Consider the following 55,957-nt stretch of genomic DNA (forward strand, 5'->3'; position numbering starts at 1 on the left):
GAAGTGTTCCCACGCTCACCGACGCTGCCGTGCCTCACCCCTCTGACCGCCAGACCCGAACGGGTGGGGCACCAACTTCAGCCGTAGATCACTAGGTCGCGCACGAGGTCGGCGGTGGCGGCGTCCTCGACGCCCTCGGCGACGACCTCCATGGACAGCCGGTGGGCCAGGTCCGCCAGGGCCCGCACGATGGCGGCGTCGACGGGGGCCTGCGGGGCGGCGACGACGAAGGAGCGGTCGATCTTCAGCTCGTCCACCTGCAGCCGGCGCAGCATCGTCAGCGACGTGTAGCCGGTGCCGAAGTCGTCCAGCGAGACGCGCGCGCCGGCGGCGCGCAGGGCCGTGAGCACGGCGCCCACGCCGTCGGGGTCGCCCAGCAGCGCCGTCTCGGTGACCTCCAGCGTCAGGACCCCGCGCTCCAGGCCGTTCTCGGCGATGGCCCGGCGCACGGCGTTGACCAGCGAGGGTTCGCCCAGCACGACGGGGGAGACGTTGACCGAGACCGTGACGTCGTGGCCGGCGGCGCGCCAGGCGGCGCACTGGGCCGCGGCGGTGCCCAGCACCCAGTGCGTCAGGCCCACGATGGCGTGGCTGCGCTCGGCCAGCGGGACGAACGCGCCCGGCTCCAGCAGTCCGTGCTCGGGGTGCTGCCAGCGCACCAGCGCCTCCACCCCCACGGTCCGGCCGCTGCCGGCGGCCACCAGGCGCTGGTAGTGCACGCGCAGCTGGCCCTCGGCGACGGCGGCGGGCAGTTCGGTGTGCAGCCGCAGGGCCGCCACGTCGACGGCGGCCTCGCCCTGGGCCACGGCCAGCCGGTGCTGCTCGTCGGCGGCGCGCACGGCCGCGACGTCGGCCAGCGCGAGCAGCTCGTCGACCTCCCGGCCGTGCTGGGGGGCGCAGGCGACGCCGATCGAGACGTCGGGGCGCACCCGCAGCCCCCGGCCGGGGCCGTCGGCGAGCAGGACGACGTGCTCGCGCAGCACCTGGTGCAGGACGCGGCCCTCGTCCAGGCCGGTACGCAGGGGGTCGTGGGAGCCGTCCAGCTCGACGGGGCGCACGACGGCCAGGGAGTCCAGGTCCAGCCGGGCGACGAGGGCGCCGGGCAGCTCGGCGGCGCGGCGCGCGGACTCGGCGAGGACCTCCTCGGCCGCGGCCGGGCCCAGGGCCAGCCGCAGGTCGCGCAGGTCGTCGAAGTGGACGACGCTGACCGTCAGCTCGTCGCCCGGGCCCTCGCCGGCCGCCAGCCGGCGGGCGGCGGTCTCCAGCAGCCCGGTGCGGTTGAGCAGCTCGGAGCTGACGTCGTGGCGGGCCCGGCGGTCGGCCAGCCGCAGCAGCGAGCGCACCCCCACGACGGGCAGGACGGTGGTGGCGGGCAGCGCGAGCACCCAGCCCAGGACCTGGCCGGGGTGGCCGGAGGCGACGAGCGCGACGGGCAGCAGCACGAACGGCAGGGCGGTGGCGACCACGACGTCGCGCCGTGAGCTCAGGAACGGGACGTGCACGGCGCTCGCGGAGTACAGCACGACGAGCACCCCCACGGCGGGGGAGCCGTCGGCGCAGTAGACGCCCACGGTGGTCGTCAGGGCGGCCGAGACGATCGCGGCGCCGGGCGCGGGCAGCGGCCAGGACTCGGTCAGCATGAGTCCGGCGCCGCTGACGAAGCCCAGGGTGGAGATCGCCAGGATCAGCACCCCGTGCTGCCCGCTCCAGCCGGGCACCAGGACCACGGAGGCGAAGATGAGGCTGGTGACCAGGTACTCCAGGGCCACCACCCGCCGGCTGAGGCCGGCGTCGCCGAGGTCGACGGTCTGTTCGCGCTGCGCGTTCACCACGTTCTAGAAATCGGCGGCCCGGAGGCCGGCCTCGATGCGCCGACCGGGTGACGCCGGTGTCCCGCGCCCGCCGTCACCGGCGGGCGCGGGTCCGTCAGAGCGGCTGCAGCGCAGAGGCTCCGTCGCGGGCCAGGACCGCGATGCGCTGCGAGGCCAGACCGTCGCCGTAGGGGCTGGGGGTGTCCGCCAGCCGGGCCAGGGCCTGCGGCGACGTCATCCGGCGGGCGTGCTCGACGAGGTCCTCCGGCTCGCTGAGCACCGAGAACCCGGCCGCCACCGACTCCGGGCGCTCGGTGCTGGTCCGCACGACCACGAGCGGCTTCTTCAGCACGGTGACCTCCTCCTGCAGCCCGCCGGAGTCGGACACCAGCAGCGACGCCGAGCGGGTCAGGGCCAGGAAGGTGCGGTAGTCCACCGGCGGCAGCACCCGCACGGAGTCCGGCACCGGCACGCGCCACGCGCCGAGCGCCTTGCGGGTGCGCGGGTGCAGGGGCAGCGCCACCGGCGCACCCAGCGCGCCCAGGCCGCCGACCAGCGTCCGCAGCCGCTGCGGGTCGTCGGTGTTCTCCGGGCGGTGCACCGTGGCGACCACGCCGCCGGGGGCCACCCCGAGGCCGGCCAGCAGCGCGGCGGTCTCCTCCTGCGACGGGCACAGGGCCGTGACGGCCTCCACGACGGGGTTGCCGGTGACGAACACCGACCCCGCCGGGACCGCCCCGTCGAGGAGGTTGCGCGCGTTCTCCGGGGTCGCGGCGCAGTGCACGTCGGCCAGCGCGGAGATCAGCAGCCGGTTCGTCTCCTCCGGCATCGCCCGGTCGTGGCTGCGCAGCCCCGCCTCGACGTGGACGACCGGGATCCCCAGGTAGTGCCCCGCCTGCGCGCCGGCGTTGGCGGTGTTGGTGTCGCCCTGCACGACGACCGCGCGCGGGCGCTGCCGGGTGAAGCGGTCGGCGAGCCGGTCGACCATCGTGGCGACCTGCTGGGCACGGGTGCCGCCACCGACGCCGTCGACGGCGGGCGCCAGCGGGTCCAGCCCGCAGGAGCGGAACACCGCCTCGGTCAGCTCCTGGTCGTAGTGCTGGCCCGTGAAGACCCCCGCGCCGTCGGCGCCGAGGGCGTGCAGGACGGGGGCCTGCTTGATGATCTCCGGACGGGTGCCGAAGACGACGGCGACCGTGCCGGTGAGGTCGGTGCTCTCGTCAGCCACGGAGGGTGCTCCTCGAGGTCAGGGCGTCCAGGACGGGACGGCGCAGGCGCAGGCCCACCGCCACGAGGGCGGCCGCGCTCAGCGGCAGGGCGGGGCCGGGCAGGGCGCTGGCCGGGACGGTCTGGGCGTTGGCGCCGCAGCGGACGGTGCCGATGTTCACCGCGGCCACCGCGCCGCTGAGCAGGGTGACCGTCAGGGCGGTGGTCTGGACGCTGCCGGTGCCGGCGGGGGTGCTGGTGGCGCGCAGGGCGAGCTGGGCCACGCCGGGGACGGTCACTCCCGAGTTCACGCCCGGCGCAGCGGCCAGGGTGATCGTCGGGACCCCGGCGACGAGCACCGCGGCGTTGGCCAGCGTGACCTTGCCCGTGGCGGTGCCGTCGGACGTCGCCGTGCAGGAGGCCAGGATCGCGTCGGCCTTGATCACGGTGGCGGGCACGGCGGGCACGAGGACGGCGCCGAACGGACCGGTCACGGCGGGAGTCCCCGCGACCAGGGTGATCTGCACCCCGCCGGTCCCACCGCCGGTGACCGTGCACGCGCCGGCCGTGCCGACGGTGATGGTCCCCCCGGCGCCGACGAGCCCGCCGCAGGCGTCCGAGGACCCGTCGGCGCGGGCGACGGCGGTCTGCACGAGCGTGCCGGCGGTGATGCCGCCCTGACCGCCGAGCACGGACAGCGCCGGCGTCTGGGCGGTCGTCTGGGTGGTCTGCGAGCCGGAGTTCGACGCGCCCGCCCACCCCGTGGTCACCAGCGGGCTGCCCAGGGCCCCGACGGTCACGGCGTTCGCGCTCGCCGTCGAGGTGTCGGCCGCGGCCGACCCGGCCGTGGCCAGCACGATCGCGGCGGCCCCGGCGACCCCGGCGGTGAGCAGCCGCGCCCGGGTGCGGCGGGGGGTGGTCTCGTCCATGTCGGCTCCTCAGCTGCTCGGGACGGGGGTGAGGGTTTCCACGACGGGCCGGTCGTTGGCCCGGGCGGTCTTGTGCCACTCGGTGTGGCCCTTCAGGACGCGGAACAGCGCGCGCCAGGCGCAGATCTGCAGCAGGTAGCCGTAGCCGATGTTCGCCACGGCCATCCACAGCGCGCCGCGACGGGTGACGAACGTGCCGCAGTGCGTGCGGTAGAAGAAACCCCACAGCGCGTGGGGCAGGACGCCGAACAGCAGGCCCAGCGGGATCAGGCCCCACGCCCCGGCCAGCAGCCACCGGTCCGCGCCCTGCGGGTCGTGCAGGGCGTACCAGAGCATGACGATCGTGGTGAGCGGGAACACGACGCTGCCGAACACCTGCGAGAACGGCACCCACATGTAGTGCGCGATCTCCAGCGCACCCGGGATCGAGATGCGCTCGGAGTTCAGGACGCCCCACAGGTACCGCAGGCACTGGATGTTCCCCTGGGACCAGCGGGTCCGTTGCCGCAGCAGGGGTTTCACCTTGCTCAGCCCGTCCTGGGCGACGAACGTGTCGTGGCAGTACTCGGTGCGGTGCCCCGCCAGCAGCACGTGCAGGCCGAGTTCGAAGTCCTCCAGCAGCGCCCCGTGCCAGGGGGTGCCGTGCTCGCGCGCGACGTCGTCGAGGGCGGTGAGCCGGGTGAACTGCCCGTTGCCGCCCATGGCGACGCTGCCGGTGCGCCGGCGCAGGAACTGCATCGCGGCGATGGGCCCGGCGAACTCCAGGTCCTGCAGGCGGACGAGGATGTGGTCGCCCTTCGTGCGGGCCCGGGAACCGACGAGCCGGTCCAGGTCGGTGCCGACGAGCGCGTCGACGTCCTCGGTGATGCGGACCTGCACCTGCACGGCGCCGACGGTCGGGTCGCCGAACATGCCGGGACCGGAGATGACGTCGGGGCAGAACTGCTCCAGGCGCCCGTCGGCGTCGACGACGCCGACGACGACCCGGGAGCGGTCGGCGCCCTCGGGCAGTTCGGCGCAGATCCGCCGGTAGGCGTCGTTGAGGGCGTCGCCCTTGCCCTTGCGGGCCTCCGGCGGGCGGCGGCTGACGACGCGGACCTTCTCGTGCCGGGTCGCCAGCCAGGTGATCAGCTCGTGGGTGTGGTCGCGGGAGTCGTCGTCGATGCACCACACGGTCGCCTCGGGGAACGTGTCCAGCAGGTGCTGGACGGTGCCGACGATGACCGTCTCCTCGTTCAGGCAGGGGATGAGGATGTGCCAGTCGAAGTCGGCGCGGTCACCGAGCCCCACCTCGCGGTGGCGCAGGAACGGGCGCAGGACGGTGACGACGTAGCTGAGGAACAGCACGCACAGCACGAAGGCGGCGGTGTTCAGCAGCGCCAGGCCGAGGTGGACGCTATCCACGGCGCACCACCCGCGCGCCGCGCGTCAGCAGGACGACGAAGGTCAGCCCGCCGGCGACGATGCCCACGGTGCTGACGATCGAACCGGCCAGGACGTGGGTCACGCCGTACCCGTGCTCCAGGCCCCACAGGTGCATCCCGGTCGCGATGGTCAGCAGCCGCAGCTGGTTGACGCCCGCCACCACGACGGCGGCGAACCCCAGGGCACCGAGGGTGACGACGGCCGGCATCCGGCGCACCGGCAGCAGCAGGGTGGCCACGACGACGAACGGCACGATCAGCACGACGGCGCTGCAGCCGATCGTCACCGTCTGCCCCACCAGGCGGCCGTCGATGCGGAACAGGACGTTGTCGACCGTGCAGGAGGCGTCCGGGCCCCAGGTGCTGCGGACCAGGAACGCCGACGCGCACGCCTCGGCGTGCCGGACGGCGCGGTCGTGGGCCAGCAGCACGACGGTGGCCGCCAGCAGAGCCGCGGTGAGGGCGCAGCGCACGGGCCCGACCTGGCGCAGCACCCCGGCGAACCGCGCGGCGCGCGGCGCCGGGACGGCGGCGCTCACGCGCCGACCCCGTCGCGGCGGGCCCGGTACAGGCGCTGCTCGGCCAGGGTCCACACCTGGCTGAGGTCGTGGGCCTCGCCGGAGGTGGCCCAGGCGCCGGTGGCCTCGAACCCCGCGGCGCGCAGGGTCGCCGTGACCTCGCGCACGGTCGCCTCGACCTCGTCGGGTTCGGCGTCGGTCACGATCGCGCCGAACTGGCGGGCGGTGAGGCGGGAGACGGTGGCCTCGGGCAGCGCCCGCACGACGACCTCGGTGGCCTTCTGCAGCCGGGTGGAGGAACGGACGCGGCCGACGTCGACGACGAGCAGGGCGACCGGCAGGCCGCGCTCGGCGGTGCGCCGGTCCTCCTGCTGCAGCAGCGCGCCCCACCCGACCCGGCTGGACAGCGCGGTGACCTTGTCGGCGGCGTCGCGACGCACCGAGAGCCGGTCGGCCTCGCGCTGGGCGTCGTCGGCGGCGACCTCGGCGGCCAGGGCCTGGGTGAGCAGCCCGGCGAAGGCCTCCAGGAGCGCCTGCAGACCGGGGACCACGACCACGTCGGGGCGCGAGCTCCACCCGGCGAGGGTCCCCAGCAGGCGGCCGTCGTCGTCGCGCAGCGCGGTGCCGGCGTAGGCGGTCATCCGCAGCGCGGTCGCCGCGGGCGCCCGCACGTAGTTCGGCACGAGGGTGATGTCGGGGGCCACCGCGGGTCCCAGCCCGTTGACCACGCGCCGGCAGACCGTGTCCGACCAGGGGGTGCGCCGGCCCACGAGCACGCCGGTGGCCTCGTCGGAGACCGCGAGCGGCAGCACGGCGGCGCCGTCCAGGCGTCCCACGTACCAGGTCTCCAGGCCGCTGGTGACAGCGAGGGCGTCCACGACCTGGCGGGCGCTGCGGCGCAGCGACGTCCCCGCCGCCCCCTGCGCGAGGGACGGGCGGGCGACGGTGCGCAGCACCGCCGTCTGCGGGGAGGGGACGGCGCTGCGGGCCGCCAGCTGAACCAGACTCACGACTGGGACATCGGCCCGGGCCGGCCGCGGGTCGATGCTCCGAACGGGTACTAGAAGATTCGCCCGGCACCCTACTGCCCGGTCGCTGCAGGTTCCGGCCGAGCCGGCCGATGACTAGAAGGTGACCAGCACTCCCGTCCCGGCCGCCGGACGCGGCTTCCGCCGCCGGGCCGCCGTCGTCGTCCTGCCGCTCGTCGTCCTGCTCGCCGGGGCCGGCACCAGCGTCGCCATCGCCGTCGAGACCCGCTCCGGCGGGCTCGAGCGCGCCGACCGCCTCGCTCAGGCGGTCGCCGACGAGGAGGCCGGGGCCCTCGGGGACGCCGTGCGGGACTACTCCAGCGCGCTCGACGCGCTCGGGGCGGGGATCGCGAACCAGCCCGCCATCGACGACGCGCAGTTCCAGGCCTTGTCCGCGATGGCCGACACCCTGCCCGGTCTGTCGAGCCTGAGCTACACCGTGCCCGTCGACGACACCGCGCAGGCCGTGGCCGCCGCCCAGGAGCGGCTGCGCGCGCAGTTCGGCACCCCGGTCACCCTCAAACCGGCGCAGACCGAGCTCGGCGAGCACCGCTTCATCGCCGCCTACCACGGTGTCGGCACCCGCGAGACCCTGCGCGGTGCCGACGCGGCCGCCCTGCCGACGGTCGTCGCCGCCGCGACCGCCGCCCGGTCCTCGGGCAAGCTGGCGGTCAGCGCCCCCTACGTCCTGCTCGCCGACCGGGGGCTGCCCGTCGCCGAGCAGCAGCAGTCGGTCGTGTTCACCGCCCCCGTCGTCGGCGGCCGTGACCAGGCCGACGCGGGGGAGTTCCGCGGCTGGGTCTCCGGCGCCTTCCGCGCCGGCACCGTCCTGGAGGCCAGCACGGACCGGGACACCTCCCGCAGCGCCCACGTGCAGCTCTGGGACGCCACCGATCCCGCCCAGCCGGTGCTGTTGGGGTCCCTCGACCCCGAGGGGACCGACTCCGACCGTCCCGCCCGTACCGCCAGCGTCATCGCCGGCAACCGCCGCTGGACGCTGTCCGTCGTGCCGACCGCGCAGGCCGTGACCGACGAGGTCGGCGACGGCCCGCTCGTCGCCCTCGTCGTCGGCGGTGGGCTGTCCCTGCTGCTGGCCGCCCTGCTGTTCTCCGTCACCGCCGGCCGCGAGCGCGCCCAGCGCAAGGTCGAGCAGGCCACCGCCGACCTGGCCCAGGAGGTCGCCCTGCGCAGCCGCAGCGAGGAGGCGCTGCGCACCCGCGAGTCCGAGCTGGGCGCCTACACCACGGTCGTGGCCGACCGGCTGCGGCTGCCGCTGTCCCGGTTGTCCGCCCTGTCCGACGCCGCGCGCGAGACCGGGGCCTGGACGGCGGCGGACTGGCACGAGCGCCTCGACGGCGTCGACCGCCGCCTCGACCGCGCGCGCCGCCTCGTGGACGACCTGCTGCTGTACGCGCAGGTCAGCGAGATGGCCCTGACCGAGCGGGCCGTGGACCTGTTCGCCACCGGCACCCTCGTCGCCGACGAGCAGGAGGCGCTGAGCGCCCACCTGCCCGTCGAGCTGCAGCCCAGGATCGAGGTCGGTCCGCTCCCGGAGGTCGTCGGGGAGCCGTGGCTGCTGCACCAGGTGCTCGCGCGCCTGGTGGACAACGCGGTCGTGCACGCCCCCCCGGGGCAGCCGGCCGTCGTCTCCCTGGGGGCGGAGCTGACCGGTTCCCGCTTCCGCGGGGAGGTGTGGCGCATCGAGGTCCGCGACCGCGGCCTGGGGGTGCCCGCCGACCGCCGCGCCACCGTCTTCGAGCCCTTCGCGGGCGAGCCCGCCGACGTCGAGCTGGGGGGCAACCACCTGAGCCTGGCCCTGTGCCGGCGCATCGTCATGCGCCTGGGCGGCGACGTCGGCCTCGAGGACGACCCCCGCGGCGGCAGCGTCTTCTGGTTCACCCTGCCCGTGCGCAGCACGACGGGGCTGGGCGCCGCCGCCATCACCTCGGCGCCCCTGGTGCCCGTCCTCGGCTGAGCGGGCCACGCGTCGGCGGGCGGGTCAGAGCGCCAGCTTCATGCCCACGTGCGAGGCGGTGAAACCCAGCCGCTCGTAGAACCGGTGCGCCTGCGTCCGCTGCGCGTTCGAGGTCAGCTGCACCGACCCGCACCCGCGGCGGCGGGCCTCGGCGAGCGTCCACGCGATGAACTGCGAGCCCAGGCCCCCGCCCCGTCGGCCGGCGGCGATCCGCACCGCCTCGAGCTGGGCGCGGCTCGCGCCGCGGTGCGACAACCCCGGCAGCACGCTGAACTGCGCCGTGCCGACGACGGTCCCCGCCTCGTCCTCGAGCACGTACAGCGCGTGGGCGGGGTCGGCCTCGATGGCGTCGAAGGCCGCGAGGTACGGGGTGAGGTCGGAGGTGTCCTCGCGGGTGCGGCCGAGCTGGTCGTCGGCGAGCAGCGCGACGACCTGCCCGACGTCCTCGCGCCGGGCCTCGCGCAGGACGACCGGTCCGGTGGGGGTGGTGAAGGTGTGCAGCACCCCTGCAGTGAACCCTCCTCAGAGCGATTCGGCGAGGATCCTCACGGCGGTGGGGATCTGCTGCTCGGTGATCGCGGCGTAGCACAACCGCAGGTGGGCGGCGTCCTCCTCGGCCACGACGTAGTGCCGGCCCGGTCCGACGGCGAGGCCGCGTTCGCGGGTGCGGCGGGCCACCTCGAGGTCGTCGACGCCGCGGGGCAGGCGCAGCCACAGCGAGAAACCCCCGCGCGGGCGGTGGAAGCCGCACCCGGGCAGCTGCCGCGCCAGTTCGGTCGACAGGGTGTTCATGCGCGCCCCCAGCGCCGCGGACAGCGCGCGCAGGTGCGCGTTCCAGCCCGCGCCGGTGACCAGTTCCACGGCGGCCTCCTGCAGGGGCCGGGCCACGATGAGGTGGTCGACGAAGCTCAGTCCCGCGATGCGTTGCGCGACAGGGCCTCGCGAGACGATGCAGCCGACCCGCAGGCTCGGGCCGGAGACCTTGCTGAGGGAGTTCACGGTGATGACCCGCCCGTCGGTGTCGTCGCGCAGCAGCGACGGCGGCGGGGTGGAGCCGTGGCCGAGCCAGCGCGCGAAGTCGTCCTCGACGACGAACGCGCCGGCCCGGGCGGCGATCTCCAGGACGGGACGGCGCCGTTCGGGGGACAGCACCGACCCGTCGGGGTTGGCGTAGGTGGGTTGCAGGTACAGCAGCCGGGCGCCGGACTGCTCGAAGGCGCGTTCGAGGAGCTCGGGCCGCACGCCGTCGGTGTCGGTGGGCACGGGGACGGGCACGAGACCGGCGCTGCGCAGCAGCGAGATCACGCCCGGGTAGCCGGGGACGGCGACGAGCACGGGGCTGCCGGCCGGGACGATGGAGCGCAGCACGGTGGACAGGGCGCCCTGGCCGCCGGGGCTGATGAAGACGTCCTCGTGGTCGGCGCCGAGCTGCTGGGCGAACCAGGTCCGCAGCTCGGGGACGCCGTTCGGGGCCGGGACGGTCCACGCCTCGGGCCGGCGGGCGGCGCGGGCCATGGCCGAGGCGAGCCGGGACGACGGCTGCAGCGACAGGTCCAGGTAGCCGCGGGCCATGTCGAGCACGTCGTGGGTGGGCACGGTCAGGGCGGCCGCGACCCCTTCGGTCCGCACGGGGGAGTCCCCGAGGGCGACGCGCTGCCAGTCGGTGTCGACGGTCGCGGTGCGGGTCGCGCGGGCGACGAAGGTGCCCGCCCCGGGGCGGGTGAGGACGGTGCCGTCGGCGACGAGGGAGTCGATGGCCCGCTGGACGGTGACGGGCCCGACCCCGAGGTCGGCGACGAGGCGGCGGCTGCTGGGCAGCTTGGCCCCCGGGGCCAGCGTGCCGGCCAGCTCGCGGAGGCTGGCGGTGACGCGCTGCACACTGCTACCGTTCTCCATGAGAAGAGACAATAGCGCTATCACCCTCGCCAGCGGTAGCGGTCGGAGCCTGTCGTGAGTGCCCTCGTCGTGCTCTGCGTCCTGCTGGCCCTCGCCCTCACAGCCCCGTGGTGGGGTGCCGACACGCGCTGGCCGGGGTCCGCTACCCGTCCCGACAGGTCTGAGAGGGGAAAGCGCTACCGGAAGACCTGGGACGCCGCTATCGCCGGGAAGGCCCACCAGGACGACTTCGGCCGCGCGGGCTGAGGGGACTCCCAGCATCGGCCCGTAGCCTGAGCCGGTGCACGAGGACCGCAGGAGCGCCCCCACGGGACGCGTCGTCGGCCTGACCCTGGCCGCCCTGCTGGTCGTCGCGGTCTGCGCCGGCCTGGGGGTCTGGCAGTGGCACCGCGGCAACGTCGTCGTCTCCGAACCCCCCGCGCGCCAGCCCGTCGTGCCCGTCAGCCGGGTCGTCGACGCCGGCGGCACGGGGGCGGACCGGATCCTGTCCGCCGACGAGGTCGGCCACCGCGTCGAGGTCACCGGCACGTTCGACCCCGCCGTGAACCTGCTCGTGCCCGGCCGCGCCCTCGACGGCGTCGTGGGGTCCTGGGTCCTGGGCGTCGTCGTGCTCGCCGACGGGTCGGGGGTGCCCGTGGTCCGCGGCTGGGTGCCGACGGGGCAGCCCGCCCCCGACCTGCCCCCGGGTGCCGTGGACCTCACCGGCGTCGTGCAACCGCCCGAGAGCTCCGACATCGCGCCGTCCACCTCCGCCCTGCCCGCCGGGCAGACGTGGATCGTCAGCGCCGCCGACCTGGTCAACCGCGTCGACTACGCCGTCGCGAACGCCTACGTCACCCAGACCACCCCGGCCGCGGGGCTGAAGGCCGTCCCGCCCGCCGACGCCGGCCAGGCGACCCGCCGGCTGGACCTGCGCAACCTCGCCTACGCCGGGCAGTGGTGGGTCTTCGCCCTGTTCGCCGTCGTCGTCTGGTTCCGGGCCGTGCGCGACGAGCGCCGCGGCGGCGGGCAGGATGACCCGGACGAACCGGCCCCCGGGACGGACGAGGGCCCCGTGAACGACGCTGGAGGACGAGACATGAGTGGTGCCCGGTGAGCGCAGGCGCAGCGAACGGACTTCGGTCCGCGCCCAAGGTCCGCGCGGCCCTGACCCGGTACCGGGTCATGGCGTGGCTGACGGGCATCGGCCTCGTCGTGCTCGTGCTGGTCGGGATGCCGCAGAAGTACTTCGGCGCCTTCGGCGGCGGTGAGCGCGTCGTGGAGGTCGTCGGCGTCGCGCACGGCTGGCTCTACGTGGTCCTGCTCGTCACGACGTTCGACCTGGGCAACCGCGTGCGGTGGTCGTGGGGCCGGATGCTGCTCACGGCGCTGGCCGGGACCATCCCGTTCCTGTCCTTCTACGCCGAGCACAAGAACACCCGCGCCGTCCGCGCGCGGCTGGGCGCCCAGGCCGTCGGCTCCGGCACCGCGTGAGCCGCCTCCAGCGCGTCGCGGTCCACGCCGCCGTCGTCACCGACGGCGAGCTCCTCGTCCGGGGCGGTGTCCTGCCCTGGGCCCTGCTCGCCCACGGGGAGACGCCCGCCGCCGCGCTGCAGCGGGTCCTGGGGCCCGGGGCGACGGTGGGTGAGCTGCTCGCCGTCGTCGACGGCCGGCGCGAGCACGACGGCCTCGACCTGCACACCGTCCACCTCGTCCTGGCCGCCGCCCTCGACGGCGAGCTCGCGGGCACCGACCGCGTCCCGGTGCCCGAGGGGTGGCCGCTGGCGCCGGACGCCGACGTCGTCCTCGACGAGGCCGAGCGCGCGCGCCTGGCGCCCGTCGCCGACGCCTCCGCGCCCGTGGTCCGCCAGCGCCTGGCCTGCTACGCCGTCGTCGTCGCCGACGGCGCGCTGCTGCTGACCCGGTTGAGCACCGTCACCCCGAGCCCGGGGCGCTGGACGCTGCCCGGCGGCGGGGTCGACCACGGCGAGCACCCGCTGACCGCGGTCGTGCGCGAGGTCCACGAGGAGACCGGGATGGCCGTCACGGTCACCGGGCTCGCCGAGATCGGCGCGGAGCACTTCACGGGACGCTCCCCGCGCGGGGTGCTGGAGGACTTCCACGCCGTGCGCATCCTCGTCACGGCCGAACCCGTCGAGGTCCTCGAACCGGAGGTGCTCGACGTGGGCGGCAGCACCGACCTCGCGCGGTGGGTGCCGCTCGCCGAGGCCGAGACGATCGGTCTCGTGGGGGTGGCCCAGCGCGGGCTCGCCATCGCCCGGCGGAGCGCGCAGGGCTGAGGCGGGGCTGAGGCGGGGCTGAGGCCGGGCTGAGGCCGCGGGGGCGGTGAGGAGAAGAGGCTGGTCGCCCCGAGCGTCGCCTCTCGGCGAGTGGCCGCTCGCAGCGGCTGGAGTTGAGGCCCGGGGACACGTACCGGGGCGACCAGACTCCACAACCATCGGCCCCGCGCGCTCATTCCTTGAGGGGCGGGCCGCTCACGCGTGGGGGAAGTCCTCCCCCGTGAACGGCCGGTTCTCCACGAGCACCAGCCAGTTCCCCGAGTTGTCCCGCAGCACGGCCTCCACGCCGTAGGGCCGCTCCGCGGGCTCCTGGACGAACTCGACCCCGAGCTTCGAGAGCCGCTCGTACTCACCGCGGCAGTCGTCCGTCGCGAGGCCGAACCCGCCCATCGACCCCTTGCCCAGGGCACGGCGCACGGCGTCGGCCATGTCCTCGTCCAGCGGCGGCCCCGGGACCATGAGCGTCACCTCGAGCTCGGGGTGGTCCGGGTGGACGACCGTCGTCCAGCGGAACCCCTCGCCCATCTGCACGTCGGTGTGCTCACGGAACCCGAGGACGTCCGTGTAGAACTTCTTGGCCTCGTCCTGGTCGTTCACCCAGAGCGTGAACAGGGAGATGTTCTTGATCATGCGTCGAGGCTAGGAGGGGGCGTCCCCGGCGCGCTTCTCCCCGATTGCTGGACGTCCCGCAGCCCGTGCATGAGCACGAAGCACCCCGGGACCCGGGGCGCTCCCGAGGCCCAGCGGGCCTGGTAGGCCGACGGCGTCGTCCCGACGAGCCGGCGGAACGTGGAGCTGAACGAGCCCAGGCTGGAGTACCCGACGAGGTGGCAGACCTCGGTGACGGTCAGGTTCGTCGCCCGCAGCAGGTCCTGGGCCCGTTCGACGCGCCGGCGCGTCAGGTGCTCCCCGGGCGTACAGCCGTAGGCGCCCCGGAACGAGCGCAGGAAGTGGAACCTCGACAGCCCCGCCGTCGCGGCGAGGCGGTCGAGGTCCAGGTCCTCGGCGTAGTGCCGGTCGATCAGGTCACGCGCCCGCCGCAGGTGCACCAGCAGGTCGTCCGGCGGCCGGGTCACGGGCACCATCCTGCCGTTCCAGCGCGGCCCCCTCCACGTCCAGCACCGGCAGCCACCGCAACCACCGCGGCAGCCACCACGCCGCGCGGCCCAGCAGCGACAGCGCGGCCGGGACCGCGACCATCCGCACCACGACGGCGTCGGCGAGGATCCCGACCGCCAGCGCGAACGCGATGGGTTTGATCGTCGCGTCCCCCTCGGGGACGAACCCCGCGAAGACCGCGAACATGATCGCCGCCGCCGCCACGACCACCGGCGCCGCCTGCCGGAACCCCGTCCGCACGGCCTGCAGCGGGTCGGCGCCGTGCGCGTGGGCCTCGTGCATCCGGGAGACGAGGAACACCTGGTAGTCCATCGCGAGCCCGAAGAGGATCCCGACGACGATGATCGGGGCCAGGCTCAGCAGGGGCCCCGTGGTGTCGGCGCGCACGACGTCCTTCAGCCACCCCCACTGGAACACCGCCGTCGTCGCCCCCAGCGAGGACCCGATGGTCAGCAGGAACCCCAGCACCCCCACGACGGGGACGGCGAGGGAGCGGAACACCAGGACCAGCAGCACGAACGCCAGCCCGACGACCAGGGCCAGGTACACCGGCAGGGCGTCGGCCAGCGTCGAGGACACGTCGACGCTCACCGCCGTCTGGCCCGTCACGTACGCGGGGGTGCCCGCGGCGTCGCGGTGGACGAGGTCGCGCATCCGGTGCACGAGGTCCGTCGTGGCGGGCGCGTCCGGGGCGGTCGTGGGGACCACCGTGACGAGCGCGGCGCCCCCGTCGGCGCTCGGCCGCGGCGGGGTCACCACGGCGACCCCCTTCAGCCCGCCGAGCTCCTGCGCCAGCTGCGCGCCGCGGGCCGCCGCGTCCGGGCCCTGGGTCAGCACCAGCAGCGGGCCGCTGACCCCGGCGCCGAAGTGCTCCGAGAGCACCGCCTGCGCGCGGCGCTGGGTGCTGTCGTCGGGCCACGCCGTCGCCAGCGTCGTGCGCATCGAGAACACCGGGACCGCCACCACGGCCAGCGCCGCGACCGCGAGCACCAGGCTGAGCCAGCGCTGCGTGGAGACCGCGCGGCCCCACCGGGCGAAGACCCGGGGCTCGACCGCGTCGGTGGGCACGGCGGCGTGCCGGCCGCTCTCGTGGGCCAGGGCCCGCTTGGCCGGGCGGGGCAGCGCCCGCAACCCGATGAACCCCAGGACCGCGGGCACGAGGGTCAGCGCGACGAGCACGGCGACGACGATCGTCGCGGCCGCCGCGATCCCCATCTCGGTCAGGAACGGGATGCCCGCCACGGCCAGGCCGGCGAGGGCGATGACGACCGTCGTGCCCGCCGTCACGACCGCCGACCCCGCCGTCCCCACGGCGCGCGGGACGGCCTGCGCCACGGGGCGGCCCGCGAGCAGCTCGTGGCGGAACCGGGTGACGATGAACAGGGCGTAGTCGATGCCGACGGCCAGGCCCAGCATGATCGCCAGGATCGGCGTCGTGGACTGCAGGTCCACGAACCCCGTCAGCGTCGTGATGCCCAGCGCCCCGATCCCGACGCCCACCACGGCGGTCAGCAGGTTCATGCCCGCCGCGACGAGGGAGCCGTAGGTGATGGCCAGCACGACGAGGGCCACGACGACGCCGATCACCTCGGCCGGGCCGCCGACCGTGGAGACCCCCTGCGTCGCGTCGCCGGTCACCTCGACCCTCAGCCCGTCGGCGTCCGCGCTCCGCACCGCGGCGAACAGCGCGTTGCGCTGGGCGTCGGTGACGTCGGGGGGCGCGGCGGAGTAGGCGACCGTGCTGTAGGCCGCGCGCAGGTCGCGGGAGACGGTGGGGTTGGCCTGGTCCAGCGGGTTCGTCGCGCCCACGACGGCGGGCAGTCCGTTCAGGGCCTGCACCGCGGCGAGGACCTTCGCCGCGTTCTGCGGGGAGGTGACCTGCTGCCCGGCGGGCACCTCGAAGACGACCTGCGCGGTGGCGCCGCTCGCGGTGTCGCCGAACTCCTCGCCGATCAGGCGCAAGGCCGTCGTGGACTCCTGGCCGGGGATCTCGAAGGTGTTCACGGTCTTGCCGGACAGGGTGGCGGCGCCCGCGCCGGCCAGGACCAGCAGCAGGAGCCAGACCGCGACGACGAGGCCGCGGAAGCGGAACGCGCCCGCGCCCAGGCGGTGCAGGGAGGTGGCCATCTCAGTTCTCCTCGGTGGGGGCGGGGTGGCCGAGCGCGCCGAGGGCGGCGGCGACGAGGTGGGGACGGACCCGGTCGAACGGGAGGTCGGCGCAGGCGAGGGAGGCGACGGCCAGGCCGCCGACGGCGGTGGTGATGCGGACGCCGCGGTCGTCGGGGGGACCGGCCGTGAGCTGCTCGCCGAAGGCCCCGAACAGCGCCTCGCCGATGGCCTCGAGCCGGTCGGGGCCCATCGCGCCCTCCTGGCCGCTGAGAGCGGTGAGCGCGAAGGCGACCAGGCCGGGGCGACGGGTCGTGAGGTCGGCCAGCGCCTCGACGACCCGCCGGTCCCGCGCGGCGCCGACCGGCACGCCGTCCACGTCCTGCGCCAGGGCCCGCAGCGCGTCGACGGTGTGCGCGACGGTCGCGTCCTGCAGGGCGTCCTTGCTGGGGAACCGGTGCAGCAGACCGGTCTTGGAGTAGCCGACCGCGTCGGCGATGCGCTGGACGGAGGTCTGCTCCACGCCGTGGCGGGCGAACAGAGCCGCCGCGGCGTCGAGGATCTCCTCGTCGATCTCTTCCTTCGTCATCCGAGGCACTGGACCACTGTAGACCGAGGTGGACCATTCTGGTCCGCTCCCGTCCACCGCCGCGATCGAGGGATTCACCACCGCGATCGAGGAATCCGTCCCTGGGACGTTCCGAGGTGTTCCTTGATCGCGGTGCATGGTTCCTCGATCGCGGTGCATGGTTCCTCGATCGCGGTGCACGGTTCCTCGATCGCGGTGCACGGTTCCTCGATCGCCGTGGGTGGGGGGCGTCGTCCCGGGGGGAGCGCGCGGGGCCGTCCGGCGCGCGGCGGGTCGTGTCGCAGGAGAGGCCTACCCTTGACGCACGATGAGCACTCTCTTCGACGACCTCCCCTTCGGTTCCCCCGACGGGGGGTCCCGCCGCGTGCCCGCGCCGCAGCCCGCCGTCCCCGCGCGCCGCGGCGGGCTCGACCCCGCGGCGCTGGTGGAGGGCCTGAACCCGCAGCAGCGGCAGGCCGTCGTCCACGCGGGCTCCCCGCTGCTCATCGTCGCCGGCGCCGGATCGGGCAAGACGCGCGTCCTGACCCACCGCATCGCCTACCTGCTCGCCGAGGGACGCGCGACGCCGGGGCAGGTCCTGGCGATCACGTTCACCAACAAGGCCGCGGCCGAGATGCGCGAGCGCGTCGCCTCCCTGGTCGGCGACGTCGTCGGCATGGGCGCGCGCAGCATGTGGGTCTCGACGTTCCACTCCGCCTGCGTGCGGATCCTGCGCCGCGAGGCCCAGCACCTGGGCATGCGGACGTCGTTCTCGATCTACGACTCCGCCGACTCCCAGCGGCTCATGGCCATGGTCGGGCGCGAGCTGGAGCTGGACCCGAAGAAGCACGCGCCGCGGGCGCTGTCGAACATGGTCTCGAACCTCAAGAACGAGCTCGTCGACGAGGAGGCGTTCTTCGAGCGCGCGCACTCCGAGGCGGGCAACGAGACCGAGCGCGTCCTGGCCCGGGTGTACCGGATGTACCAGCAGCGGCTGCGCCAGGCCAACGCGGTGGACTTCGACGACCTCATCATGTCGACGGTCCACCTCCTGCAGGCCTTCCCCGACGTCGCCGAGCACTACCGCCGCCGGTTCCGGCACGTGCTGGTCGACGAGTACCAGGACACGAACCACGCCCAGTACGTGCTGGTCAAGGAACTCGTCGGCACGGGGGAGGGGCCCGTCCCGCGCGGGGAGCTGACCGTCGTCGGGGACGCCGACCAGTCGATCTACGCCTTCCGCGGCGCCACGATCCGCAACATCGTCGAGTTCGAGCAGGACTACCCCGACGCGACGACCGTGCTGCTGGAGCAGAACTACCGCTCCACCCAGAACATCCTCACCGCGGCCAACGAGGTCATCAAGCTCAACGACGACCGCCGGCCCAAGAACCTGTGGACCGCCTCGGGCGCGGGGGAGAAGATCGTCGGCTACGTCGCCGACGACGAGCACGACGAGGCCGCGTTCGTGGCCGAGGAGGTCGACCGCCTCCACGACCGCGCCGACGTGAAGTACAAGGACGTCGCGGTGTTCTACCGCACCAACGCCCAGTCGCGGTCGCTGGAGGAGGTGTTCATCCGCACCGGCCTGCCGTACAAGGTCGTGGGGGGCACGCGCTTCTACGAGCGCCGCGAGGTCAAGGACGCCGTCGCCTACCTGCGCGTCCTGGACAACCCCGACGACACCGTGAACCTGCGGCGGGTCCTGAACACCCCCAAGCGCGGGATCGGGGAACGGGCCGAGGCGACGATCGCCGTGCTCGCCGACCGCGAGCGCATCAGCTTCAACGCCGCCCTCGAGCGCGCCGACGAGGCGGTCGGGCTGGTGTCGCGGTCGCTGAACGCGGTCAAGGGCTTCGCCCAGCTCGTCGCCGACCTGCGGACCCTGGCCGAGTCGGGGGCCTCCCCGGCCGTCGTGCTCGAGGCGGTCCTGGAGCAGACGGGGTACCTGACCGAACTGCGCGCCAGCAAGGACCCGCAGGACGAGTCCCGCATCGAGAACCTGTCCGAACTCGTCGCCGTCGCCGAGGAGTTCGCCGAGGACAACCCCGACGGGACGCTGTCGGACTTCCTGGAACGCGTGTCCCTCGTCGCCGACGCCGACCAGATCCCCGCCGGGGCCGAGGACGACGGGGTCGTGACGATGATGACCCTGCACACCGCGAAGGGGCTGGAGTTCCCCGTCGTGTTCCTCACGGGCATGGAGGACGGGACCTTCCCGCACTCCCGCTCCCTGGGCGACCCCGACCAGCTCGCCGAGGAACGCCGCCTGGCCTACGTCGGGCTGACCCGCGCCCGCGAGCGCCTGTACCTGTCGCGCTCGGCCCTGCGCAGCGCCTGGGGTGCGCCGCAGCAGTTCCCGCCCTCGCGGTTCCTCGACGAGGTCCCCGCCGACCTCGTGGACTGGAAGCGCGGGGAGTCGGCGTTCCAGAACGTCTCCTCCGTCTCGGCCTCGACGCGCGTCGCGCAGCGCCCGGGGGTGCGGACCGCGGGCACCCGTCCGGTCATCGCCCTGAACCCCGGCGACCGCGTCACCCACGACTCGTTCGGGATGGGCACGGTCGTGCGGGTCGAGGGGGAGGGCGACAAGACCGTCGCGCACATCGACTTCCGCTCCGAGGGGACCAAGCGCCTGCTGCTGCGGTACGCGCCCGTCACCAAGCTCTGAGCGCCCTCACGCTGCGCAGTCGCCCGGTGCGCCGGTCAGGTGGTGGTCCCCGCGTGGGCGGGCCGATCGGGTGAGCCGGTCTGCACCCGCGGGCGCGGGCGGCCGAACCTCTCCGGTGGGCGCACGCCGCGCCCACCGGAGAGCGCCGGACCCGTCGCGAGGCGGGGACGCGGAGCCCGGGGGCCTCACGACGTGGGGCGGCCCGGCCACCCAGGAGGAACGATGACCCGCCGCACCACCACCCTCACCCTCTCCCTCGCGCTGGCCGCCGCGATCGCGGTGCCCACCGCGGGCAGCGCGGTGGCGGCCCGCCCCGGGACGCCGCAGCCCACGGCGACCTCCACGGCCACCTCCACGGCCCCCGCGACCTCCACCGCGACCGCCACGGCCACCGCTCAGCCCGGCAAGGGGTCCGCGCCGGTCGTCACCCGCCGCGTCCGCACGCCCCAGCTCGTCGTGACGGGGACGCTGAAGGCCGTCGACGCGGCCACGGGCCGGCTGACCGTCAGCGTCCACGGCGGCCGCGACAAGAGCCTGCGCGGCAAGGACCTCACGGTCGTCCTGGGCGCGAAGACCGTCCTGCGCCAGGACGGCGCCGTCGTCGCCCCCGCCGCCCTGCGGACCGGCGGTCACGTCAACGTGCAGGGCGCCCGGGCCGCGGACGGGACGCTGAGCGCGGCACGGGTCACGGTCGAGAGCGGCGAGGACCACGCCACGGATGACCCGACCGCCACCCCGACCGGAACGCCCACCGCCACGGCCACGACCACGCCCGTCGAGGACTGACGGCGGTCCGGGGCCCTCACCAGAACGGCACGTTGACTCCCCGGTCTCGGTGAACGGGACCGGGGAGTCAACGTGCCGGTTCCCCTGCGTCCGGCGTCAGGGGGTGCGCAGGTCGCGGAACGTGTCGAGCAGGTCGTGCACCGAACCCCGCAGGACGGGCAACCGGGACAGGCCCGTGAGCTTCTCCAGCGCCGGTGCGGTGCGCTCGACCAGCCGGACCGTCCGGCGCTGACCCTCGCTGCGGTCGTGCACCCAGTGCAGCACGATCCCCATGTGCGCCAGCCACAGCAGGTCGGGCAGTTCGGCGCGCAGGCGGGCGTCCATCTTCGCGTCGCTGCCCTCGACGACGTCGCGCATGATCGCCGTGGCGGCCTCGCGCGCCGGCCCGCTCTCGGCGCTGAAGGGGGACAGGGGGGAGTCGGGCTGGGCGGCGACGGCGAAGAACGTCCCCGCGAACGGGTGGTACGGGCGGTTCACCTCCAGGAACGCCGTCTCGCAGGCGGTCCAGCGCTCGGCCAGCGACCGCGTCGTCATGGCCGCCGCGGCCGCCTCGGCGTGCGCGTCCTGGGTGCGCTCGTAGAACCCCTGGACGAGGTGCTCCTTGGAGGCGAAGTAGTGGTAGGCGTTGCCGAGGCTGACGTCGGCGCGCTCGGCCACCGCGCGCATCGTCGTGCCGGCGAAACCCTTCTCGGTGAACAGGTCGAGGGCCGCGTCGACGATGCGCTGCCGGGTGGCCTCGCCCTTCGGGCTCGGAGAACCCTTCGCGGGGCTCACCGCGGCGGCGCCGGGCGGTAGCCGGGTGCGGGCGGGACCACCGGCGCGAACGCGGGGCCGGGACGGCGGTGCACCGCGCGGGCGTGCCGGCGCATCCTCTGCAGGACGAAGAGGTTCGTGAAGTGCACGGCCCCGACGACGAGCAGGACCGCGCCGAACTTGCGCGACAACGCCTCGACGGCGGCCCGGGCGTCGGGCACGGAACCGTCGACCTGCAGGGCGTAGGCGACGAACCCGAGGTTGACCAGCAGGAAGCCGACGACGAGCAGGTGGTTGACCGCGGCGGCGAGCTTCTCGTCCCCCTCGAACACCTCGACGAGGAACAGGGCGCCGTTGCGGAAGAGGGTGCGGGCGACCCAGAGGGTCAGGGCGACGCTGAGGACGACGTACCCGGCGTAGGTGGCGAGGACGGCGCTCACGAGGACTCCCGGGGTTCGTTGTTGAACATGTTCAGGACGGTACGCCAGGATGTGAACATGTTCAAGAATGAACTCCCCACCCGTCGTCTCGTCGCCCGCGCCGCGCTGCGCGGTCTCCTGACGGGTGCGGCGGCGGGGGCGATCACGGTCGTCCTGCTCGCCCGCGGCCTCACGGGACTGGAGGTCTTCGGCGTCGTCGTCGGTGCGCCGGTCGGCCTCGTCGCGGGTCTGCTCGCGGTCTGGGTCCTCGTCGTCGCCGGCGCCGACCGCCGGCGGGAGTGGGGGGTCGACGTCCTCGCGGCCTGCGTCGCGGGCTTCGTCCCCCCGGCCCTGGTCCTGGGGACCCTCGCCGGGGCGGGCGACCCGCTGTCCTGGCTGCTCCTGCCCGCGGTGGGGGTCCCCGCGTCGCTGCTCGCCCTGTGGCAGGTGCGCTCCCTCGTGCGCGCACCCCGTCCCGCGTGAACCCTCAGCGCGCGCCGCGCCGGGGCGCGCGGACGGCGTGCGCGGCGGGGATGTGGTCGGTCAGGGCCCGCGCCGCGCTGGCGCGGGCCAGGGTGAGCTGCGCGACCCGGACGTACAGGCAGTCGACCACGAGCAGTTGCGCGTGCCGGGCCGCGAAGGGACCCTCCCGGAACGTGGTGCCCCCGGGCGCCACCGTCAGGACCACGTCGGCCAGCCGGGACAGCGCCGACCCCGGGTCCCCGGTGACGGCCACCGTCGTGGCCCCGCGGCGGGCCGCCAGTTCCGCCGGTTCGATGACCTCCCGGGTCGCGCCGGAGTAGGAGATCGCGATCACCACGTCGGCCGGGGTCAGCAGCGCCGCCGACGTCGTCGCGGCGTGCACCTCGGTCCAGGCCCGCACCGGCACGCCGATCCCGAACAGCCGGGTGTCGGTCTCGGCCGCCATCGCCGCGCTGCCCCCGACCCCGTAGACGTCGACGCGGTGCGCGCGGGCGACGGCCTGCGCGGCCCGCTCCACGGCGTCCAGGTCCAGCCGGCGCGCCGTGTCCTGCAGGCTGCGGACGTCGGCCGCCGCGACGACGGCCGCGACCCGTTCCAGGTCGTCGTCCGGCCCGATCTCCGGGCCGATCTCCGAGGTCCCCCACACCGACCCGCCGGCCTCGTGCGCCCGGCGCCCCTGCTCGCGGGCCACCCACCGGACCAGGCCCTGGTAGCCGTCGAGCCCGATGGTCTGGCAGAACCTCGTCACCGCGGCCTGCGACGTCCCGGCGCGACGGGCGAGTTCGGCGGCCGAGCACTCCTCGACGCTCTCGGGCCGGTCCAGGACGAAGTCGGCGACCTTGCGCAGGGACGGCGGCAGGTCGGCCCGCAGCGCGAGGATCCGCTGCGCCGGGTCGTGGGCGTCGACGCTCACCACGACCTCCTCGGGGGTTGGGGGAGTGGATGACTCATCCAGTCGGCGCAGGCTAGCACCGGGACGACCGCCGGACGGAAGCGCGCCGCTGCAACAGGAACGTAACGCGGGAACTCCTTGACACCCCCCGCCCTTTAAGTGAACCATCCATGCAATCCGCAACGACGCGGTGAATCAACTACTCAGGGGGATGCCTGTGCCGACCTTCCGGGACCACGTCGAACGGTTCGAGCACGAGGTGACCGACCGCCTCCGCCGGCTGTCGGCGCTCGCCGCCGCCGGCGGCCTCGACGCGGCCGTGGAACTGCTCGCCGACTGCGTGGAGGAGGGCGGGATCGTCCACGCCTTCGGCACCGGCCACTCCGAGGCCTTCGCCATGGAGATCGCCGGCCGCGCGGGGGGCCTCATCCCGACGAACAAGGTGGCCCTGCGCGACGCCGTGCTCCTGGGCGGGCACGAGATCGCCGAACTCACCGGCGAACCCCCGCTGGAACGCGACCCCCGCATCGCCGAGGACGTGTTCGCCACGGTGGTGCGCGACCCGCACGACGTGTTCGTCATCGCCTCCAACTCCGGCGTGAACGGGTCCGTCGTGGGACTGGCCCTGCTCGCCAAGGAGCACGGCCACCCCGTCGTCGCCGTCACCAGCCTGGAGCACACCGGCGCCGTCGAACCCAAGCACCCCAGCGGGAAGCGGCTCGCCGAGATCGCCGACGTCGTCGTCGACAACCTCGCCCCGTACGGCGACGCCACCCTCACCGACGTCACCGACGTCGCGGTGGGTGCGGTGTCGTCGCTGACCGCCGCGTACGTCGCGCAACTGCTGACCATCGGCACGGTCAGCGCCCTGGCCGCGCGCGGGCAGCAAGCGCCCCTGTACGTCTCGGCCAACGTCCCCGGCGGCCACGACCGGAACCTGACCATCGAAGCGCGGTACGGCGACCGCCTGCGCCGCAGTGCCTGAACCCGGAGGAACCACCGTGAGCGAGACCACCAGCCTGCACCGTCGCCGCTTCCTGGGCCTGGCCCTGGCGGGGACCCTCGTCCCGTTCGGCGCCGCGGCCTGCGCTGCCTCCGGCAGCGACGACGGCCCCTCCGACGCCGGCCCGACGGGGAAGGTCAGCGACGACAACCCCTTCGGCGTCGCCGACGGCACGGCCGTCGAGGCCGTCATCTTCGACGGCGGGTACGGCACCGACTACGTCTCGGCCGTCGCGGCCAAGTACGCCGACCTGCACGGCGGCGCGAAGCTGACCGTCGCCCCCTCCACGCAGATCGCCCAGGAGCTGCAGCCGAGGTTCGTCGGCGGGAACCCGCCGGACCTGCTGGACAACTCCGGCGCCAACGCCATCGGCCTGGCGACCATCGCCGCCCAGCTGGAGGACCTCACCCCCCTGACGAAGGCGAAGAACACCGACGGCGACGTCATCGCCGACACCCTCTACCCGGGGATGCTCACCGACGGGACCTACGACGGCCGGCTCGTGCAGCTGAACTACGTCCTCACCGTCTACGGGCTGTGGTACTCCAAGACCCTGTTCGACACCAACGGCTGGAAGGCCCCCACCACCTGGGACGAGGCCCTGGCGCTGGGCGCGGCGGCGAAGTCGGCGGGGAAGTACCTGTTCTGCTGGGGCAAGGAGGCGGCCTCCTACTACCTGACCCTCGCCGTGGAGTCGGCGATCAAGGAGGGCGGCGACGAGGTGCGCGTCGCCCTGGGCAACCTGGACGCGAACGCCTGGAGCCACCCCGCCGTCCAGGCCGTGTTCGCCAAGATGGCCCAGGCGGTGCAGGCCGGCTACTTCCGCCCCGGTGGGGCCGGGACGCAGTTCACCGCCGCGCAGGCCCAGTGGAGCCAGGCGCAGGAGGCGGTCCTGTACCCCTCGGGGTCGTGGATCGAGAACGAGATGAAGTCCCAGACGGCCGAGAACTTCCAGATGACGGGCTGCCCGGCCCCGGCGGTCTCCTCGGGCGCGAAGATGCCCGCCACGGCGTTCCACGCCAGCGCGGGCGAGCCGTTCGTGGTCCCGAGCAAGGCGAAGAACAAGGCCGGTGGCATGGAGGTGCTGCGCCTCATGCTCTCCAAGGAGGGCGCCGCGAACTTCGCCAAGACCAAGCTGTCCTCGACGATCGTCAAGGGCACCGTGCCCGCCGACGCCTTCGGGTCCACCGCCCTGGCCTCCCAGATCGCCATGCTCGACGCGGCCGGCGAGGACACGTTCACGTTCAACTTCAACGACGTCTACGGGTTCACCAGCCAGAACAACGTCCTGTGGAACGGGTTCCTGTCCGGCCAGCTCGACGCCGCGGGCCTGACCAAGGGGCTGCAGGACCAGTTCGACAAGACCCGCGAGGACAGCAGCATCGTCAAGGTCCAGGTGAAGTGAGCAGTGTCGTGAAACCCAGCCGCGCCGTCCACCGGAGGCTGACGTTCGACCGCGTCAGCCTCATGGTGGTGTTCCTGGGCGTCCCGGTGGCGCTGTACCTGGTCTTCGTGCTCTACCCGTTCACCCAGGCCGCCTGGTACTCCCTGACGTCCTGGTCGGGGTTCACGTCCACCCAGGAGTTCATCGGGTTCGACAACTACGCCAAGCTCGCCGGCGACCCGCTCTTCCTGAAGTCCGTCGGCAACAGCCTCGTGCTGCTGCTCGTGGTCCCCGCGCTCACGCTGGTGCTCAGCTTCGCGCTGGCCTGCCTGCTGACCTTCGGCGGTTCCTCCACGGGGGCCGTGCGGGGGCTGGGCGGCTCGTCGTTCTACCGCGTCGTGTCGTTCTTCCCGTACGTCGTGCCGGCCATCGTCGTGAGCATCATCTTCGGGCGCGTCTACGACCCCAGCGCCGGCCTGCTCAACGGCATCCTCACCGGGCTCGGCATCGACCGGGCCGCGAGCTTCGCGTGGCTGGGGGAACCGTCGACGGCCAAGGCGGCGACGATCGTCGTCATCGTCTGGGCCTTCGTCGGGTTCTACATGGTGCTCTTCGTGGCGGCCATCCGCGGGATCCCGGCCGAGGTGTTCGAGGCCGCCCGCATCGACGGGGCGGGCCGCTTCCGCACGGCCGTCTCCATCGCCGTGCCGGGCGTGGGCTCGGCGGTGCGGACGGCCTACGTCTACCTGGGCATCTTCGCCCTCGACGCGTTCGTCTTCCTGGCCGGCCTGGAACCGGACGGCGGGCCGGCGAACTCCACGCTCGTCATCACCCAGGAGATCTTCCGCACGGCGTTCAAGGACGGCCGGTTCGGGCTGGCCTGCGCCATGGGGGTGGTGCTGGCGGTGCTGTCCTTCCTGTTCACGGGCATCGTCTTCGGCGTCGGGCGGCTGCTGGCCCGGCGCTCCGGGGAGGTGGCCCGGTGAGCGCCGTCACCACGGCGCGCACGCGCAGCGCCTCGACGGCCCCCGGGGCCGGTCGCGGGCCCTCGGGCGAGCGGGCGGTCACCGTCGGGTCGCACACGGTCCTCGGGATCTGGTCGCTGATCGTCCTGCTGCCCTTCGCCTGGACGGTCGTCTCCAGCTTCAAGACGACGCGGGAGATCTTCGCCTCCCCGTTCTCGCTGCCCGAGCGCTGGCAGTTCGTGAACTACGTCAACGCCTGGCGGACGGCCGGCATCGGCTCGTACTTCCTGAACTCCGTCGTGGTCGTCGGCTGCGCCCTCGTCCTGACGATGCTCATGGGGGCCATGTCGGCCTACGTCCTGGCGCGGTTCTCCTTCCGGGGCCGCGGCGTGCTGCGCTTCCTCATCGTCGCGGGGCTGACCTTCCCGGTCTTCCTGGCCGTCGTGCCCCTCTTCTTCATCCTGCGCCAGATGGGGATCCTCAACACCCTGCCCGGGCTGATCCTCACCTACGCGACGTACGCCTACCCGTTCACGGTGTTCTTCCTCATGAGCTTCTTCGAGGAGCTGCCGGGGGAGATCGCCGAGGCGGCCTCGATCGACGGGGCCAGCGAGTGGCGCACGTTCTTCCAGGTCATGCTGCCGATGGCCGGCCCGGGCCTGGCGGCCGTCGCCATCCTCAACTTCGTCGGGTTGTGGAACCAGTACCTGCTGCCGGTGGTGCTGAACTCCAACCGCGACAACTACGTGCTGACCCAGGGGCTGGGGGCGTTCGCCTCGGCCTCCGGCTACGACGTCGACTTCGGCGCCCTGTTCGCCGGTTCCGTCACGACGATCCTGCCCGTCCTGCTCGTCTACCTCGTGTTCCAGCGCCGGCTGCAGGGGGCGGTCGCGGCCGGCGGGCTCAAGTGAGCCGCCGGTGAGCCCGGACGGCGTGGTCCTGGCCGTCGACGCGGGCGGCAGCACGACCCGGGCGCTGGTCCTCGACGCCTCCGGCGAGCCGCTGGCCCGGGCCGTCGCGGGCCCGGGCAACCCCACGGCCGTGGGGGTCCGGGCCGCGCTGGCCGCCCTGCACGACGCGGTGTGCGCCGCGCTGGCCGAGGCCGGCCGGGCGGCCGCGCAGGTCGTCTCGGCCGTCGTCGCCAGCGCCGGGTCCGACCGGCTCGTCAGCGCCGAGCACCTCACCGGGCACCTGGGACTGGCCCCCGGCGTGCCGTTCCGCCGCGTCCCGGACCTGCTGGCGATGTACTTCTCGGCCACCGACTCCGACGCCGGCGCGGGCCTCATCGCGGGCACCGGCTCGGTGGCGGCCCGGGTCGGCGACGGGGCGCTGGAGCGCGTCGTCGGCGGCACGGGCTGGCTGCTGGGCGACGGCGGGTCCGGGTTCTGGATCGGGCGCCGGGTGGTGCGGGCGGTGGCGGCCGAGCTCGACGGCACCGGCGCGGCCACGTCCCTGACGCCGGCCGTGCTCGCCGACCTGGGCCTGGCCGACGACCGGCGGCCGCGCGAGGGACGGCCCTTCGTGCTCGGCGAGCTCGTCGACACCGCCTACGGGGCCGAGCCCGTGCGGCTGGCCCGGCTGGCGCCGGTGTGCTTCGCGGCGGCCGGTGCCGGTGACGCGGTCGCCGCGGGCGTCGTCGCGGCCGCGCAGGACGAGCTCGCGGTCCTGGTGCGGGCGGTCGCCGGCCCCGGTCCGCTGGTGGTGGGGGGCAGCGTGTGGCGACGGGGCGTGGAGGGCTCCCTCGCGCCGGGGGGCGCCCTGCGCGGGGCCCTCGCCGGGCGCGACGTGCGCCCCGCCGACGACGGGCTGCTGGGCGCGGCCGTCCTGGCCCTGCGGGCCCTGGGCCGCCCGACGCTCAGGCTCCGCGCAGCAGCTGGACCGCCAGCACGACCATGACCAGCGCGACCAGCAGGTCCAGCACCCGCCACGCCGCCGGCCGCGCGAACACGGGCCGCAGGAACCGCGCGCCGTACCCGAGCGCGCTGAACCACAGCAGGCTGCCGAGCCCCGCACCCGCCCCGAACCACCACCGCGCCCCGCCGTGCGCGGCGGCGACCGACCCGAGCAGGACGACGGTGTCGAGGTAGACGTGCGGGTTCAGCCACGTCAGGGCCGCCGCCGTCGCCACGACCTGCCCGACGCCGGCGGCGGCTCCCGACGCGTCCGCCTGCAGCGCCCCGGGCCGCCAGGCGCGCCGCAGCGCGAAGGCCCCGTAGGCGAGCAGGAACAGCGCCCCGGCGACCCGCAGCACGGTCAGCACCGCCGGGGCCGCCTCCACGAGCGCACCCGCCCCGGCCACCCCGGCGCCGATGAGCACGACGTCGCTGGCGGTGCACACGGCGACGACGGCCCCCACGTGCTCACCGCGGACCCCCTGCTTGATGACGAAGGTGTTCTGGGCGCCGATGGCGACGATGAGGGACAGGCCGAACAGCAGGCCGGACAGCAGGGTGAGCACGTCCCGACGGTAGGTCGGGGCCGAGGTGAACTCCAGCTCAGGATTCTTCAGCAGCTTTAGCATCGCTTCATGGACTTGGACCTCGCGCAGCTGCGGGCGCTGGCGGCCGTCGTCGCCGAGGGCACCTTCGAGGCCGCCGCCCGCACCCTGCACCTCACGCCGTCGGCCGTCAGCCAGCGCCTGCGGGCGCTGGAGTCCTCGGCAGGGCGGGTCCTGCTGGTGCGCAGCAAGCCCGTGCGGCCGACCGAGGCGGGCCGGGCCGTGCTGCGGCTCGCGCGCGAGATCGAGCTCCTGGCCGCCGACGCCGGCCGGGAGATCGGTCACGACGACGGGGTGCCCGTGCTGCCGGTCGCGGTCAACGCCGACTCCCTGGCGACCTGGTTCCTGCCCGTACTGGCCCCGCTGGCCGTCGAGTTCTGCTTCGACCTGCGCCGGGAGGACCAGGAGCGCACCGGCGAACTCCTGCGCGAGGGGAGCGTGGTCGCGGCCGTCACCACGGAGGCCGACCCCGTCGCCGGCTGCGTCAGCGTCCCCCTGGGCGTCATGCGCTACCGGCCGTGCGCCAGCGCCGGGTTCGCGCGCCGCTGGTTCGCGGACGGGGTCGACGGGCGGTCGCTGGAGCGGGCCCCCGTGGTCGTCTTCGACCGCGACGACGACCTGCAGGACGGCTGGCTGCGGCGGTTCGGGACGCCCCGCCCCCCGCGCCACCACGTCCCGGCGACGTCGGACTTCGGCGAGGCCGTGCGCCGGGGGTTCGGCTGGGGGATGCTCCTGCCCGAGCAGGCGGCGGCGTTCGGGCCGGGGGAGCTGGTCGACCTCGACCCGGGCGGCGGGATCGAGGTCGCGCTGCACTGGCAGCGGTGGAAGGTCCGCTCGCCGTCCCTGGACCGGCTCACCGACGCGGTGCTCGCCGCCTGGCGGTGAACCGCGCGGGGAGGCAGGCTCGGGCCGTGACCGAATCCTGCTGGGACTACCCGCGGCCCCCGCGGCTGGAACCCTCGCGCCGCCGGGTGCGCGTCCTCGACCCGGCCGGGCAGCTGCTCGCCGACGTCCCCGCCGGCGCGGCGTGGCGGGTCCTGGAGACCTCGCACCCGCCGACGTACTACGTGCCGGGCGACGCGGTGGCCGCCGGGCGGCTGCGGCCCGGCCGGGGCAGCAGCTGGTGCGAGTGGAAGGGGCAGGCCGCGTACGTCGACCTGGTGGACGCCGACGGCGAGCCGCTCGTGCCGTCAGTCGCGTGGACGTACCCCGCCCCGACCCCTGGTTTCGAGGCCCTGGCGGGGGCGCTGGCCTTCTACCCCTCCCGGGTCCGGTGCCTGCTCGACGATGAACAGGTCGCGGCCCAGGAGGGGGACTTCTACGGCGGGTGGATCAGTTCCGAGGTGAGCGGCCCGTTCAAGGGCGGGCCGGGGACCCTCGGCTGGTGAGTCCGTCCGTCGTCAGCGGGTGCGGCTGCGCCCGCGCAGGGAACCGACGATCGAGACGCCGATGGCGGCGATGACGACCTGGAAGATCAGTTCGATCCAGTCGAAGCCGTTGGTGTCCGCCACGCCGATGGCGCGGGCGAGGGCGGTCCCGATGAGGGCCGCGACGATGCCGACGATGATGGTCAGCAGGATCGAGATGTTCTGGCGACCGGGCAGGACCAGCCGGGCGAGAGCCCCGATGATCAGACCCACGATGATCGCCGTGATGATTCCGGTGACGGTCATGACTTCCTCCAGTTCGGTGCGACCCGCGAGGAGCTGCGGGTCGTGCGCGGGAAGGGATTCCTCCCCGCGACGAGCCCGAACGCTGCCACGGTTCCGGCCTGTCCGCGCGCTGGAACCGTCCGCCCACCGGCCCCGCTCGGTCCGTTCACCTGCGGTGACGACCTCGTCACCGTCTCCTCGCGCGGGGATGACGTCCCACCCGGGGCCGCTGCCCGGGCGGGACGTCGGTGCCTCACCGGCTCACACGGCCGCGTTCATGGCGTCGGCGAACTGCTGCGGCGTGACGCTCAGGCCGAACAGCTTCTCGATGTTGTCCAGCAGCGCCTCGGCCTGGGTGGGGGACAGCGCCTGGTCCCAGGACTGCTGGAAGGACGGCGCCTTCGACGCCAGGTCGTAGACGAACGTCAGCCAGTCGGCGTCGTCGGAGCCGGCGAACTGGGAGTCCACGCCCGTGACGACCGGCACCGAGCCCGAGGCCGCCCACGCCTTCGTCGTGGCGTCGGTGACGACGCCCTCGGCGAAGAACTTCTTCGCCGCCGTCTTGGCCTCGTCGGTGGCCTTGGACGACATCGCGTAGTACCCGGCGGGGTTGCCCACGGTGTTCGCCGGGTCGCCCTTGCCGCCGGTCACGGTCGGGAAGGTCGAGTACGCCAGGTGGCCGCCGGTCACGAAGTCCCCGCCGTCGCTCTTCATCGACCCGTACGTCCACGCCCCGTGCAGCATCATCGCGGCCTTGCCGCTGAACAGCAGGGCCTGGTCGGCGTTGGAGTCGGCCGTGATCGAGGCGAACCCCTTGACGAAGCCGTTGGCCTTGACCAGGTCCTGCACCTTGGTGAGGGCGTCGATGGAGTCCGGCTGGGACCAGGCGTCCGGCTGACCGTCGTAGATGGAGGTGAACAGCTCCGGGCCGCCGATGCGGTCGTAGAGGTACTCCAGCCACATCATGTTCGTCCAGCGCGACTGCCCGCCCAGGGAGAACGGGGCGATGCCCGCGGCGTTGAACGTCGGGACCAGGGCCATGACGTCGTCCCACGTGGTGGGCAGTTCCGCCCCCACCTGCTGGAACAGCTTCTTGTTGTAGTACATGACGATCGGGGAGACGTTCTCGCAGGGCAGCGCGTAGATCTTGTCGTCGACCGTCGCGGCCCCGAAGGCGCTCGCGAACAGCTTGTCCTTCAGCGCCGCGTTGTCGGCGAAGAACGGCGTGAGGTCCTCGACCTGGCCGTTCTTGACGTAGTCGCGCAGCCCGCCGCCACCCCAGGTGGGGATGATCGTCGGGGCCTGGTCGGCGCCGATGGCCGTGCGGATCTTGGCCTTGTACGCGTCGTTCTGGAACGACGACAGGCCGATCTGCGCGTCGGGGTTGGCCTTGTTGAACGCGTTGACGGCGTCGGTGCGGATGCCCTCGGCCGGCTGGCCGGTGAGGATCCACATGGTGGCCGCGGCGTTCTTCGCGCCGCCACCGCCGCTGCCGGCGGGTCCGGAGTCGCCGCAGGCGGCCAGGGAGGCGGCCACGGGAGCGCCGAGGGCGAGCGCCAGGAACGCGCGCCGGGGGGTGGTGCGAGGCGACATCTTCGTCCTCCGGGTCGTGGTGCCCTCGCGGGGCACCGGTGCAGGCCCGGCCACCACGTCGCGGCCCGGCTCTGTGTATCGATAACATCCGTCCCGCACAGGCTGCTGTCAAGCACCTCGGGACCCTGCCCGTCAGCGCGGGGATCTGGAACCGCACGTCCTCGACGTCGGCGAACCTCACGACGAGCACGTCGTGGGGCACCCGCACGCCGTGGGCGGCCGGGGCCCGCACCACCCCGGGGGCCGGGGTGTCGGTGACGCGGGAGATCCCGTCGCGGCCCAGCCGCTCCGCCCCACCCGGACCGGGCTACTCGAAGCGCGCCGGGTCCCCCGCCCCCACCCGCACGACCTCGGGGTAGCCGTCGGAGAAGTCGACCACCGTCGTCGGTTCGGTCCCGCACTCGCCCGCGTCCACGACGGCGTCGACGACGTGGTCGAGTTCCTCCTTGATGGTCCAGCCGTCGGTCAGCGGTTCGTCGTGCCCGGGCAGCAGCAGGGTGCTGGACAGCAGCGGCTCGCCCAGTTCGGACAGCAGCGCCCGCACGAACGGGTGGTCCGGGATGCGCACCCCGACGGTCTTCTTCTTCGGGTGCGCGAAGCGGCGCGGCACCTCCTTCGTCGCGGGCAGGATGAACGTGTACGGGTTGGGGGTCGCGGCCTTCACCGCCCGGAACTGCGCGTTGTCCAGGTGCACGAACTGCCCGAGCTGGGCGAAGTCCGAGCACACGAGGGTGAAGTGGTGGCGCTCGTCCAGGTGCCGGATGCGGCGGATCCGGTCCGCGCCCGTGTGGCTGTCCAGCCGGCACCCCAGGGCGTAGCAGGAGTCCGTCGGGTAGGCCACCAGGGCGTCCTCGCGCAGCATCGCGACGAGCTGGGCGACGGCCCGCGGCTGCGGGTTCTGGGGGTGGACCTCGACGAAGCGCGCCATGGCGTCACTGTAGGACCGGCGCCCGCCGCACGCCCGGGCCGCGACCGGGTCCTGACCGGGTGATGATGGCCCGATGACCGCCGACGCCGCCGTCCCGCGCGCCAGCCGGCTCGCCGCCGAGTCCGGCGAACCGCGCGCCCTGCGCAGCCGCCGCCTGCTCGTCGACGCCCTCCTGTCGCTGCTGGCCGAGCGCCCGCTGGAGGAACTGAGCGTCGCGGAGCTGTGCCGGCGCGCCGGGGTGAACCGCGCCACCTTCTACGGGCACTGGGCCGACCAGCGGGCGCTGGCCGCCGCGGCCTTCACCGAGCTCGTCGACGCCCTCGCCGAGGTCCCGCACTCCGAGCTGGACGACCTCGACGACCCGGCCGCGGCCGGGCGCTACCACGACTCCCTGCGCGGGCAGCTGCGCTACGTCCTCGCCCACCGCACGACCTTCCGGGCGCTGTTCGGCTCCTCGGCCGACGCCGGGTTCCGCCGCGCGCTCACCGTCGCCCTGCAGCGCCGCGCCGACCTCGCGGTCCGGCTGTGGGTCGAGCGGGGCGTGGCGCCGTCCGACACGCCGCCGGAGTTCGCCGACTACCTCGCCGGCGGGCTCGTCGCCGTCCTGGCCCGCTGGGCCGACGGCGACGACACGGACGTGGACGCCGCCGCGCGCCGCGTGGAGCAGCTGCTGCCCACCTGGTGGCCGCGGCAGGCGCCGAACACCTGAGGGACGGGCCGCCGAACTCCTGCGTCCGGCGGCCCGTGGAGTTTCCCTCCGCCTGCCCTGCAACCAGTCCCGGAGTTCGCGCGACAGGTGTCGGACGTGCTGTCCTGGCCGTTCCGCCGCTCCGGGAAGGGCTCCGCCTCCGTGTCTGTCTGGACCTTGCTCGTCATCGCCGTCGGCGTCTCCGCCGACGCCTTCGCCGTCGCCCTCGGCAAGGGGCTGCACCTGCGGCGCCTCACCGCCCGCACCGCGGTGTCGCTGGCCGTCGCCTTCGGGTTCTTCCAGGGGGTCATGCCGCTGGCCGGGTGGGCCCTGGCCCGCGGCTTCCGCGGCTGGATCACCTCGATCGACCACTGGGTCGCCTTCGCGCTGCTCGTCCTCATCGGGGGCAAGATGCTGTGGGAGGCGTTCTCCTCCGGTGAGGACGACGAGGAGGACCGCGACGGGGGCATCGGGCTCCGCGAACTGCTCGTCCTGTCCGTCGCGACGAGCGTCGACGCCCTCGCCGTGGGCATCAGCTTCGCGTTCCTCGACGTCGCGATCGTCCCGGCCGCCGTCGCGATCGGGGTCACCACGGGGGTCATCACGCTCGTCGGGGTCCTCGTCGGCCACCGCGTCGGCGCGCGGTTCGGCAAGCCCGCCGAGGTGCTCGGCGGCCTCGTCCTCATCGGCATCGGCACCCGGATCCTGCTCGACCACACCGGCGTCCTCTGACCCCGCCCCTTCCCGCCGAAGGCACACCTCCCGCCCTGGATCGCCTCCATCCGGGGCGGAAGGTGTGCCTTCGGCGGGGTGAGGGAACGAGGGGAGGGCGCGCGGAGCAGGAGGGGTCAGAGGGCGCGGAGGCGCACGCTCGCGAAGTCGAGGGTCCGGCGCAGGGTGAACCCCAGGTGCTCGTAGAGGCCGATCGCCCCGGTGTTCGTCGCCGCGGCGTGCAGGAACGGCAGTTCGCCGCGGTCGCGCACGCCCTGGGCCACCGCCCGCAGGAGCGTCGTCGCCAGACCCCGGCCCCGTGCCGACGGGTCGGTGCACACGGCGCTGATCTCCGTGGCTGTCCCCACCCGCAACCGCTCCCCGGCCATCGCCAGCAGCTTCCCGTCCTCCCCGCGGACCCCCAGGTACGTCCCCAGCAGCCGCGTGCGACGGGCGAAGGGTCCCGGGCGGGTGCGCTCCACCAGGTCGAGCATGTCGTCGACGTCGTGCTCACCGAGCTCGACCACCTGCTCCGAACGGGACGAGGTGAACGCCTCGGAGGCGACCAGCTGCACACCCGGCAGCCGCCACGTCACCTCGGCACCGGGCGGGGTGTGCTCCAGCGCGGGGACGACCACCTCCGCGCCCGGCCCGGCCGTCGCGGCCAGGTCCGCCCACGCGCGCGGGTCCCGCTGGTCGGCGAGCCCGCTGAAGGGGGAGACGTCGGCGGGGTAGCGGCGGGCGAGCCCCGTCCCCTCGGCCAGGTCGGCGTGGACCCCCGTGAGCGCGGACCAGACGGGGTTGTCGAGCGGGTTCGTCACGCCCGCCATGGTTCCACGGCCACCACCGGGGTCCCGTCCCCGCAGGACCGGTGCCGAGCCCGCCCCAGCAGCACCAGCGCCGTCACGACCTGGGCCAGCGTCAGCGCCGGGACCAGGGCCGCGGCCAGCGGGGACGACCCGCCCGCGCCCAGGTCGGTGGCGTGCCCGGCGTGCCCCGCCAGGTCCAGCCGGACCCCCGAGCCCGCCGGGGCGAGCAGCAGGGCCGCGTGCAGCACCAGCACCGCCGACCCCACGAGGGCCGCCAGCCGCCACGTGCGGCGGCCCGGGTCCCGCCACAGGTGCCCGGCGCACGGCAGGCACACCAGCGACATCACGAGCAGCAGCAGGGCCAGCGGGAGGGACGCCCCCGCGTGGGCCACCGCGAGCGGGACGTGCAGGACCGCGGCGAGGGCGCCACCGGCCGCGGAGCACCGGGAGGCCACCACCTCCCGGTGCCCCGGGTTCCTCACGTGCTGCTCACGCGCTGCAGCACCCGCCTCCGGCGGCAGCAGGGGCCGCCGGGGTCCCGGGGACCCCGAGCGCGGGGTTGCGGTCGAAGAACCCCACGGGTCTCAACGTGAACCCGGTGCGGTCGACGGGCATGACGGGCCAGTCCTCGGGCCGCGGGAAGTGCGTCAGCCCGAACGTGTGCCACAGCACGAGGTCCTGGCCGTCGAGGTCGCGGTCGCCGGCGACGAACCGCGGCAGCCCGGCCCCGCCGGGGTTCTGGTTGACGAAGTCCCCCGCGGGGTAGCGCTCCTCGCTGTCGTACCGCGTCACCCACAGGTGCTTGGTCGCGAACGTCGCGCGGTCGTGGACCGTGGAGGTGTCGTCGGCCAGCAGCAGGGGCTGGTGCTGGGGGTGCAGGGCGTACCCCGTGGGCTGCCCGAGCGCGTTCGTCCGCTCGGTGTTCAGCACGTGCCACACCCGGCCGCTGGCGCCGTCGGCCTCGCGCTGGGCCATGGCTTCCGACGTCAGGCGCGTCGCCCTGCGCGCGAACGCGTTGCCGTACGGGTTGCCCTCCCCGCGCGGGACGCGGACCGCCTCGACCTCCTCGACGGCGTTGGCCAGGCCGTCGACCATCACGTCCAGGCGGGCCGAGAACAGGTGCTGGTGGAACGGCGCGGCCAGGCCCGGGGCGATCTCGGTGGAGAACTCCAGCCCCTCCTCGGGGTACGCGGCGGTGAACACGACGCCGGTCGCCTTGGCCTCCAGCTCGATGGTCCCGTCGAGGTAGAGGTGCCAGTAGAACCCGTAGTCGTAGTTCCCGATGGTCGTGAAGAACGAGATGACGAGCCGGCGCTGACGGCGGGTCTCGTCCATGCCGTTGAACATGTCGGAGTGCTTCCACAGCACCCCGTAGTCCTCCTCGTGCAGGCAGATCGCGTTCTGCACCGTCCGGGGGCGGCCGTGCTCGTCGGCCAGGACGGCGTCGAAGTACCGGATCTCCCCCAGGCAGTCGCAGCCCAGCGCCAGGGAGTTCACGAACCGCCCGAACAGGTACTCGCCGGTGTCGAAGTAGTTCTGCCAGAACCGGACGGGGGAGGGGTCGGCGTAGGGGACGACCATCTCGGCGATGGACGCGCGGTACACGACGTCGCGCTGGACCGACGGGTCCGGGCCGGTGAAGTCGGCGACCGACAGCTGGTGCAGGGTCAGGCCCTCGCGCGCGTCGAACCCGACCCGCACCTTCCAGCCCTGCCAGGAGATCACGTCACCCTCGACGGAGAAGCTCGGCCCCTCCGGCTGGGTGATGGAGATGGGTTTGAGGTCGGTGCGCTCGGCCTGGGCGTGCGGGGCGGCGTCCCAGTTCCCGCTCTGCTGCGGGACGGTGAAGCGCTGGTGGTCCAGAACGTGCAGCACCTTCCCGGCCGACAGGTCGACGTAGGCCACGACCCCGTCGACGGGGTGCGCCCACGGCAGGGCCGACGGGTCGGGCTGCGCGAACGCGAACACCCGCAGGACGCGGGCGGCCCCGGGGTCGGTCGCGGGGATGTCGTCGTAGTGCCCGGCCGACAGCGGGACCGTCACGACGTCGGCGGGTTCGAGTCCGCGGGCGGCGAGCGCGGCGGTCCAGCGTTCGTCGGCCAGCAGGATCGGGTCGATGGCCGCGAACTCCTCCTCGAGGATCGGCAGGTGCCCCTCGACGGCCCCCTCGACCGTGCGGTCGGACACGATCCGGTTCTCGGACAGCGAGACGCGGACGTCGCGGCCCTCGCCGGTCGCGGTGTCCAGCAGCAGGACGCGGACGGTGCGCTCGACCGCGTCGCCGGGGCGGAACGCCAGGACGGCGGCCTTGGGGGGTTCGAGCAGACCGAGGTAGGCGAACCGGGTCGTCGGCGTGAGGGTGGGGCCGAGGACGGCGCGGGTCGCGGAGACCTCGGCGGCGGTGAGCCGGTCCAGCGGGTGCGACGGGGCCGCGGAGACCGCGTGCGTCGCGGGGGTCTCGAGCAGGCTCATGCGTGGTCCTCCGGGACGGGGGTGGGACGGACTTGCTGGGGGACCTCGACCGGGTGGTCGAGCTCGGCCTCGAAGCGGGCGACGGCCAGCGGGTCGGCGGCGGGGTTCAGGACGCCGACGAGCGGTCCGACGAGGTAGGAGGCGACGGTGAGGACGAGGAACACCGCGCCGACGGTCCAGCCGCCGACGAGGAGACCGAAGTTCGTGGCGGTGAGGTACGCGGCGAACGCCAGCCCGAGCACGCCGACGACGGGGGCGACCTTCGTGTTCCACAGCCGCGTGTCGACGTGGTTGCGGGCGAAGAACACCAGCACGGCGACGCAGGTCAGCAGCATCAGCAGGATGAACCCGAGCGTCGCGACCCCCGACATCCAGGTGTAGACCTGCAGGACCGGGTCGAGGCCGCACGCGGCGAAGACGGCGATGAGGACGACGGACGCGCCCGTCTGCAGCAGCGAGGCGACGTGCGGGGAGTGGTGGCGGCCGTGGCTGCGGCCCAGCGTGCGGGGCAGGACGCCGGTGTTCGCCATCGAGAACACGTACCGGTTGACGACGTTGTGGAACGACAGGACGCAGGCGAACAGGCTCGTCAGCAGCAGGACCTGGACCAGGTCGCCGGCCACGGCCCCGACGTAGTCGCGGGCGGTCTGCACGACCATGCCCTCCGGGTCGGCCGCGGCCTCGGTCACCGACCCGCCGTCGCCCCAGGCGGAGACGACCGACCAGGCCGAGACGGTGTAGAAGACGCCGATGATCGCCAGCGAGGCGTACGTCGCCCGCGGGATCGTGCGGTCCGGGTCGCGCGACTCGTCGCGGAACACCGCGGTGCACTCGAAACCGATGAACCCCGCCAGGGCGAACATCAGCCCGATGCCCGGGGCGCCGGCGGCGATGCCCGACGGCGTCACCGAGGCGGTGGAGAAACCTTCCGGACCCCCGCCGGACAGCACGACCCCGGCGTCGACGACCAGGACGATGCCGATCTCGGCGATCAGCAGGACGCCCAGGACCTTGCTGGACAGGTCGATGTGCCGGTACCCGAGCAGGCCCACCACGACGATCGCCGCCCCGGCCCACACCCACCACGGCAGGTCCGGCCCGCCCAGGTCGTCGGCGACGACCCCGCCGAGCGCCGCACCGAGGTACCCGTACACGGCGGCCTGGATGGTCTGGTACGTCAGCAGGGCGAGGAACGAACCGCCGAGACCGTGCAGCCGGCCCAGCCCGGCGCCGATGTAGGTGTAGAACGCCCCGGCGTTCGGGACGTAGCGGGTCATCGCGACGAAACCCACGGCGAAGAAGAACAGGACGACCGAGCCGACCGCGTACATCGCGGGGTAACCGGCGCCGTTGCCGATGCTGATGCCGATGGGCACGCTGCCGCCGACGACGGTCAGCGGCGCGGCCGCGGCGACGACCATGAAGACGATGGAGCCGACCCCGAGCCGGCCGCTGAGGCGGCGGTTCGTCGAGGGGGGCGCGGTGACGGTGGTGTTCGCCATGACGCTCCTGCCGTGGAGGGGGGACGGCCGGGCGGCCGTCCGCCCGTGATCCTGCTCCGCGCGCGTTTCGGCGGTGTTGCCTGCGCGTGACGTCACGTGAACTGCTCCGGCCGCAACCGGGTGGACTTTCCCCGCCACGCGGCTGCTGTGGACGCGTGGCGAAGCGCGACGTGCACCTGCGACGGGGGACCGGGTACCGGACCCCCGCGGTGACGTCGTCGTCCCCGGCCCGCACCGGCCGGTGGGACGCCCGTACCTGATCGCCCCTCGCGAGCAGAACCCGTGGACGTCCCGCAACCGGCGGGGCGTCCTTTTTTCGCACCCTCGACAGGAGTTCCCCCGTGACCACGAGCACCGCCCCCGCCACCCCGACCGTCGCGCACGGCCTGCCGGGCCCGGCCGCCCTGGACCCGGCGCGGCTGGAGGAGTTCCGCCTCGCCCTGGAGGCCGACCTCGACGAGCGCCGCGCGCTGCTGCGTTCCCTCACCGCCGAGGACCTGCAGCAGGCCGAGAGCGACCCGACGGCCGGGGCCGAGGTGGCGGCGGCGCGCCGGAGCGCGCTGGAGGCCGAGCAGGCCCTCGCGCGGTTGCGCGACGGCACCTACGGGCTGTGCGTGCACTGCGGCACGCCGATCCCCGTCGAGCGCCTGGAGTTCCGCCCGCGGGCGGCCGGGTGCGTCCCCTGCGTGCGCCGGCTGGCGGCCTGAGGTCCGGGACCGGCTGCGCGGCAGCCGGTCCCGACCGGTCTCAGGTGGCCGGGTCGAGCAGTCCCATGGCCTGCACGGCGGCGCGCGCCGCCTGCAGCGACGTGAACCCGGGGCGGTAGCCGAGCAGGTCGCGGGCCTTGTCGGTGCTCGCGGAGTGGCTGCGGGACAGGTGCTCCCAGCTCGCGTCGGCGTGCTCGGGGTACGCCGCCCGGAACTCCTCCCACGACACCGGCCGCAGGTTCGCCTCCCGCCCCCACCACCGGGCCGCGGCGCGGGCGAAACCCCGCACGGTCAGCGCGCGGTCGGAGACGACGTGGAAGCTGTTGCCGGCCGCGGCGTCCTGGCGGGCCAGGGCCAGTTCGAAACCCTGGGCCACGTCGTCGGCGTGGACGTGGTGCATCGTCTCCAGCCCCAGGCCCGGGACGAGGAGCTCGGCGCCGGTCGACAACGCCCGCCAGACCCCGGGGTCGAGGTTGCCCAGCGGGGTGATGACGGGCCAGCCCGGGCCGCTGATGTGGCCCGGGTGCAGCACCGTGCAGCGCAGGCCGGGTTCGGCGAGCAGGAACTCCTCGATCTGCGCCTTCTGCGTCCCGTACTCCCCGAACGGCTCGCGCGGGTCGTCCTCGCGCAGCGGGGACGCGTCTGCCGGTCCGTGCACCCAGATCGTGCCGCAGTGCGCGAGGAACGCCCCCGTCGGGCGCAGCGCCTCGACGAGGACGCGGGTGGACTCCAGGTCGAAGCTCATGAGATCCACGACGGCGTCGGGTCGCAGGGCCGCGACGCGCGCGGCGAACTCCGGCCCCTCGGCGTCCCGGTCGGCGACGACGCGCTCGACCCGCGTCCACGCGGGGTCCTCGTGGTACGGCTGCCGGGTTCCCCGGCTGACCGCGACGACCTCGTGCCCGGCCCGCACGAGGCGGGGCACGAGGTAGCTGCCGATGTGGCCGGTGGCCCCGATGACGACGGTCCGCACGGCGGTCAGTCCCTCAGCTGCTCGGGCAGGGCGGCGGCGGGGACGCCCTGGAACGCGACCGGGCGCTGCCAGCGCTCGATGGCGGCCAGCCCCACCGACGTGGTGGTCGGCGCGGTCGTCGCCGGCCACGGACCGCCGTGCTGCTGGGCGGCCGAGACGGTGACGCCCGTGGGCCACTCGTTCCACACGACGCGGCCGACGTTCTCGGCCAGCAGCAGCGCGACCTCGCGGGCGAGCTCGTCGTCCCCGCCGGCGGCCTGCACCGAACCGGTCAGCTGACCGGGCAGGACGTCGAGGACCTGTTCCAGCTCCTCGGGCGAGGAGTACTGCACGACCAGACCGGCCGGGCCGAAGGCCTCGGCGAGCAGGGCCTCGGGGTCGGCGAGCACGTCGGCGGCGGTCGTGGTGAGGACCTGCGCGGCGACGCCCTCGGCGGAGGCGGGGCCCTGCGCCGCGACCCGGACACCGGGCTGCTCGCGCAGCGCCGCGGTGGACTTGCCGAAACCCTCGACGATGCCGGGGTTGAGCATCGGGCCGGGCGCCGGCAGGTCCACGGCCGCCGTGAACGCCTCGGCGTCCGGCACCAGGACGACGCCGGGGTTCGTGCAGAACTGCCCCGCCCCCAGCGTCAGCGACCCGACCCAGCCCGTCACGATGTCGGCGCCGCGCTCGGCCCAGGCCGCCGGGGTGACCACGACGGGGTTCACGCTGCCGAGCTCGCCGTAGAAGGGGATCGGGTCCGGGCGCCCGGAGGCGATGTCGAACAGGGCCCGGCCCCCGTGCAGCGATCCGGTGAAGCCCGACGCCTTGACGCGGCGGTCCTTCAGCGCGCTGATCGACGCCTCGACGCCCTCGATGAGGGCGAAGGCGCCCACGGGGTACCCGACGCCCTCGAGCGCCTCGACGACGAGCGCCGCCGTCGCGCGGGACAGCCCGGGGTGCCCGGGGTGCGCCTTGACGACGACGGGGCAGCCGGCCGCGAACGCCGAGGCCGAGTCGCCGCCGAAGACGCTGAAGGCGAAGGGGAAGTTGCTGGCGGCGAAGACCAGGACGGGCCCGATCGGGACGACGGTGCGGCGGATGTCCGGGCGCGGGCCCATGCCCCAGTCCGGGTCGGCGTGCTCGACGGTGGCCGGCACGAGCGAGCCGTCGCGCAGGCCCTGCGCGAACAGACGGGCCTGGAAGACGGTGCGGGTCAGCTCGCCGTTCAGGCGCGCGTCGGGCAGGTGCGTCTCGGCGGCGGCGAGCGCCACGAGGTCGGCGCGGGCGTCCTCGAGGGCCTGCGCGACCGCGTCGAGGGCGTCGGCCCGGTCGGCGGGGGAGGTGCGGGCCAGGGGGCGCCGGGCGGCGTCGGCGGCGGCGAGGACGGACTCGAGGTCAGCAGCGGTGGTGTCCATGGTGCTGGACATCGTCCACCTCCGCGGCAGGTGGCGCGAGCGGGTGTGACGGGCGTCTCCACACCTGCCCGACGCGTGCCCGGGGCCCGGGTCTACTGTCGAGACGCCCGGTGCCGGCCGACGAGGACGCCCGCCCAGTGACCCTGGGACGAGCGCCCACCCGGCACGAGAAGTCACTTCCGACCGAGGACGAGGAAGACGAGGAACACTGGTGGACCTCTTCGAGTACCAGGCGCGCGACCTGTTCGCCGCGCACGGCGTACCCGTGCTGGACGGCCGCGTCGCGACCACCCCCGAGGAGGCCCAGGCGGCCGCCGAGGCCCTGGGTGGCGGGACCGTCGTCGTCAAGGCGCAGGTCAAGGTGGGTGGCCGCGGCAAGGCCGGCGGCGTCAAGCTCGCCCACAGCCCCGCGGAGGCGGCCGAGAGGGCCGGCGAGATCCTGGGCATGGACATCAAGGGACACACCGTCCACCAGGTCATGGTCGCCGAGGGTGCGAAGATCGCCGAGGAGTTCTACTTCTCGGTCCTGCTCGACCGCTCCAACCGCACCTACCTGGCGATGGCCAGCGTCGAGGGCGGCATGGAGATCGAGCAGCTCGCCGTCGAGCGCCCCGAGGCCCTGGCCCGCGTCCCCGTCGACGCCCTCACCGGCATCGACGCCGCGAAGGCCGCCGAGATCGCCGAGGCCGCGGGCTTCTCCGACGAGCTGAAGGCCCAGGTCACCGACGTCTTCCAGAAGCTGTGGACCGTGTTCACCGCCGAGGACGCGACCCTCGTCGAGGTCAACCCGCTGGTGCGCACCGAGTCCGGTGAGGTCGTCGCCCTCGACGGCAAGGTCACCCTCGACGAGAACGCCGAGTTCCGCCACGCCGGGCACGCCGACCTCGCCGACGCCGCCGCGGCCGACCCGCTGGAGGCCAAGGCCAAGGCCCTGAACCTCAACTACGTCAAGCTCGACGGCCAGGTCGGCATCATCGGCAACGGCGCCGGGCTGGTCATGTCGACCCTCGACGTCGTCGCGTACGCCGGTGAGAAGCACGGCGGCACCAAGCCGGCGAACTTCCTCGACATCGGCGGCGGCGCGTCCGCGCAGGTCATGGCCAACGGCCTCGACGTCATCCTCAACGACCCGCAGGTCGAGAGCGTGTTCGTCAACGTCTTCGGCGGCATCACCGCCTGCGACGAGGTCGCCAAGGGCATCGTGTCCGCGCTGGGCATCCTGGGCGACGAGGCCACCAAGCCCCTCGTCGTCCGCCTCGACGGCAACAACGTCGAGGAGGGGCGCCGCATCCTCGCCGAGGCGAACCACCCGCTCGTCACGGTCGTGGACACCATGGACGGCGCGGCCGACAAGGCCGCCGAACTGGCGAACGTGGGGAACTGAACGATGTCGATCTTCATCAACTCCGACTCCAAGGTCCTCGTCCAGGGCATGACGGGTTCCGAGGGCCGCAAGCACACCCAGCGCATGCTGGCCTCGGGCACGAAGGTCGTCGGCGGCGTCACGCCCGGCAAGGGCGGGCAGTCGGTCGACTTCACCGGCGCCGACGGCCAGCCCGTCGCCGTCCCGGTGTTCTCCTCCGTCGGTGAGGCCCGCGAGGCCACCGGCGCCGACGTCTCCGTGATCTTCGTCCCGGCGAAGTTCACCAAGGGCGCGGTCGTGGAGGCCATCGAGGCCGAGACCCCGCTCGTCGTCGTCATCACCGAGGGCGTCCCGGTCCACGACTCGGCCGAGTTCTACGCCCTCGCCGCGAAGTCGGGCACCACGCAGCTCATCGGCCCGAACTGCCCCGGCCTCATCAGCCCCGGTCAGTCCAACGTCGGGATCATCCCGGCCGACATCACGAAGTCCGGCCGCATCGGCCTGGTCTCGAAGTCGGGGACGCTGACCTACCAGATGATGTACGAGCTGCGGGACATCGGCTTCTCCTCGGCCGTCGGCATCGGCGGGGACCCGGTCATCGGGACCACGCACATCGACGCCCTGCAGGCGTTCCAGGACGACCCCGACACCGACGTCATCGTCATGATCGGTGAGATCGGCGGCGACGCCGAGGAACGCGCCGCGAAGTTCATCGAGGCCAACGTGACCAAGCCCGTCGTCGGCTACGTCGCCGGGTTCACCGCCCCCGAGGGCAAGACCATGGGCCACGCCGGCGCCATCGTCTCCGGCTCCGCGGGCACCGCGCAGGCCAAGAAGGACGCCCTCGAAGCGGCCGGGGTCAAGGTCGGCAAGACGCCGTCGGAGACCGCGAAGCTGGCCCGGGAGATCTTCCAGGCCCTCTGACCGGCCCTCCGGGCCACCGCCCGCAGCCCCCGTCGACCCGTCGGCGGGGGCTGCGCGGCTGTCACCACCGGTGGACCTGCTGTGAGGCCGGGGCCGCCGATCGGTGACCCGTGCTGCCCCGCCCGGGTGGTGAGCGCGCCGTGCGGCCCGGCCCCGCCCCCGCTCCGGGGATCCTTCGACGGTGACCGACCTGCGCCTGGACACGACCGTCCTGCTCGCCGCGTCCCGCCGGCTCGCCGCCGTCGCGGACGCGCTGGCCCCCTGCACCGACCCGGTCGTGACGGCCGCCTCCGCGACGCCCTCACCCGTGCTCGCCGAGGCCCTGCGGTCCTTCGCCGACGACTCCACCCGCCACCGGCGGCTGCTCGCCGACGACGCTCGGACCCTGGGGCGGCAGCTGGGCGACAGCGCCGCCGCCCTCGACCAGGTCGAGGCCGGGCTCGCCGGTGCGGTGTCGGGCGACGCCGGGGCGACGCCGTGAGCGCACGTCCGTCCGACTGGTCCCCGCTCGCGCACGCCGACCCGCTGCCCGGCGACCCCGCCGCCGTGTCCGGCGCCGCCCGCGACCTCGGCCGCGTCGCCGGGCTGCTGCGCACCCAGGTCGGCGCCCTGGCCGCCGTCGCCTCCTCCGACGGCGAGGGGGAGGTCGCGGACCGGCTGCGCGAGAGCGCGGGCGACCTGTCCGGGCGGCTCTCGGCCGCCGTCGGCCGCTACGAGCGGGCCGCCGCGGCGCTGGGGGCCTACTGGCCCGAGCTCGAGCACGCCCAGGCGGACAGCCTCGGGGCGCTGCACGACGCGATCGACGCCGAGCACCGGGCGCAGCAGGCCGGGCACCTGCTGTCCGCCACGGGGGTCGCCGCCCCCGCCCCCGCGGCCGGTGCCGACCCGGCCGTCGTCGCCGCCCACGACCGCGCCGAGGCGCAGCGCGCGAGCAGCCACGCCGCCGCCCGGCGCGACGCCGACGCCGCCGCGGACGACCTCGCCCGGGCCCGGCGCCGCCTCGCCCTGGCCGAGGACGACCACACCCGCGCCGCGGCGACCGCCGCCGGCCGGATCACCGCGGCCGCCGACGACGACCTGCAGGACAGTCCCTGGGACGAGGCGAAGGAGTTCGTCCACGACCACGCCGACGTCATCGGGCAGGTCGCCGACGTCGCGGCCACCGTCGCGAGCGTCATGGGCGTGCTGGCCCTGGCCGTCGGCTGGATCCCCCTCGTCGGGCAGTTCGCCGCCGCCCTGGCGGGGGCGATCGCGACGGTCGCCGGCGTCGTCGCGCTCCTCGGGCACCTCGCGCTGGCGCTGTCCGGGGACCGGAGCTGGACCGAGGCCGGCCTCGACGCCGTCGGCCTGCTCACCGCCGGCGTCGGCCGGGCCGCCGGGTCCGTGCTCAAGGCCGGCGGGAAGGCGCTGCAGGCCAACGCGGGAGCACTGCGTTCGCTCGCCACCGAGGCCGGGGAGGCCGGCGGGAAGGCCCTGGAGGGCAGGCTCTCCGTGGCCACCGTCAAGCAGCTCGCCGACGGGCCGCTGCTGCCGGCCACGCGCAAGGAGCTCGCCGCCGCGTTCGGCGTCAGCGGCAAGACGGTCGTCCGCGCGGCGACGCGGGCCCGCGCGGGAGCCGGTGGGATCCGGGCCGCCGCCGAGGAGCTCGCCCGCACCACCCTGCCCGTGAGCCTGCGCACGACGCTGGTCGGCGACTTCACCAAGGTCGCCGACACCGCGAGGAAGCTCGCCGCGGTCGAGGGCGGCGTGCCGGCCGCCGTCCGCGCCGCGCTCGAGACCGACGGTCTCGGCTCCACCCTCGCCCACCACGTGACCGGCATCGACGCCGGCGTCCACCGGGCCGACCTCGCCGCGGCCGGGCTCACCCGGGACGGGGCGGCCGTGGCCCGCACGATCGCCGCCGCCGCCGTCGTCCGCGGCGCCGTCGGCATCTCCTCCGCGGCGGACAAGGTCAGCACCGTCGGGCACGACTGGCTCGGCCTGCCCGTGGAGGGCGTCGGCGCCTGGACCCCCAAGGGAGCCGTCAAGCACCTCGCCGGAGCCGCCTCGTGACCGTCCCCACGACCGTCCCCACGGGGTACCGCCTCGTCACGCCCGCCGCGTGGGACCGCGTCGACCTCACCCGCGCCCACCGCGCGGACACCGCGGCCCGGCTCGTCGCCCGCCAGTTCCGGGGCCTGGACGACCAGCCGGCCGCCCGCGCCCGCGCGACCCGGCTGCTGCAGACCGAGGTCGAGCGCGCCCACGGGATCGGCGGCCTCGAACTGCACCTGTCGGTCCTGCCCGTCCTCGGCACGGTCGTGCCCGCCTCGTGCTGGTCCACGTCCTGCCCGGCGGGTGGGCACCCGCCGAGCTCGCCCGCCTCCTCGCCGTCCCCGGGGCCGAGGTGGGGGTCCGCGACCTGCCCGCCGGGCAGGCGGTGCGGCGCGTGCGCCGCCACGCGCTGAGCGCCGGGGAGGACCGCCTGCCGGTCGTCGCGGTGGAGCACTTCGTCCCCGTCCCCGGGGTGGCCCCGACGTTCCTCGTCGTGTCCGGGCACACCCTCGACGGCCCGCTGGAGGCGGCCGTCGTGGAGCTGTTCGACACCGTCGTGGCGACCCTGCGCTGGACCGGGGGGACGCGGTGACCGGGGCGGTGGCCGACGAGGTCGTGGTGGAGGTGGACGCCCCCGACGGCTGGGTCCTGCTGCCCCTGGACCCCGGCGTCGACGCCCTCGCGTGGGCGCTGTCCGCGCACCGCGTGCTGGGCGGCACCCTCCCGCCGGAGCCGGCCCGGGCCGTGGCCGCCGTCCTGGCCGAGCACGTGCTCCTGGCCCGCCGCGACCTCGACGCCGACCTCGACCTGGCGCTCGTGCTCGTCGCGGACCCCGACGCCCCCGCGCTCGTGGCCGCGGACGTCAGGGCGGGGCTGGACGACGGCTTCGTCGCGGCGGGCGAGGAGGCCTTCGCGCACCCCGGCCGGGTGCCCGCCGGGCTGACCTGCCTCGACGCCGAGGCGTCCGACGTCGACCTGCCCGCCGGCCCCGCCCGCCGGGTCCGGCTGGTCGTCGCCGAGGACGCCCCCGGCGGGCGGGTCGCCGAGAGCCTGAACCTCCTCGTGCGGCCCGCGGCGGGCGGGCGTCTCGTCCTGCGGGCGCGCTGGGAGGCGCTGGGCCGCTCGGCGGAGCTGGCCGGCGCCGTCGACGCGCTCGCCCGGACCCTGGCCGTTCACCCGTCCGGGGCGCCGCGCCCCGCCAACGCCCCGCGCGGACCGGTCGTGCCCCACCATGGGTGCTGACGTGGAACACCTGGGAGCACCCACCTGGACGGCCGGCCCGCCGCTGCCCGTCGTCCCCGGCGACGTCGAGATCGCCCCGGCGAACGGCCCCTCGCCCTGGACGTGGGTCGGGGCCCGCGTCCGGGCCCGCGTGCGCGGGGGCGCCCTCGTCGTGTCCGGCCCGCGCGGTCAGCTCGACCGCGTCGAGCTCGGGGGCGGGCGGACCACGCAGGCGTGGCTCGTCGACGCCCGCGACCTGCCGGCCGCCGTGCGCCGCGACCTCGGGGTCGACTGGGCCGCCGTCCTGCTCGCCGGCCCCGACGGGGTCCACCGCGTCGTCGACCTCGACGTGTGGGGGCGGCTGCGCGAGCGCGAGGTGCAGGGCGACTCCCGCGCGGAGGGCGTCGACACCTTCTACACCGACCAGGACGGCGCCGTCGGCCTGGCCGACCCCTTCGACGTCGACCTGCGCACCCCGCAGGAGGCGGCCGCCCCGTGGGCGAGCGCCCTGGCGGCCGCCGGGCTGCGGCTGCGCCCGCTGGAGCTCGCGCCCGGGGACGTGTCCCTGGCCGCGGCCGGGCACCCCTCGATCGCGGGCGTCGCCCGGCTGCGGACCCCGCAGGCCCGGGACACCGCCTCGCGGGCCGTGGCGATCACGACCCTGCTCGTCGTCTGCCTGCTGCCCGTGCCCGTGATCGCCGCGCAGGAACTGCTCGACGGCCGCTGGGACCGCCGGACGGCCGACCTCGCCCTGGCGGTGCCCGGCGCGCTGTGGGCCCTGGCCGTGCTGATCGCCGCGCTGTGGAGCACCGGGCGGGCGCTGGCCGACGTGCGCGCCGAACGCGCCGGCGACCGTCCCCGCGACCTCCTCTGGCGGCCGGTCAAGCAGCCCTCCCGGGCCGTGACCGGCGCCTTCGCGGCCCGGGCCCGCGTCGACGCCGTGCGCGACGAGCACGGTGAGGCCCTCGTCGTCGTCGGCGCCGGCGCGGCCCGGTGGCTGCCGCGCTCGGGCGCGCACGCCGTGCGCCGCGCCCGGCTGCTCGACACCGGCGACGGCCACCCCCACCTGCTGCTGGAGTCCGAGCAGGGCCTGGCCTGGGCCGCGCTGCCGACCGCCGACTGGTGCGCCGGGGGTCCCGACGGCGCTGCGCGGCTGGCCGCGGCGCTGGGGCTCGCGTTCTGCGTCGCGCCACCGCCCGGCCCCCCCGCGCGCCCGTCCCGCCGTCGGCCCCGCACCGCGACGTCCGCGGACGTGCCGTGGTCGGGCCGCCACGAGGAGTCCGGCTGGGCGCGGCCGGCGACGTTCCGCGGCGACGTCGCCCCCACCGCCCGCCGCGGCCGCAGCGGCAGCCTGCGCGCCCTGCCGTGGGTGCTGCTCGGCCTCGGCCTCCTCTGGCCGCTGCCCCTGCTCGCCGGTGCGGTCGACGTCGCCTCGGCCCGGGGGGTGGCCCTGCTCGGCGCGCTGGTCCTGAGCGTCGCGCCGGCGGTCGCGGCCTGCGTCCTCGTGCGCGACCGGCGGGGACGGGAGCGGTCCCCGCACCCGACCGGGGCGCACCCCGAGGGGCGCGGACGCTCCCCGGTCACCCAGACGACGACCGTCCGGTGAGCGCCGGCGGCCTCGCGCTGCGCGCGGCCCGCGTCGGCGCCGGCGACGGCCACCTCGCCCGCGCCGGCCGCCTGCACCGGGTCGGCGCCCGGCGGCTGCGCTGGTCGTGCGGGCGCGTCGAGGTGTCCTGGGACCTGAGCGCCGTCGCGTCCGCGGTGGTCCTCGACGCGGGGGCCGCCCGGCGCTGGTCCGAGGCCGGGCCCGTCGCCCGGCCCGCGACGGGCGGTGCGCGCGGACGCACCGCCCCGGCCGTCCTCCTGCTGGACCGGGCGGGATCGGTGTGCGCGTGGGTGCCCCTGGAGGCCTGGTCGCCGCTGGGGTGGTCGGCGGGCCCGGGGGCCGGCGCGCACGCCCTGCACCTGTCCGGCTGGGACCGGCTGCTGCGCGAGCTGCGGGTGCCGTGGACGACCGTCCAGGAGCCGCGGTTCGAGGTCCCCGCCGTCCTCACCGCGGACGGCGCGGTGCCCCGGATCGCCCCCGAGCTGCCGGCCCGGGCCGAGGGGGCCGGCCCCGGCCGCGCGCAGGCGTGGGTCGTCGCCGCCGTCGTCCTCACCGGGACCGGCGGGGTCCTCGCCGGGCGGCTGGGACCGGCGGCCGGGACCGCGGCCACGGCGGTGCTGGCGCTGTGCGCCGTGGCGCTGGCCGTCCTCGACGTCGTCGCGCTGCGCCGGTGGAGCCGGCGCCGGCCCCCGCGCCCGGTCGTGGTCCGCCACGCGGCGCGGGGACCGGGCGGGTCCGTGCTCGACACCGGTGACGACCTGGTCGTGGAGCAGGACGGGGCGTGGACGTGCCTGCCCCGCAGCGGCCCCCTGCGGGTCGCCTCGGCCTGGCCCGAGCGCGGTGGCGTGCACCTGCTGGACGCGGACGGCTGCGGGCTGATCAGGCTGCGGGCCGAGGACTTCTGGCCCGACGGACCCGCCGCCGCGCACCGCTGGTGCGAGCGCGCGGGTCTGCCGCGGGCCGACCGGCGGCCCCGGTCGGCCGCCCCGCCCGGCGGCGCGCCGTGGCACGACCCCCGGCACCGCCCCGGCCGGGTGCGGCGCGGGGCGCGCGGGATCGTCACCGCCGTGCTCGCCGCGGTGGTCCTCGGCCTGCTCGGCGCGCCCTGGCTCCTCGTGGCGCTCGTCGCGGCCCCGCTGCCCGTCGCGGTGGCCGCCCTGCGGGCCCGGCACCGGCGCTCGGGCCCGGTGGTGCAGGAGATTCCCGCGGCCGCGCGCGCGTCGCTGGCCCCGGCGGGCGCGCCCGCGGGGGACCATCGCAGGGATGTCCACCGCCGCTAGCTCCCCGACCACCGGTCCGCGCCCGTCCCCCCGGCGACCCCGCAGGTCGCAGGTCGCCGCGGACCTGCTGCCGCTGTTCGCCGCGGCCGTGCGCGCCGTGCTGTTCCTGCTCGTCCCGGTCCTCGTGCTCTGCGTCGTGGGGTGGATCGCCTCCGTGCGCTCCACGTCGTCGCTCGCGGCGGTCGCCCGGGTCGGTGCCGACGTGTGGCTGCTGGCCCACGGCGCCGACGTCGCGGTCGTCGGCGGGACGATCGGCGTCGCCCCCCTCGGGCTGACGCTGCTCGCCGGGCTGTCCGCCCGGCGCGCGGTCCGGATGTGGATCGCCGACCAGGTCGAGTCCGGCCGCGGCGTCCCGTTCGGGCCCGCGCTGGGCGCCTTCACCGCCGCCTACGGCGTGCTGACCCTGTTCGTGGCGCTCGTCGCGCGCAGCGGGGTCGGGGCGGCCTCCCCGGCGGGTGCGCTGCTCGGCGGCTGCCTCGTCGGGGGCCTGGGCGCGCTCGCGGCGCTGTGGCCCTACCGCGGCCCGGCGCCCGCCGTCCTGCCCGCCTGGGTGCTGGCGGCCTGGCGCCCCGCGGTGGCCGCCGTCGCGGGGCTCGCCGGGGTCGGGGCGCTCGCCGTGGCGCTCGCCCTGGTCCACGGCCGCGCCGACGTGGCCGCGCTGCACGAGGCCCTGCGGCCGGGGGTGCTCGGCGGCGTCCTGCTGACCCTGGGTCAGGCCCTGCTGCTGCCGACGTTCGCCGTGTGGGCGCTGGCCTGGGTGAGCGGGACGGGGTTCGCCGTCGGCACCGGCACGTCGGTGGCGCCCGGCGGCACGTCCCTCGACGTCCTGCCCACCGTCCCGGTCCTGGGCGCCCTGCCCGCCCCCGGGGTCACCCCCGCCCTGGCCTGGGCCGCGGTCGCCCTGCCGGTGCTGCTCGGGGCGGGCGCCTGGGCCCTGGCCGCCCGCCGTGGCCCGGCCGTCGCCGGGCTGCTGCACCGCTGCGCCTCGGCGCTGCTGGCGGGGGCGTGCGCCGGGGTCGGTGTCGCCGTCCTGAGCTCCCTGGCCTCCGGGCCCCTGGGGCACGGGCGGATGGCCGAGGTCGGTCCCCACGCCCTGCTCACCGGGGTCGTCGTGGGCGGTGAGGTGGCCGCCGGTGCGGTGCTGGCCGTCCTGCTGGGCCGCGCCTGGCGGGCCTGGCGCGGCACGACGCTCGTCGTCTCCCTGCCCGACGCCGACGGCGGCCGGCGCAGCCGGGGGACCGGTACCGCCCGCCCCCCGCGCAAGCTCCTCAGCGACGACTGACCCGGCGACCGGTCCCCGGGACGCGTTTCGGCTCGGCAGCGCCGACGGCTAGAGTCCGTCCACGTGCCCGCACGAGTGGTCGTCCTCGCCTCCGGATCCGGTTCGACGCTGCAGGCCCTCCTCGACGCCCACGACGACTCCTGGCGGATCGTCGCGGTCGGTTCCGACAAGCCGGGGGTGAAGGCCCTCGACCGGGCCGCGAGCGCCGGGGTCGAGACCTTCACCGTCAGCCCCGCCGACTTCGCCGACCGCCCGGCCTGGGACGCGGCCCTGGCGGCCGAGGTCGCCGGCCACGAGCCCGACCTCGTCGTCCTCGCCGGGTTCATGCGCATCCTCGGCGCCCCGATGGTCGAGGCCTTCGGGGGGCGGATGGTCAACACCCACCCCGCGCTGCTGCCCTCGTTCCCGGGGGCCCACGGGGTGCGCGACGCCCTCGCCCACGGCGTGAAGATCACCGGCTGCACCGTGCACCTCGTCGACGCCGGCGTCGACACGGGCCCCATCCTCGACCAGGCCGCGGTGCGCGTCCTGGACGACGACGACGAGACCTCGCTGCACGAGCGGATCAAGACCCAGGAGCGCGAGCTGCTCACCCGCGTCGTCGGCCGCCTGGCCGCGACGACCACCCACCCCGAGAGGACGGCACCCCGCTGATGGACCCGCAGGCCACCCAGGTCCCCGTGAAGCGCGCGCTGGTCAGCGTCTACGACAAGACGGGCCTGGAGGAGCTGGCCCGGGGCCTGCACACCGCCGGGGTCGCGATCGTCTCGACCGGCTCGACCGCGACGCGCATCGCCGCCGCGGGCGTCCCGGTGACCCCCGTCGAGGAGCTGACGGGCTTTCCCGAGTGCCTCGACGGCCGGGTCAAGACGCTGCACCCGCGCGTGCACGCCGGGATCCTCGCCGACCGCCGGCTGCCCGACCACGTCCGCCAGCTCGCCGAGCTCGACGTCGAACCCTTCGACCTCGTCGTCGTGAACCTCTACCCGTTCGCGGCCACCGTCGCCTCGGGCGCCGGTTACGACGAGGTCGTCGAGCAGATCGACATCGGTGGCCCCTCGATGGTCCGCGCCGCGGCGAAGAACCACCCGAGCGTGGCCGTCGTCGTCGACCCGGCGAAGTACGCCGACGTGCTCACCGCCGTCGCCGCCGGCGGGTTCGACCTGAGCGCCCGCAAGCAGCTGGCCGCGGCCGCCTTCGCGCACACCGCCGCCTACGACACCGCGGTCGCGAACTGGTTCGCGCAGCAGACGCTCGACGCCTCCGACGAGGGCTGGCCGGCCGTGACCGGCGTGGCCCTGGAGCGCAGCGCGGTCCTGCGCTACGGCGAGAACCCCCACCAGCAGGCCGCCGTGTACGCGGACCCGACGGCGGCGCCCGGCATCGCCCAGGCCGTCCAGCTGCACGGCAAGGCCATGTCCTACAACAACTACGTCGACGCCGACGCCGCCCTGCGCGCCGCGTACGACTTCGACGCCCCCGCCGTCGCCGTCATCAAGCACGCCAACCCCTGCGGCATCGCGACGGGTTCGGACGTCGCCGACGCCCACGCCAAGGCCCACGCCTGCGACCCGGTCTCGGCCTACGGCGGCGTCATCGCGGCCAACCGCGTCGTGACCGCGGCCATGGCCGAGCAGGTCGCGCCGGTGTTCACCGAGGTCGTCATCGCCCCCGGGTTCGAGCCGGAGGCGCTGGAGGTCCTGCAGGCCAAGAAGAACGTCCGTCTCCTGCAGCTGCCCGAGGGCTACTCCCGCGCCGGGCAGGAGTGGCGCCACGTCTCCGGCGGCGTCCTCGTGCAGACCCTCGACGCGGTCGACGCCGACGGCGACGCGCCCGCGAACTGGACCCTGGCCGCCGGTGAGCCCGCCTCGCCCGAGGTCCTCGCCGACCTCGAGTTCGCCTGGCGCGCGGTGCGCGCCGTCCGCTCCAACGCCATCCTGCTCGCCAAGGACGGCGCGTCCGTCGGCGTCGGCATGGGGCAGGTCAACCGCGTCGACTCCTGCAAGCTCGCGGTGGAGCGGGCCGGGGCCGAGCGCGCCACCGGTGCGGTCGCCGCCTCCGACGCGTTCTTCCCCTTCGCCGACGGCGCGCAGATCCTGCTCGACGCGGGCGTGCGGGCCGTCGTGCAGCCGGGCGGGTCGATCCGCGACGCCGAGGTCGTCGAGGCCGCCACGAAGGCCGGCGTGACGATGTACTTCACCGGCGCGCGCCACTTCGCCCACTGAGGACCAGCGGTAGCGTCGGGACGTGGCGAGCGAACGCGTCCCGACCCCGGGCAACGCGGTCCTGCTGACCCTGGTCGGCGGGATCGCGCTGGCCCTGGGGCTGACCCTGGTCGCCGGGCCGACCCCGGGCGGGGTGCTGCTGGGGGCCGACCTGGCGGTCGCCGCGGTCCTGCGGCTGGTGCTGCCGGTGCGGGTCGCCGGGGCGCTGGCGGTGCGCTCGCGCGGTGTGGACGTCGCGATCCTGCTGGTCCTGGCCGTCTCGTGCCTCGTGCTGGCCGGGCTCGTCCCCACCCCCGTCTGACCCTTCCCTCTCCCTTTCCCGTCCCTTCCCCGCCGAAGGCACACCTCGCGCCCCCAGAACCGCGTTCCGGGGACGCGAGGTGTGCCTTCAGCGGGGCGGCGGGGTCAGTCGGTGGGGGAGCCGGTCGCGAGGTCGCGGTGGGGCAGCAGCACGGCCGCGACCACGCCCAGGACGAACGCGAGGGCGACGGCGAGGAAGACGGGTGTGAAGGCGCGGCCGTAGTCGCCGGCGCCCAGGGCCTGCGGGGCACCCGGGGCCGCGTGCACCAGACCCGCCGCCAGCAGACCCCCCAGCAGCGCCGTCCCGACCGTCGCGCCGGCCTCGCGGACGTAGGCGATCGTCCCGGTGGTGCCCGCGACGTGCCGGGGCGGCGCCGCGTCCTGGGCCAGGACGACGAGCAGTGCCATGAACGAGCCCGCGCCGAGGCCGAACGCGACGAGCACGGCGGCGGTCGCGGGCAGCGCGAGGTGGGGGCCGGCCAGGGCCAGCGTCGTGGCGGCGAGCGCGGCCAGCGCGCAGCCGCCCACGGGGTAGCGGCGCCAGCGACCGGTGCGGCGCACCAGGCGGCCGCTGGTGTTGACGCCCGTCACCAGACCCGCGGTCACCGGCAGCAGGAGCAGGCCCGACACGGTGGCGGAGGTGCCGTGCACGCCCTGCACCCAGCTGGGGACGTAGGCGATGACGCCGAACATCCCGAAGCCGACGACCCCGGCCAGGAAGGCCGCCAGGGACACCCCGCGGGTCCGCAGCACCTCGACGGGCAGCAGCGGGGCGCTGCTGCGCAGCTGGTGGGCGGCGAACCCCGCCACGACGACGAGCGTGCCCACGACCGCGAGCGCCGACACCGGACCCCACCCCTGCCGGGGCACGACGGCCGCGGTCCACGCCAGGGCGGAGGTGACCAGGACCAGCAGGGCGGTGCCGGCGACGTCGAACCGACCGCCGCGCACGGGGCGGGGCCCGGCGGGCAGCACGGTGCAGGCCAGCAGCAGCGCGAGCCCACCGGTGGGCAGGTTGATCCAGAAGACCCACCGCCAGGACCCGGTGTCGGTCAGCCAGCCGCCCAGCAGCGGCCCGACGACGGTCGCGACGGCGAAGACGGCGCCCAGCGGGCCGAGCACCGCGGCGCGCTCGCGGGCCGGGACGACGGCGGCGACGAGGGCCTGCGGCAGGACCAGCATCCCGGCGCCGCCGACGCCCTGCAGCGCCCGGGCCAGCGCCAGCGCCTCGACGGTGGGGGCGGCGGCGCAGACGACGGACGCCGCGACGAACACCACGACGCTGGCCCGCAGCAGCCGCACGGCCCCGTAGCGGTCGCCGAGGGAACCGACGACGGGCATCGCGACCGACATCGCCAGCAGGTAGGCGGTCAGCACCCACGCGGCGCGGTCGACGGCGTCGAAGTCGGCGACGATCGTCGGCAGCGCCGTCGCGACGATGGTCTGGTCCAGGGCCCCGAGGGCGGTGGTGATGACCAGGCACCCCAGCAGGGGACGCAGCCGCACCGGTGCGGTGGTGCGGTCCTGGACCGGGTCGGGATCGAGCACGCGGGCCTCCGTCGTCCGACGGGGCGTTCGGGC

General features: G+C 75.2%; 56 protein-coding genes. 30 read left to right on the top strand and 26 right to left on the bottom strand.

The window, feature by feature from the left end; translation table 11 throughout:
- Positions 1–77: 77 nt before the first annotated feature.
- The 6 genes from CLV37_RS15625 to CLV37_RS15650 all read right to left on the bottom strand — a co-directional run bounded on the left by CLV37_RS15625 (position 78) and on the right by CLV37_RS15650 (position 6,898).
- Positions 78–1,829: a bifunctional diguanylate cyclase/phosphodiesterase gene (locus CLV37_RS15625; protein ID WP_146149434.1), complete on the bottom strand. Its 1,752-nt coding sequence runs from the start codon at positions 1,827–1,829 to the stop codon at positions 78–80.
- Positions 1,830–1,926: 97 nt separating this feature from the next.
- On the bottom strand, positions 1,927–3,039 hold the full coding sequence (gene wecB / locus CLV37_RS15630; RefSeq protein WP_106212049.1) for a non-hydrolyzing UDP-N-acetylglucosamine 2-epimerase: 1,113 nt from the start codon (positions 3,037–3,039) through the stop codon (positions 1,927–1,929).
- Positions 3,032–3,946: a hypothetical protein gene (locus tag CLV37_RS15635; RefSeq protein ID WP_106212051.1), complete on the bottom strand. Its 915-nt coding sequence runs from the start codon at positions 3,944–3,946 to the stop codon at positions 3,032–3,034. The genes wecB and CLV37_RS15635 overlap by 8 nt, the downstream gene beginning before the upstream one ends.
- Before the next feature lie 9 nt (positions 3,947–3,955).
- Positions 3,956–5,350, bottom strand: a complete 1,395-nt coding sequence (locus CLV37_RS15640) for a glycosyltransferase family 2 protein (RefSeq protein ID WP_106212053.1) — start codon at positions 5,348–5,350, stop codon at positions 3,956–3,958.
- A complete protein-coding gene (locus CLV37_RS15645; RefSeq protein ID WP_106212055.1) occupies positions 5,343–5,909 on the bottom strand; it encodes a hypothetical protein in 567 nt (188 codons plus the stop codon). Before CLV37_RS15645 ends, CLV37_RS15640 begins: the two co-directional genes overlap by 8 nt.
- Positions 5,906–6,898 carry a hypothetical protein gene (locus CLV37_RS15650; protein WP_106212057.1) on the bottom strand — a complete coding sequence of 331 codons (993 nt, stop codon included), beginning with the start codon at positions 6,896–6,898 and terminating at the stop codon, positions 5,906–5,908. Before CLV37_RS15650 ends, CLV37_RS15645 begins: the two co-directional genes overlap by 4 nt.
- A 121-nt stretch (positions 6,899–7,019) precedes the next feature.
- Here CLV37_RS15650 and CLV37_RS15655 point away from each other — a divergent pair, with 121 nt between their 5' ends.
- Positions 7,020–8,891 carry a sensor histidine kinase gene (locus tag CLV37_RS15655; protein WP_106212059.1) on the top strand — a complete coding sequence of 624 codons (1,872 nt, stop codon included), beginning with the start codon at positions 7,020–7,022 and terminating at the stop codon, positions 8,889–8,891.
- A 24-nt stretch (positions 8,892–8,915) separates the two neighbouring features.
- Here CLV37_RS15655 and CLV37_RS15660 read toward each other — a convergent pair whose 3' ends face one another.
- Both CLV37_RS15660 and CLV37_RS15665 read right to left on the bottom strand, forming a co-directional pair.
- Entirely contained in the window at positions 8,916–9,395 is a 480-nt protein-coding gene (locus CLV37_RS15660; RefSeq protein ID WP_211298695.1) for a GNAT family N-acetyltransferase, read from the bottom strand.
- Positions 9,396–9,413: 18 nt separating this feature from the next.
- Positions 9,414–10,787 carry an aminotransferase-like domain-containing protein gene (locus tag CLV37_RS15665; protein WP_170127297.1) on the bottom strand — a complete coding sequence of 458 codons (1,374 nt, stop codon included), beginning with the start codon at positions 10,785–10,787 and terminating at the stop codon, positions 9,414–9,416.
- Positions 10,788–11,067: 280 nt separating this feature from the next.
- Between CLV37_RS15665 and CLV37_RS15675 the strand changes: the two genes are divergently transcribed.
- The 3 genes from CLV37_RS15675 to CLV37_RS15685 are packed head-to-tail and all read left to right on the top strand — an operon-like array spanning position 11,068 to position 13,066.
- Positions 11,068–11,883, top strand: a complete 816-nt coding sequence (locus tag CLV37_RS15675) for an SURF1 family protein (protein WP_106212065.1) — start codon at positions 11,068–11,070, stop codon at positions 11,881–11,883.
- On the top strand, positions 11,880–12,260 hold the full coding sequence (locus CLV37_RS15680) for a DUF3817 domain-containing protein (protein ID WP_106212067.1): 381 nt from the start codon (positions 11,880–11,882) through the stop codon (positions 12,258–12,260). Before CLV37_RS15675 ends, CLV37_RS15680 begins: the two co-directional genes overlap by 4 nt.
- Complete coding sequence (locus CLV37_RS15685) at positions 12,257–13,066, top strand: NUDIX domain-containing protein (protein ID WP_170127298.1); 810 nt, start codon at positions 12,257–12,259, stop codon at positions 13,064–13,066. Before CLV37_RS15680 ends, CLV37_RS15685 begins: the two co-directional genes overlap by 4 nt.
- Positions 13,067–13,261: 195 nt before the next feature.
- Here CLV37_RS15685 and CLV37_RS15690 read toward each other — a convergent pair whose 3' ends face one another.
- Genes CLV37_RS15690 through CLV37_RS15705 form a run of 4 tightly spaced genes read right to left on the bottom strand, consistent with a single transcriptional unit; the run spans position 13,262 to position 16,880 of the window.
- Positions 13,262–13,696, bottom strand: a complete 435-nt coding sequence (locus CLV37_RS15690; RefSeq protein WP_106212071.1) for a VOC family protein — start codon at positions 13,694–13,696, stop codon at positions 13,262–13,264.
- On the bottom strand, positions 13,693–14,151 hold the full coding sequence (locus tag CLV37_RS15695; protein ID WP_106212073.1) for a helix-turn-helix domain-containing protein: 459 nt from the start codon (positions 14,149–14,151) through the stop codon (positions 13,693–13,695). The genes CLV37_RS15690 and CLV37_RS15695 overlap by 4 nt, the downstream gene beginning before the upstream one ends.
- A complete protein-coding gene (locus CLV37_RS15700; protein ID WP_106212075.1) occupies positions 14,093–16,312 on the bottom strand; it encodes an MMPL family transporter in 2,220 nt (739 codons plus the stop codon). The genes CLV37_RS15695 and CLV37_RS15700 overlap by 59 nt, the downstream gene beginning before the upstream one ends.
- A 1-nt stretch (position 16,313) precedes the next feature.
- Positions 16,314–16,880, bottom strand: a complete 567-nt coding sequence (locus CLV37_RS15705; RefSeq protein ID WP_211298697.1) for a TetR/AcrR family transcriptional regulator — start codon at positions 16,878–16,880, stop codon at positions 16,314–16,316.
- Positions 16,881–17,187: 307 nt separating this feature from the next.
- Between CLV37_RS15705 and pcrA the strand changes: the two genes are divergently transcribed.
- The gene (gene pcrA, locus CLV37_RS15710) at positions 17,188–19,527 is read left to right on the top strand and encodes a DNA helicase PcrA (protein ID WP_106212080.1); all 2,340 of its coding nucleotides are present in this window, start codon (positions 17,188–17,190) and stop codon (positions 19,525–19,527) included.
- Positions 19,528–19,749: 222 nt separating this feature from the next.
- Positions 19,750–20,313, top strand: coding sequence for a hypothetical protein (locus CLV37_RS15715; protein ID WP_106212082.1), 564 nt, complete (start codon positions 19,750–19,752; stop codon positions 20,311–20,313).
- A gap of 96 nt (positions 20,314–20,409) precedes the next feature.
- Here CLV37_RS15715 and CLV37_RS15720 read toward each other — a convergent pair whose 3' ends face one another.
- Both CLV37_RS15720 and CLV37_RS15725 read right to left on the bottom strand, forming a co-directional pair.
- Positions 20,410–21,087, bottom strand: a complete 678-nt coding sequence (locus tag CLV37_RS15720; protein WP_106212084.1) for a TetR/AcrR family transcriptional regulator — start codon at positions 21,085–21,087, stop codon at positions 20,410–20,412.
- The gene (locus CLV37_RS15725; protein ID WP_106212086.1) at positions 21,084–21,506 is read right to left on the bottom strand and encodes a hypothetical protein; all 423 of its coding nucleotides are present in this window, start codon (positions 21,504–21,506) and stop codon (positions 21,084–21,086) included. The genes CLV37_RS15720 and CLV37_RS15725 overlap by 4 nt, the downstream gene beginning before the upstream one ends.
- A 57-nt stretch (positions 21,507–21,563) precedes the next feature.
- On the opposite strand from CLV37_RS15725, the gene CLV37_RS15730 reads away from it, so the two are divergent.
- A complete protein-coding gene (locus CLV37_RS15730; protein ID WP_146149436.1) occupies positions 21,564–21,968 on the top strand; it encodes a hypothetical protein in 405 nt (134 codons plus the stop codon).
- A gap of 4 nt (positions 21,969–21,972) precedes the next feature.
- Here the strand turns inward: CLV37_RS15730 and CLV37_RS15735 are convergent, their stop codons facing one another.
- Positions 21,973–22,881 carry a MurR/RpiR family transcriptional regulator gene (locus tag CLV37_RS15735; protein WP_211298698.1) on the bottom strand — a complete coding sequence of 303 codons (909 nt, stop codon included), beginning with the start codon at positions 22,879–22,881 and terminating at the stop codon, positions 21,973–21,975.
- Between the two features lie 190 nt (positions 22,882–23,071).
- On the opposite strand from CLV37_RS15735, the gene CLV37_RS15740 reads away from it, so the two are divergent.
- From CLV37_RS15740 to CLV37_RS15760, 5 genes are read left to right on the top strand one after another with little or no spacing between them, the layout of a single operon-like run.
- Positions 23,072–23,845, top strand: coding sequence for a sugar isomerase domain-containing protein (locus CLV37_RS15740; RefSeq protein WP_106212093.1), 774 nt, complete (start codon positions 23,072–23,074; stop codon positions 23,843–23,845).
- Between the two features lie 16 nt (positions 23,846–23,861).
- On the top strand, positions 23,862–25,268 hold the full coding sequence (gene ngcE, locus CLV37_RS15745) for an N-acetylglucosamine/diacetylchitobiose ABC transporter substrate-binding protein (protein ID WP_106212095.1): 1,407 nt from the start codon (positions 23,862–23,864) through the stop codon (positions 25,266–25,268).
- Positions 25,265–26,233, top strand: coding sequence for a carbohydrate ABC transporter permease (locus tag CLV37_RS15750; RefSeq protein WP_211298700.1), 969 nt, complete (start codon positions 25,265–25,267; stop codon positions 26,231–26,233). Before ngcE ends, CLV37_RS15750 begins: the two co-directional genes overlap by 4 nt.
- The gene (locus tag CLV37_RS15755; RefSeq protein ID WP_106212097.1) at positions 26,230–27,123 is read left to right on the top strand and encodes a carbohydrate ABC transporter permease; all 894 of its coding nucleotides are present in this window, start codon (positions 26,230–26,232) and stop codon (positions 27,121–27,123) included. Before CLV37_RS15750 ends, CLV37_RS15755 begins: the two co-directional genes overlap by 4 nt.
- A gap of 7 nt (positions 27,124–27,130) precedes the next feature.
- Positions 27,131–28,108, top strand: coding sequence for an N-acetylglucosamine kinase (locus tag CLV37_RS15760; RefSeq protein WP_106212099.1), 978 nt, complete (start codon positions 27,131–27,133; stop codon positions 28,106–28,108).
- On the opposite strand, the gene CLV37_RS15765 is transcribed toward CLV37_RS15760, so the two are convergent.
- A complete protein-coding gene (locus CLV37_RS15765) occupies positions 28,068–28,733 on the bottom strand; it encodes a LysE/ArgO family amino acid transporter (protein WP_106212101.1) in 666 nt (221 codons plus the stop codon). The genes CLV37_RS15760 and CLV37_RS15765 overlap by 41 nt on opposite strands.
- Positions 28,734–28,739: 6 nt before the next feature.
- Between CLV37_RS15765 and CLV37_RS15770 the strand changes: the two genes are divergently transcribed.
- Together CLV37_RS15770 and CLV37_RS15775 are read left to right on the top strand one after the other, a co-directional pair.
- The gene (locus tag CLV37_RS15770; RefSeq protein WP_106212103.1) at positions 28,740–29,594 is read left to right on the top strand and encodes a LysR family transcriptional regulator ArgP; all 855 of its coding nucleotides are present in this window, start codon (positions 28,740–28,742) and stop codon (positions 29,592–29,594) included.
- Between the two features lie 26 nt (positions 29,595–29,620).
- Complete coding sequence (locus CLV37_RS15775; protein ID WP_106212105.1) at positions 29,621–30,097, top strand: DUF427 domain-containing protein; 477 nt, start codon at positions 29,621–29,623, stop codon at positions 30,095–30,097.
- 12 nt (positions 30,098–30,109) lie between these two features.
- On the opposite strand, the gene CLV37_RS15780 is transcribed toward CLV37_RS15775, so the two are convergent.
- The 3 genes from CLV37_RS15780 to CLV37_RS15790 all read right to left on the bottom strand — a co-directional run bounded on the left by CLV37_RS15780 (position 30,110) and on the right by CLV37_RS15790 (position 32,882).
- The gene (locus CLV37_RS15780) at positions 30,110–30,382 is read right to left on the bottom strand and encodes a GlsB/YeaQ/YmgE family stress response membrane protein (RefSeq protein ID WP_106212107.1); all 273 of its coding nucleotides are present in this window, start codon (positions 30,380–30,382) and stop codon (positions 30,110–30,112) included.
- 240 nt (positions 30,383–30,622) lie between these two features.
- A complete protein-coding gene (locus CLV37_RS15785) occupies positions 30,623–31,954 on the bottom strand; it encodes an extracellular solute-binding protein (protein ID WP_106212109.1) in 1,332 nt (443 codons plus the stop codon).
- 307 nt (positions 31,955–32,261) lie between these two features.
- The gene (locus CLV37_RS15790) at positions 32,262–32,882 is read right to left on the bottom strand and encodes an L-threonylcarbamoyladenylate synthase (RefSeq protein ID WP_106212110.1); all 621 of its coding nucleotides are present in this window, start codon (positions 32,880–32,882) and stop codon (positions 32,262–32,264) included.
- 73 nt (positions 32,883–32,955) lie between these two features.
- Between CLV37_RS15790 and CLV37_RS15795 the strand changes: the two genes are divergently transcribed.
- Entirely contained in the window at positions 32,956–33,591 is a 636-nt protein-coding gene (locus tag CLV37_RS15795) for a TetR/AcrR family transcriptional regulator (RefSeq protein WP_106212112.1), read from the top strand.
- A gap of 141 nt (positions 33,592–33,732) precedes the next feature.
- Positions 33,733–34,302, top strand: coding sequence for a manganese efflux pump MntP (locus CLV37_RS15800; protein WP_106212563.1), 570 nt, complete (start codon positions 33,733–33,735; stop codon positions 34,300–34,302).
- Between the two features lie 116 nt (positions 34,303–34,418).
- Here the strand turns inward: CLV37_RS15800 and CLV37_RS15805 are convergent, their stop codons facing one another.
- Genes CLV37_RS15805 through CLV37_RS15820 form a run of 4 tightly spaced genes read right to left on the bottom strand, consistent with a single transcriptional unit; the run spans position 34,419 to position 39,064 of the window.
- Positions 34,419–35,111 (bottom strand): GNAT family N-acetyltransferase, encoded by a 693-nt coding sequence (locus CLV37_RS15805; protein ID WP_106212114.1) that lies wholly within the window; start codon positions 35,109–35,111, stop codon positions 34,419–34,421.
- Positions 35,099–35,545, bottom strand: a complete 447-nt coding sequence (locus tag CLV37_RS15810) for a hypothetical protein (protein WP_170127299.1) — start codon at positions 35,543–35,545, stop codon at positions 35,099–35,101. The genes CLV37_RS15805 and CLV37_RS15810 overlap by 13 nt, the downstream gene beginning before the upstream one ends.
- A gap of 34 nt (positions 35,546–35,579) precedes the next feature.
- Positions 35,580–37,562, bottom strand: a complete 1,983-nt coding sequence (locus tag CLV37_RS15815) for a primary-amine oxidase (protein WP_106212119.1) — start codon at positions 37,560–37,562, stop codon at positions 35,580–35,582.
- Positions 37,559–39,064 carry an APC family permease gene (locus CLV37_RS15820; protein ID WP_106212121.1) on the bottom strand — a complete coding sequence of 502 codons (1,506 nt, stop codon included), beginning with the start codon at positions 39,062–39,064 and terminating at the stop codon, positions 37,559–37,561. Before CLV37_RS15820 ends, CLV37_RS15815 begins: the two co-directional genes overlap by 4 nt.
- 341 nt (positions 39,065–39,405) lie before the next feature.
- Between CLV37_RS15820 and CLV37_RS15825 the strand changes: the two genes are divergently transcribed.
- Entirely contained in the window at positions 39,406–39,771 is a 366-nt protein-coding gene (locus CLV37_RS15825) for a TraR/DksA family transcriptional regulator (RefSeq protein ID WP_106212123.1), read from the top strand.
- Positions 39,772–39,811: 40 nt separating this feature from the next.
- On the opposite strand, the gene CLV37_RS15830 is transcribed toward CLV37_RS15825, so the two are convergent.
- Positions 39,812–40,744, bottom strand: coding sequence for an NAD-dependent epimerase/dehydratase family protein (locus tag CLV37_RS15830; protein ID WP_106212125.1), 933 nt, complete (start codon positions 40,742–40,744; stop codon positions 39,812–39,814).
- A gap of 5 nt (positions 40,745–40,749) precedes the next feature.
- A complete protein-coding gene (locus CLV37_RS15835; RefSeq protein WP_211298701.1) occupies positions 40,750–42,153 on the bottom strand; it encodes an aldehyde dehydrogenase (NADP(+)) in 1,404 nt (467 codons plus the stop codon).
- A 199-nt stretch (positions 42,154–42,352) separates the two neighbouring features.
- Between CLV37_RS15835 and sucC the strand changes: the two genes are divergently transcribed.
- The 13 genes from sucC (at position 42,353) to CLV37_RS15900 (ending at position 54,377) form a co-directional block, all read left to right on the top strand.
- Positions 42,353–43,525: an ADP-forming succinate--CoA ligase subunit beta gene (gene sucC, locus CLV37_RS15840; protein ID WP_106212127.1), complete on the top strand. Its 1,173-nt coding sequence runs from the start codon at positions 42,353–42,355 to the stop codon at positions 43,523–43,525.
- Between the two features lie 3 nt (positions 43,526–43,528).
- Positions 43,529–44,428, top strand: coding sequence for a succinate--CoA ligase subunit alpha (gene sucD / locus CLV37_RS15845; RefSeq protein ID WP_106212129.1), 900 nt, complete (start codon positions 43,529–43,531; stop codon positions 44,426–44,428).
- 181 nt (positions 44,429–44,609) lie between these two features.
- Positions 44,610–44,909: a hypothetical protein gene (locus CLV37_RS15850; RefSeq protein ID WP_106212131.1), complete on the top strand. Its 300-nt coding sequence runs from the start codon at positions 44,610–44,612 to the stop codon at positions 44,907–44,909.
- Positions 44,906–46,480, top strand: coding sequence for a hypothetical protein (locus CLV37_RS15855; protein ID WP_106212133.1), 1,575 nt, complete (start codon positions 44,906–44,908; stop codon positions 46,478–46,480). Before CLV37_RS15850 ends, CLV37_RS15855 begins: the two co-directional genes overlap by 4 nt.
- Positions 46,477–46,875, top strand: a complete 399-nt coding sequence (locus tag CLV37_RS15860; protein ID WP_106212135.1) for a hypothetical protein — start codon at positions 46,477–46,479, stop codon at positions 46,873–46,875. The genes CLV37_RS15855 and CLV37_RS15860 overlap by 4 nt, the downstream gene beginning before the upstream one ends.
- On the top strand, positions 46,857–47,054 hold the full coding sequence (locus CLV37_RS15865) for a hypothetical protein (protein ID WP_146149438.1): 198 nt from the start codon (positions 46,857–46,859) through the stop codon (positions 47,052–47,054). The genes CLV37_RS15860 and CLV37_RS15865 overlap by 19 nt, the downstream gene beginning before the upstream one ends.
- A complete protein-coding gene (locus tag CLV37_RS15870) occupies positions 47,051–47,704 on the top strand; it encodes a hypothetical protein (protein WP_106212139.1) in 654 nt (217 codons plus the stop codon). Before CLV37_RS15865 ends, CLV37_RS15870 begins: the two co-directional genes overlap by 4 nt.
- Position 47,705: 1 nt before the next feature.
- Entirely contained in the window at positions 47,706–49,289 is a 1,584-nt protein-coding gene (locus CLV37_RS15875) for a hypothetical protein (RefSeq protein WP_106212141.1), read from the top strand.
- Positions 49,286–50,569: a hypothetical protein gene (locus CLV37_RS15880; protein ID WP_106212143.1), complete on the top strand. Its 1,284-nt coding sequence runs from the start codon at positions 49,286–49,288 to the stop codon at positions 50,567–50,569. Before CLV37_RS15875 ends, CLV37_RS15880 begins: the two co-directional genes overlap by 4 nt.
- Entirely contained in the window at positions 50,553–51,851 is a 1,299-nt protein-coding gene (locus tag CLV37_RS15885; RefSeq protein ID WP_106212145.1) for a cell division protein PerM, read from the top strand. Before CLV37_RS15880 ends, CLV37_RS15885 begins: the two co-directional genes overlap by 17 nt.
- 63 nt (positions 51,852–51,914) lie before the next feature.
- Positions 51,915–52,505, top strand: coding sequence for a phosphoribosylglycinamide formyltransferase (gene purN / locus CLV37_RS15890; RefSeq protein WP_106212147.1), 591 nt, complete (start codon positions 51,915–51,917; stop codon positions 52,503–52,505).
- Positions 52,505–54,076, top strand: coding sequence for a bifunctional phosphoribosylaminoimidazolecarboxamide formyltransferase/IMP cyclohydrolase (purH, locus tag CLV37_RS15895; RefSeq protein ID WP_106212149.1), 1,572 nt, complete (start codon positions 52,505–52,507; stop codon positions 54,074–54,076). The genes purN and purH overlap by 1 nt, the downstream gene beginning before the upstream one ends.
- Before the next feature lie 22 nt (positions 54,077–54,098).
- Entirely contained in the window at positions 54,099–54,377 is a 279-nt protein-coding gene (locus tag CLV37_RS15900; protein ID WP_106212151.1) for a DUF3017 domain-containing protein, read from the top strand.
- Positions 54,378–54,481: 104 nt separating this feature from the next.
- Here the strand turns inward: CLV37_RS15900 and CLV37_RS15905 are convergent, their stop codons facing one another.
- The gene (locus CLV37_RS15905) at positions 54,482–55,924 is read right to left on the bottom strand and encodes an MFS transporter (protein ID WP_106212153.1); all 1,443 of its coding nucleotides are present in this window, start codon (positions 55,922–55,924) and stop codon (positions 54,482–54,484) included.
- Positions 55,925–55,957 lie beyond the last annotated feature (33 nt).

It is taken from the genome of Kineococcus rhizosphaerae, from assembly GCF_003002055.1.
GTDB classification, from domain to species: Bacteria; Actinomycetota; Actinomycetes; order Actinomycetales; family Kineococcaceae; genus Kineococcus; species Kineococcus rhizosphaerae.

Excerpts from the sequence above, each read along its gene's own strand:
- CLV37_RS15730 (WP_146149436.1), top strand. The coding sequence starts at position 21,564 with ATGTTCAAGAATGAACTCCCCACCCGTCGTCTCGTCGCCCGCGCCGCG.
- CLV37_RS15785 (WP_106212109.1), bottom strand. The coding sequence starts at position 31,954 with ATGTCGCCTCGCACCACCCCCCGGCGCGCGTTCCTGGCGCTCGCCCTC.
- purH (WP_106212149.1), top strand. The coding sequence starts at position 52,505 with ATGGACCCGCAGGCCACCCAGGTCCCCGTGAAGCGCGCGCTGGTCAGC.
- CLV37_RS15705 (WP_211298697.1), bottom strand. The coding sequence starts at position 16,880 with ATGACGAAGGAAGAGATCGACGAGGAGATCCTCGACGCCGCGGCGGCT.
- CLV37_RS15765 (WP_106212101.1), bottom strand. The coding sequence starts at position 28,733 with ATGCTAAAGCTGCTGAAGAATCCTGAGCTGGAGTTCACCTCGGCCCCG.
- CLV37_RS15715 (WP_106212082.1), top strand. The coding sequence starts at position 19,750 with ATGACCCGCCGCACCACCACCCTCACCCTCTCCCTCGCGCTGGCCGCC.
- CLV37_RS15635 (WP_106212051.1), bottom strand. The coding sequence starts at position 3,946 with ATGGACGAGACCACCCCCCGCCGCACCCGGGCGCGGCTGCTCACCGCC.
- CLV37_RS15820 (WP_106212121.1), bottom strand. The coding sequence starts at position 39,064 with ATGGCGAACACCACCGTCACCGCGCCCCCCTCGACGAACCGCCGCCTC.
- CLV37_RS15690 (WP_106212071.1), bottom strand. The coding sequence starts at position 13,696 with ATGATCAAGAACATCTCCCTGTTCACGCTCTGGGTGAACGACCAGGAC.
- pcrA (WP_106212080.1), top strand. The coding sequence starts at position 17,188 with ATGAGCACTCTCTTCGACGACCTCCCCTTCGGTTCCCCCGACGGGGGG.
- CLV37_RS15695 (WP_106212073.1), bottom strand. The coding sequence starts at position 14,151 with ATGGTGCCCGTGACCCGGCCGCCGGACGACCTGCTGGTGCACCTGCGG.
- CLV37_RS15795 (WP_106212112.1), top strand. The coding sequence starts at position 32,956 with ATGACCGCCGACGCCGCCGTCCCGCGCGCCAGCCGGCTCGCCGCCGAG.
- CLV37_RS15815 (WP_106212119.1), bottom strand. The coding sequence starts at position 37,562 with ATGAGCCTGCTCGAGACCCCCGCGACGCACGCGGTCTCCGCGGCCCCG.
- sucD (WP_106212129.1), top strand. The coding sequence starts at position 43,529 with ATGTCGATCTTCATCAACTCCGACTCCAAGGTCCTCGTCCAGGGCATG.
- CLV37_RS15700 (WP_106212075.1), bottom strand. The coding sequence starts at position 16,312 with ATGGCCACCTCCCTGCACCGCCTGGGCGCGGGCGCGTTCCGCTTCCGC.
- CLV37_RS15790 (WP_106212110.1), bottom strand. The coding sequence starts at position 32,882 with ATGGCGCGCTTCGTCGAGGTCCACCCCCAGAACCCGCAGCCGCGGGCC.
- CLV37_RS15835 (WP_211298701.1), bottom strand. The coding sequence starts at position 42,153 with ATGTCCAGCACCATGGACACCACCGCTGCTGACCTCGAGTCCGTCCTC.
- CLV37_RS15740 (WP_106212093.1), top strand. The coding sequence starts at position 23,072 with ATGCCTGTGCCGACCTTCCGGGACCACGTCGAACGGTTCGAGCACGAG.
- CLV37_RS15805 (WP_106212114.1), bottom strand. The coding sequence starts at position 35,111 with ATGGCGGGCGTGACGAACCCGCTCGACAACCCCGTCTGGTCCGCGCTC.
- CLV37_RS15770 (WP_106212103.1), top strand. The coding sequence starts at position 28,740 with ATGGACTTGGACCTCGCGCAGCTGCGGGCGCTGGCGGCCGTCGTCGCC.
- CLV37_RS15665 (WP_170127297.1), bottom strand. The coding sequence starts at position 10,787 with ATGGAGAACGGTAGCAGTGTGCAGCGCGTCACCGCCAGCCTCCGCGAG.
- CLV37_RS15885 (WP_106212145.1), top strand. The coding sequence starts at position 50,553 with ATGTCCACCGCCGCTAGCTCCCCGACCACCGGTCCGCGCCCGTCCCCC.
- CLV37_RS15780 (WP_106212107.1), bottom strand. The coding sequence starts at position 30,382 with ATGACCGTCACCGGAATCATCACGGCGATCATCGTGGGTCTGATCATC.